The sequence below is a fragment of the Amycolatopsis sp. NPDC104819 genome, from assembly GCF_055583145.1.
Genome location: NZ_JBVJON010000005.1, coordinates 1 through 56,178 on the forward strand (window position 1 = coordinate 1; position 56,178 = coordinate 56,178).

At 72.6% G+C, this 56,178-nt stretch carries 50 protein-coding genes and 3 pseudogenes (1 of these 53 only partly in view); 18 read left to right on the forward strand and 35 right to left on the reverse strand.

Annotation, left to right across the window (positions count from 1 at the left end):
- Positions 1–129 precede the first annotated feature (129 nt).
- Entirely contained in the window at positions 130–1,842 is a 1,713-nt protein-coding gene (locus ACZ63E_RS16165; RefSeq protein WP_465336730.1) for an alkaline phosphatase family protein, read from the reverse strand.
- Between the two features lie 386 nt (positions 1,843–2,228).
- On the opposite strand from ACZ63E_RS16165, the gene ACZ63E_RS16170 reads away from it, so the two are divergent.
- The 7 genes from ACZ63E_RS16170 to ACZ63E_RS16200 all read left to right on the forward strand — a co-directional run bounded on the left by ACZ63E_RS16170 (position 2,229) and on the right by ACZ63E_RS16200 (position 7,681).
- Positions 2,229–2,423 carry an antitoxin gene (locus ACZ63E_RS16170; RefSeq protein WP_465336731.1) on the forward strand — a complete coding sequence of 65 codons (195 nt, stop codon included), beginning with the start codon at positions 2,229–2,231 and terminating at the stop codon, positions 2,421–2,423.
- Positions 2,424–2,498: 75 nt separating this feature from the next.
- Positions 2,499–3,668, forward strand: coding sequence for a VanZ family protein (locus ACZ63E_RS16175; RefSeq protein WP_465336732.1), 1,170 nt, complete (start codon positions 2,499–2,501; stop codon positions 3,666–3,668).
- A 103-nt stretch (positions 3,669–3,771) separates the two neighbouring features.
- A complete protein-coding gene (locus ACZ63E_RS16180) occupies positions 3,772–4,158 on the forward strand; it encodes an STAS domain-containing protein (protein ID WP_465336733.1) in 387 nt (128 codons plus the stop codon).
- A 92-nt stretch (positions 4,159–4,250) separates the two neighbouring features.
- A complete protein-coding gene (locus ACZ63E_RS16185; protein WP_465336734.1) occupies positions 4,251–4,643 on the forward strand; it encodes an ATP-binding protein in 393 nt (130 codons plus the stop codon).
- Positions 4,636–6,264, forward strand: coding sequence for a PP2C family protein-serine/threonine phosphatase (locus tag ACZ63E_RS16190; RefSeq protein WP_465336735.1), 1,629 nt, complete (start codon positions 4,636–4,638; stop codon positions 6,262–6,264). The genes ACZ63E_RS16185 and ACZ63E_RS16190 overlap by 8 nt, the downstream gene beginning before the upstream one ends.
- Positions 6,261–7,331 (forward strand): cobalamin B12-binding domain-containing protein, encoded by a 1,071-nt coding sequence (locus ACZ63E_RS16195; RefSeq protein ID WP_465336736.1) that lies wholly within the window; start codon positions 6,261–6,263, stop codon positions 7,329–7,331. The genes ACZ63E_RS16190 and ACZ63E_RS16195 overlap by 4 nt, the downstream gene beginning before the upstream one ends.
- A complete protein-coding gene (locus ACZ63E_RS16200) occupies positions 7,328–7,681 on the forward strand; it encodes an STAS domain-containing protein (protein ID WP_465336737.1) in 354 nt (117 codons plus the stop codon). The genes ACZ63E_RS16195 and ACZ63E_RS16200 overlap by 4 nt, the downstream gene beginning before the upstream one ends.
- Here ACZ63E_RS16200 and ACZ63E_RS16205 read toward each other — a convergent pair.
- Complete coding sequence (locus ACZ63E_RS16205) at positions 7,678–9,741, reverse strand: MMPL family transporter (protein WP_465336739.1); 2,064 nt, start codon at positions 9,739–9,741, stop codon at positions 7,678–7,680. The two genes, ACZ63E_RS16200 and ACZ63E_RS16205, sit on opposite strands and share 4 nt — an antisense overlap.
- Before the next feature lie 74 nt (positions 9,742–9,815).
- On the opposite strand from ACZ63E_RS16205, the gene ACZ63E_RS16210 reads away from it, so the two are divergent.
- The 3 genes from ACZ63E_RS16210 to ACZ63E_RS16220 all read left to right on the forward strand — a co-directional run bounded on the left by ACZ63E_RS16210 (position 9,816) and on the right by ACZ63E_RS16220 (position 11,109).
- The gene (locus tag ACZ63E_RS16210) at positions 9,816–10,268 is read left to right on the forward strand and encodes a MarR family winged helix-turn-helix transcriptional regulator (RefSeq protein WP_465336741.1); all 453 of its coding nucleotides are present in this window, start codon (positions 9,816–9,818) and stop codon (positions 10,266–10,268) included.
- A 123-nt stretch (positions 10,269–10,391) separates the two neighbouring features.
- Entirely contained in the window at positions 10,392–10,517 is a 126-nt protein-coding gene (locus ACZ63E_RS16215) for a hypothetical protein (RefSeq protein WP_465336743.1), read from the forward strand.
- A 160-nt stretch (positions 10,518–10,677) separates the two neighbouring features.
- Positions 10,678–11,109: a hypothetical protein gene (locus ACZ63E_RS16220; protein ID WP_465336745.1), complete on the forward strand. Its 432-nt coding sequence runs from the start codon at positions 10,678–10,680 to the stop codon at positions 11,107–11,109.
- A gap of 67 nt (positions 11,110–11,176) precedes the next feature.
- On the opposite strand, the gene ACZ63E_RS16225 is transcribed toward ACZ63E_RS16220, so the two are convergent.
- The 7 genes and pseudogenes from ACZ63E_RS16225 to ACZ63E_RS16255 form a co-directional block, all read right to left on the reverse strand.
- A complete protein-coding gene (locus ACZ63E_RS16225) occupies positions 11,177–11,803 on the reverse strand; it encodes a DUF4360 domain-containing protein (protein WP_465305579.1) in 627 nt (208 codons plus the stop codon).
- Between the two features lie 182 nt (positions 11,804–11,985).
- Positions 11,986–12,852, reverse strand: a complete 867-nt coding sequence (locus ACZ63E_RS16230; protein ID WP_465336747.1) for a spermidine synthase — start codon at positions 12,850–12,852, stop codon at positions 11,986–11,988.
- Complete coding sequence (gene speD / locus ACZ63E_RS16235) at positions 12,852–13,211, reverse strand: adenosylmethionine decarboxylase (RefSeq protein WP_465336749.1); 360 nt, start codon at positions 13,209–13,211, stop codon at positions 12,852–12,854. The genes ACZ63E_RS16230 and speD overlap by 1 nt, the downstream gene beginning before the upstream one ends.
- Positions 13,204–14,343: a type III PLP-dependent enzyme gene (locus ACZ63E_RS16240; protein ID WP_465336751.1), complete on the reverse strand. Its 1,140-nt coding sequence runs from the start codon at positions 14,341–14,343 to the stop codon at positions 13,204–13,206. Before ACZ63E_RS16240 ends, speD begins: the two co-directional genes overlap by 8 nt.
- Positions 14,344–14,365: 22 nt before the next feature.
- Positions 14,366–14,725 carry an RICIN domain-containing protein gene (locus ACZ63E_RS16245; RefSeq protein WP_465337463.1) on the reverse strand — a complete coding sequence of 120 codons (360 nt, stop codon included), beginning with the start codon at positions 14,723–14,725 and terminating at the stop codon, positions 14,366–14,368.
- Positions 14,726–14,863: 138 nt separating this feature from the next.
- A pseudogene (locus ACZ63E_RS16250) lies at positions 14,864–15,779 on the reverse strand (glutaminase domain-containing protein); the annotation flags it as partial.
- Positions 15,780–15,929: 150 nt separating this feature from the next.
- Positions 15,930–16,763 (reverse strand): annotated as a pseudogene (locus ACZ63E_RS16255) (DUF5127 domain-containing protein); the annotation flags it as partial.
- On the opposite strand from ACZ63E_RS16255, the gene ACZ63E_RS16260 reads away from it, so the two are divergent.
- Positions 16,678–16,893 carry a hypothetical protein gene (locus ACZ63E_RS16260; RefSeq protein WP_465337488.1) on the forward strand — a complete coding sequence of 72 codons (216 nt, stop codon included), beginning with the start codon at positions 16,678–16,680 and terminating at the stop codon, positions 16,891–16,893. The pseudogene ACZ63E_RS16255 and the gene ACZ63E_RS16260 sit on opposite strands and share 86 nt — an antisense overlap.
- Before the next feature lie 228 nt (positions 16,894–17,121).
- A pseudogene (locus ACZ63E_RS16265) lies at positions 17,122–18,499 on the forward strand (amidohydrolase).
- Here ACZ63E_RS16265 and ACZ63E_RS16270 read toward each other — a convergent pair.
- The 3 genes from ACZ63E_RS16270 to ACZ63E_RS16280 form a co-directional block, all read right to left on the reverse strand.
- Positions 18,468–18,773, reverse strand: coding sequence for a DUF1883 domain-containing protein (locus tag ACZ63E_RS16270; RefSeq protein ID WP_465336753.1), 306 nt, complete (start codon positions 18,771–18,773; stop codon positions 18,468–18,470). The pseudogene ACZ63E_RS16265 and the gene ACZ63E_RS16270 overlap by 32 nt on opposite strands.
- A 97-nt stretch (positions 18,774–18,870) precedes the next feature.
- A complete protein-coding gene (locus ACZ63E_RS16275) occupies positions 18,871–20,229 on the reverse strand; it encodes a hypothetical protein (protein ID WP_465336755.1) in 1,359 nt (452 codons plus the stop codon).
- 170 nt (positions 20,230–20,399) lie between these two features.
- Positions 20,400–20,882, reverse strand: coding sequence for a MarR family winged helix-turn-helix transcriptional regulator (locus ACZ63E_RS16280; protein WP_465336757.1), 483 nt, complete (start codon positions 20,880–20,882; stop codon positions 20,400–20,402).
- 28 nt (positions 20,883–20,910) lie between these two features.
- Here ACZ63E_RS16280 and ACZ63E_RS16285 point away from each other — a divergent pair, with 28 nt between their 5' ends.
- Positions 20,911–22,356: a phenylacetate--CoA ligase family protein gene (locus ACZ63E_RS16285; RefSeq protein ID WP_465336758.1), complete on the forward strand. Its 1,446-nt coding sequence runs from the start codon at positions 20,911–20,913 to the stop codon at positions 22,354–22,356.
- On the opposite strand, the gene ACZ63E_RS16290 is transcribed toward ACZ63E_RS16285, so the two are convergent.
- From ACZ63E_RS16290 to ACZ63E_RS16300, 3 genes are all read right to left on the reverse strand, one after another.
- On the reverse strand, positions 22,353–24,923 hold the full coding sequence (locus tag ACZ63E_RS16290) for a tetratricopeptide repeat protein (protein WP_465336760.1): 2,571 nt from the start codon (positions 24,921–24,923) through the stop codon (positions 22,353–22,355). The two genes, ACZ63E_RS16285 and ACZ63E_RS16290, sit on opposite strands and share 4 nt — an antisense overlap.
- A 52-nt stretch (positions 24,924–24,975) precedes the next feature.
- Complete coding sequence (locus ACZ63E_RS16295) at positions 24,976–25,284, reverse strand: DUF4326 domain-containing protein (RefSeq protein WP_465336762.1); 309 nt, start codon at positions 25,282–25,284, stop codon at positions 24,976–24,978.
- 182 nt (positions 25,285–25,466) lie between these two features.
- Positions 25,467–26,384, reverse strand: a complete 918-nt coding sequence (locus tag ACZ63E_RS16300; protein WP_465336763.1) for an aminoglycoside phosphotransferase family protein — start codon at positions 26,382–26,384, stop codon at positions 25,467–25,469.
- Positions 26,385–26,543: 159 nt separating this feature from the next.
- Between ACZ63E_RS16300 and ACZ63E_RS16305 the strand changes: the two genes are divergently transcribed.
- A complete protein-coding gene (locus ACZ63E_RS16305) occupies positions 26,544–26,933 on the forward strand; it encodes an STAS domain-containing protein (RefSeq protein WP_465336765.1) in 390 nt (129 codons plus the stop codon).
- Here the strand turns inward: ACZ63E_RS16305 and ACZ63E_RS16310 are convergent.
- The 11 genes from ACZ63E_RS16310 to ACZ63E_RS16360 all read right to left on the reverse strand — a co-directional run bounded on the left by ACZ63E_RS16310 (position 26,900) and on the right by ACZ63E_RS16360 (position 37,189).
- Positions 26,900–27,283 carry a response regulator gene (locus ACZ63E_RS16310; RefSeq protein WP_465336767.1) on the reverse strand — a complete coding sequence of 128 codons (384 nt, stop codon included), beginning with the start codon at positions 27,281–27,283 and terminating at the stop codon, positions 26,900–26,902. The two genes, ACZ63E_RS16305 and ACZ63E_RS16310, sit on opposite strands and share 34 nt — an antisense overlap.
- Positions 27,280–27,540, reverse strand: coding sequence for a hypothetical protein (locus tag ACZ63E_RS16315; RefSeq protein ID WP_465336768.1), 261 nt, complete (start codon positions 27,538–27,540; stop codon positions 27,280–27,282). Before ACZ63E_RS16315 ends, ACZ63E_RS16310 begins: the two co-directional genes overlap by 4 nt.
- Positions 27,540–28,181 (reverse strand): response regulator, encoded by a 642-nt coding sequence (locus ACZ63E_RS16320; protein ID WP_465336770.1) that lies wholly within the window; start codon positions 28,179–28,181, stop codon positions 27,540–27,542. Before ACZ63E_RS16320 ends, ACZ63E_RS16315 begins: the two co-directional genes overlap by 1 nt.
- A gap of 78 nt (positions 28,182–28,259) precedes the next feature.
- Positions 28,260–28,718, reverse strand: coding sequence for a DUF6292 family protein (locus ACZ63E_RS16325; RefSeq protein WP_465336772.1), 459 nt, complete (start codon positions 28,716–28,718; stop codon positions 28,260–28,262).
- Between the two features lie 59 nt (positions 28,719–28,777).
- Positions 28,778–29,479 (reverse strand): RraA family protein, encoded by a 702-nt coding sequence (locus ACZ63E_RS16330; RefSeq protein ID WP_465336774.1) that lies wholly within the window; start codon positions 29,477–29,479, stop codon positions 28,778–28,780.
- A gap of 9 nt (positions 29,480–29,488) precedes the next feature.
- The gene (gene cutA / locus ACZ63E_RS16335; protein ID WP_465336776.1) at positions 29,489–29,818 is read right to left on the reverse strand and encodes a divalent-cation tolerance protein CutA; all 330 of its coding nucleotides are present in this window, start codon (positions 29,816–29,818) and stop codon (positions 29,489–29,491) included.
- 10 nt (positions 29,819–29,828) lie between these two features.
- Positions 29,829–30,998, reverse strand: a complete 1,170-nt coding sequence (locus ACZ63E_RS16340) for an MFS transporter (protein WP_465336778.1) — start codon at positions 30,996–30,998, stop codon at positions 29,829–29,831.
- Between the two features lie 90 nt (positions 30,999–31,088).
- Positions 31,089–32,663: an Hsp70 family protein gene (locus ACZ63E_RS16345; RefSeq protein WP_465336780.1), complete on the reverse strand. Its 1,575-nt coding sequence runs from the start codon at positions 32,661–32,663 to the stop codon at positions 31,089–31,091.
- 1 nt (position 32,664) lies between these two features.
- A complete protein-coding gene (locus tag ACZ63E_RS16350) occupies positions 32,665–33,873 on the reverse strand; it encodes a hypothetical protein (protein WP_465336782.1) in 1,209 nt (402 codons plus the stop codon).
- The gene (locus tag ACZ63E_RS16355; RefSeq protein ID WP_465336784.1) at positions 33,870–35,345 is read right to left on the reverse strand and encodes a dynamin family protein; all 1,476 of its coding nucleotides are present in this window, start codon (positions 35,343–35,345) and stop codon (positions 33,870–33,872) included. Before ACZ63E_RS16355 ends, ACZ63E_RS16350 begins: the two co-directional genes overlap by 4 nt.
- Positions 35,342–37,189: a dynamin family protein gene (locus tag ACZ63E_RS16360; protein WP_465336785.1), complete on the reverse strand. Its 1,848-nt coding sequence runs from the start codon at positions 37,187–37,189 to the stop codon at positions 35,342–35,344. Before ACZ63E_RS16360 ends, ACZ63E_RS16355 begins: the two co-directional genes overlap by 4 nt.
- 37 nt (positions 37,190–37,226) lie before the next feature.
- On the opposite strand from ACZ63E_RS16360, the gene ACZ63E_RS16365 reads away from it, so the two are divergent.
- Positions 37,227–38,108 carry a hypothetical protein gene (locus ACZ63E_RS16365; RefSeq protein WP_465336786.1) on the forward strand — a complete coding sequence of 294 codons (882 nt, stop codon included), beginning with the start codon at positions 37,227–37,229 and terminating at the stop codon, positions 38,106–38,108.
- 139 nt (positions 38,109–38,247) lie between these two features.
- On the opposite strand, the gene ACZ63E_RS16370 is transcribed toward ACZ63E_RS16365, so the two are convergent.
- The 3 genes from ACZ63E_RS16370 to ACZ63E_RS16380 form a co-directional block, all read right to left on the reverse strand.
- Positions 38,248–40,830, reverse strand: coding sequence for an AAA family ATPase (locus ACZ63E_RS16370; protein ID WP_465336788.1), 2,583 nt, complete (start codon positions 40,828–40,830; stop codon positions 38,248–38,250).
- Between the two features lie 203 nt (positions 40,831–41,033).
- On the reverse strand, positions 41,034–41,633 hold the full coding sequence (locus ACZ63E_RS16375; RefSeq protein WP_465336789.1) for a hypothetical protein: 600 nt from the start codon (positions 41,631–41,633) through the stop codon (positions 41,034–41,036).
- A 3-nt stretch (positions 41,634–41,636) separates the two neighbouring features.
- Positions 41,637–42,017: an LppU/SCO3897 family protein gene (locus ACZ63E_RS16380; RefSeq protein WP_465336790.1), complete on the reverse strand. Its 381-nt coding sequence runs from the start codon at positions 42,015–42,017 to the stop codon at positions 41,637–41,639.
- A 144-nt stretch (positions 42,018–42,161) separates the two neighbouring features.
- Between ACZ63E_RS16380 and ACZ63E_RS16385 the strand changes: the two genes are divergently transcribed.
- On the forward strand, positions 42,162–43,568 hold the full coding sequence (locus ACZ63E_RS16385) for a PI-PLC domain-containing protein (protein ID WP_465336791.1): 1,407 nt from the start codon (positions 42,162–42,164) through the stop codon (positions 43,566–43,568).
- A gap of 6 nt (positions 43,569–43,574) precedes the next feature.
- Here ACZ63E_RS16385 and ACZ63E_RS16390 read toward each other — a convergent pair whose 3' ends face one another.
- Positions 43,575–45,470 (reverse strand): hypothetical protein, encoded by a 1,896-nt coding sequence (locus ACZ63E_RS16390; RefSeq protein WP_465336793.1) that lies wholly within the window; start codon positions 45,468–45,470, stop codon positions 43,575–43,577.
- A gap of 190 nt (positions 45,471–45,660) precedes the next feature.
- Here ACZ63E_RS16390 and ACZ63E_RS16395 point away from each other — a divergent pair, with 190 nt between their 5' ends.
- Positions 45,661–46,818: an FAD-dependent monooxygenase gene (locus tag ACZ63E_RS16395; RefSeq protein ID WP_465336795.1), complete on the forward strand. Its 1,158-nt coding sequence runs from the start codon at positions 45,661–45,663 to the stop codon at positions 46,816–46,818.
- On the opposite strand, the gene metH is transcribed toward ACZ63E_RS16395, so the two are convergent.
- The gene (gene metH, locus ACZ63E_RS16400; RefSeq protein ID WP_465336797.1) at positions 46,800–50,441 is read right to left on the reverse strand and encodes a methionine synthase; all 3,642 of its coding nucleotides are present in this window, start codon (positions 50,439–50,441) and stop codon (positions 46,800–46,802) included. The genes ACZ63E_RS16395 and metH overlap by 19 nt on opposite strands.
- 227 nt (positions 50,442–50,668) lie before the next feature.
- On the opposite strand from metH, the gene ACZ63E_RS16405 reads away from it, so the two are divergent.
- Positions 50,669–51,529 (forward strand): TIGR03619 family F420-dependent LLM class oxidoreductase, encoded by an 861-nt coding sequence (locus ACZ63E_RS16405; RefSeq protein ID WP_465336798.1) that lies wholly within the window; start codon positions 50,669–50,671, stop codon positions 51,527–51,529.
- A gap of 50 nt (positions 51,530–51,579) precedes the next feature.
- On the opposite strand, the gene ACZ63E_RS16410 is transcribed toward ACZ63E_RS16405, so the two are convergent.
- The 4 genes from ACZ63E_RS16410 to ACZ63E_RS16425 form a co-directional block, all read right to left on the reverse strand.
- Complete coding sequence (locus tag ACZ63E_RS16410; RefSeq protein ID WP_465336799.1) at positions 51,580–52,962, reverse strand: sugar porter family MFS transporter; 1,383 nt, start codon at positions 52,960–52,962, stop codon at positions 51,580–51,582.
- 785 nt (positions 52,963–53,747) lie between these two features.
- On the reverse strand, positions 53,748–54,749 hold the full coding sequence (locus ACZ63E_RS16415; protein ID WP_465336801.1) for a zinc-dependent alcohol dehydrogenase family protein: 1,002 nt from the start codon (positions 54,747–54,749) through the stop codon (positions 53,748–53,750).
- A gap of 26 nt (positions 54,750–54,775) precedes the next feature.
- Positions 54,776–55,477, reverse strand: coding sequence for an HAD family hydrolase (locus tag ACZ63E_RS16420; protein WP_465336803.1), 702 nt, complete (start codon positions 55,475–55,477; stop codon positions 54,776–54,778).
- Positions 55,474–56,178 carry the 3' portion of a carboxymuconolactone decarboxylase family protein gene (locus tag ACZ63E_RS16425; protein WP_465336804.1) on the reverse strand. The gene runs 105 nt beyond the window's last position, so only the last 705 of its 810 coding nucleotides appear in the window; its start codon lies off the right edge, out of view — the gene reads right to left on this strand; its stop codon occupies positions 55,474–55,476. The genes ACZ63E_RS16420 and ACZ63E_RS16425 overlap by 4 nt, the downstream gene beginning before the upstream one ends.

The window sequence follows — 56,178 nt, forward strand, 5'->3', positions numbered from 1 at the left end:
CTCGCTCTCCTCCTCCTCTGCTGCGTTGCGGGCCGCTCATGGCCCTCCTCCGCTACCCCCCCCCCCCCCCCCCCCCCCCCCCCCCCCACGTCCTGGGCGCCCAGCGTCCGAAGCGTCCGAAGTGGACGGTCAGTGGGCGAAGGCGGTGAGGAAGCGGTCGCGGAAGGAGTCCATCTTCCACACCGGCGCCTGCGCGGCCGGGTGCAGGCCGTCGGTCCAGCCCCAGCCGGAGATCCGGTCCAGCACCTTCGGGTCCTTGGCGACGATCGTGATCGGCACGTCGTGCACCGCGCCCTGCGGGGTGACCACCGGCGGCTGGTGGTCGCCGAGGAACACGAGCACCAGGTTGTCGTCGCCGTAGTTCTGCACGAACGAGATCAGCGTCTTCAACGAGTAGTCGGTGGCGTCGCGGTAGGCGTCGCGGATCTTCGCGGGGTCCTTCCAGACCGACTCCGGCGCCTCGCCGGCCGCCGGCTGCGGAGCGAAGACCGAGCCGTCGCCGACCTGGTTCCAGTCGACGAGCCAGGGCCGCGGCGACCACGGCGCGTGGCTGGAGACGAGGTCGACCTCCGCCATCACCGGCTGCTTCCCGGCCTTCGCGAGCTCGTTGCGCTGCAGCATCGACATCGTGAACTGGTCGGGCATCGTGGCGTAGGCGTAGCCCGGCCCGTGGTAGCCGATGCTGCGGGCGTCGTAGTAGGCGTCGGGGTGGTAGAACTTCTGGCCCTCGGGCCAGTCCTTCGTGTGCGCGGGCACGTCCCAGACGGTCCGCCAGCCCGCGCGCTGGAACGCGCCGCCGAGGGTCAGCCGGTCACTGCCGAGCAGGTCGTTGTACCGCTGCTGGTTGTCGATCCACATCCCCGACTGCACGCTCGAGTGCGCCAGCCAGCTCCCGCCGCCGAACGTCGCGGACGACAGGAACGCGCTCTTCGCGCCGATGCCGGCGGCCCGCAGCTGCGCGGTGCCCGCGTCGAGCGTCGCGCCGATCTTCGGGGCGAAACCCGGGTCGTCGAGGGCGATCCGGCCGTAGCTCTCCACGAAGGTGAGCACGACGTTCTTGCCGCGCAGCCCGGTCAGCAGCTGGTCGCCGGGGGTGGTGCGGAACGCGTCCTCCGCGGCGATCTCGCCAAAGGGCCGCTGGTCCCGCAGGTCCGCGCCCACCTGGCGCAGGTCGCCGTAGGCCAGCGCGGCGGCGCTCTGGGCGGCGAGCGGCTGCCCCGGCGCGATCTCGACGCCGAACACCGAGCTGACGATCCAGATCACGCCGAGCACGGCGACCACGCGTGTCGCCCCGGTCCGGCGGCCCGCGGCGATCCGGGTCAGGCGCAGCATCGCGAGGACCATGAACACCATGACGGCGACCGCGAGCAACCCGGCGCCGACGAGCGCGGCGATCGTGCCCACCTCGCCGATCTGCCCGGCGAGGAACTCGACGCCGGCCTGGAAGAAGCTCCAGTCGTAGACCGGGTCGAACGGCTTCTCGAGCGTCGCGTAGAAGCCGGTGTCGAGGGCCTTCATCAGGGTCAGCAGCCCCAGGACGAGCCCGACGGCCACGGCGACGACGTTCCGCGCCCGCGGCGGCAGGACCAGCACGAACGCGGCGACGATGAGCCCTTCCACCGGCACGCGCACGAGCGCCTCCGCGGAGAAGGACGTGAGGTCGTCCGGGGCGAGCAGGCCGAACAGCACGAGCAGCGTGGCCAGCACCGTCAGGACCAGGCCGGCGAAGGCGTGCCGGCGCCGGCCGGGCCAGGGCAGCCCGAAGTCGGGCAGGGCGGACCCCGGGTCCGGGGAGCGGCGGCGGGCGAGCCGCGGCAGCGGCAGACCGGTGTTTCCGAGCATGCGGGCCTCACGTCGTGGTTCACGGCGGTGACCGCCTCCCCTGCGGCGGGTCCGGCGGTCCTCACCGGATATACGAGCCGGCCCGGCGCGCGGTTCAAGACGCGAGCGGCCGCGCCTTACCCGGGTTGGCGCCGTTCAAACCCGAATGCCGGGCTTTCACCCGGGAAAGGGGCGGGAATACCCACGACAGGTGAGTGCGTACGGCCGTTCGGTTGCGGGCCCGTTGCGCCGGTGGTCTCCTCGGGATGTCCGAAGATCGGATTTACCGATCTGGCCAAAAGCAGGCCGACCCCCGAGCGCGAAGGTGACCGTTGCCGCGAGGGCCGTTCGGCCGTGGCTGTGGTCGGATCGGTAACGAACGGCACAGTACCGATGGAGGCTTACCGATGAATCTGTTCGACAAGGCGAAGGAAGCCCTCGGGAAGCACCCGGACCAGGCCGACCAGGGTGTCGACAAGGCCGCCGAGGCCGCCAAGCAGCGCTTCGGCGACCACGCCGACAAGATCGACCAGGGCTCGGACAAGGTGAAGGACTTCCTGCACAAGCAGGGTGGCGGCCAGCAGGACGCGCCCCCGCAGTGACCTTCCGCCGGTGAGGCCCAGCCGTCCGGGGGAAAGCACGCTTCGCTCCCCCTCCGGCTGGGTACCACCGGCTCCGTGGTCGCCACCTATCTCGTCCCCGTCCGGACCGCCCTCATCCTCTTCCCGTTCCTCGTGCTGGCCGTGATGCTGCCGGCGGCGTTCGTCAGCTACCGCCGCCGCGGCCGGGCCGGCGGGTGGACGACGGCCGTCTTCTACGTGTTCCTCTTCTACCTGCTGGCGATCGCGACGCAGACGGTGCTGCCGCTGCCCGCCGATCCGGCCTACTGCGCGGGGCACACCTACGCGAGTTCTCCGCAGTTGCGGCCTTTCTACTTCGTCGAAGTGGTGTCGCAGCGGGCCCGCGGCCACTGGAGCCCCGGCGCCCTGCTGCACAACCCGGCGGTCTGGACCACGGCGCTGAACGTCGTCATGCTCGCGCCGCTCGGGTTCTTCGTCCGCTACGCGCAGCGGATGCGGCTGGTGCCGGCCACTTTGGTCGGTTTCGGCGTGTCGCTGTTCTTCGAGCTGACCCAGCTGACCGGCCTGTGGTTCGTCTACCCGTGCCCGTACCGGCTGTTCAGCGTGGACGACCTCATCCTCAACACCGCCGGTGTCGTCGTGGGCTGGCTGCTCGCCGGTCCGCTCGGCCGGCTGCTGCCGCCGCCGGCGCCGGAGCACGAGCGTCGCCGCTACGCCGAGAAGGTCACCTTCACCCGGCGGCTGTTCGCGCTGGCCACCGACCTGCTGGGGTTCGCCGCGCTGCTCGGGTTCCTGTTCGGCCTGCTCACGCTGTTCGGCGAGGACCTGACGCACCGCGACACGCCGGTCGCCATCCTGGCCCTCGTCTGGTTCGTGGTGCTGCCGGCGGTCACCGGATCGACCCCCGGCAAGCGCGCGATGCTGCTGCGGGTCGTGCGCCGCGGCCGCCGCCGGGCCGGGCCGATCGCGCTGCTGGTCCGCAACGGCATCCTGCTCTCCCCGCTGTGGCTCGGCTGGCTGGTGCTCGACCTGGACCACTGGGACCTCGGCGAGCACCCCGAACAGCTGCTCCTGCCGGTCGCGCTGGCCGTGTCGGTGTTCGTGGTCGGCGTCTGGACGCCGCTGGCGGTGCTGCTCGACAGCGAGCACCGGGCACCCTACGAACGGCTGACCCGCACGGTCGACGTCGCCATCGTGCCCCCGGCCCCGGAGCCGCCGAAACCCGCTTCCGAGCCCGTTCCGGCCGAGGTCCTTAAAGGACGGTGAGGGACCACCGCGCTGCCTCGGCCGGGCCGCGCTGGTAGATTGCGCACTGGAGCAGGTTGAGCCGCCAGCCCGCGTCCCTGATCCCCTCACCCAGGAGTTTTCCATGACCACCGACGCCACGCGGCCCCGGCAGCGGTTCTCCGGTGACGGCTGGTCGCTGGACATCCACGAGGCCCCGGACCTGAGCGTGTACACCCTGCGCGGCGAGTTCGACTTCGCCGTCTCGCCGAAGCTCGCGGAAGTGTTCCCGCCGGAACCCGGCGCCGGCCGGGTCGTCGCCGACATGACCGAGGTGGAGTTCTGCGACTCGAGCTGCCTGCAGGCGCTGCTGCGGCTGTCACGCGGGCTGCGCGCGGCCGGCGGCCGGTTCGCCGTGGTGACGACCGTGCCGGCCGTGGTCCGGCCCATCGACCTGCTTGGCCTCGGCGACGTCATGCCGGTGCACCCCACGCTCGACGCGGTGCTCGCTTCCTGGGGCGCCGAATCATGACGACTTCCGAAACCCGTGTCAGCGGGGCCGGTTCCGGGCATGAAGAAGGGGAGGCCTTTCCCCCGGGGCCCGGCACGGCGAAGGAGGCGGACGTGAAACTGCGAGCTATCCGGCACGAGCTCGGCATCTCCGCCGACCTCACCGAACTGGCCAAGGTCCGGTCCTGGGTCCGCGCCGTCCTGTGCGACCTGCCGGCCCACGTGGTCGGCACCGCCGTCATGGTCGTCGACGAGCTGACGTCCAACGCGCTGCGCCACGGCCGCGCGCCCTACCACGTCCGGCTGCTCCCCGGCGCCGCCAAGCTGCGGATCGAGGTCGACGACGGCGCCGGTGAACCCGCGCGCCGCCGGGCGCCGTCCGACCACGGCGGGCGCGGACTCCTGCTGGTGGAGCGCTGCGCGGCGGCGTGGGGCCAGCTGCGCCGGCCCACCGGCAAGACGCTGTGGGCCGAGCTGCCCACCGAGCCCGGGCCGGTCCATGGCTGAGCGCGTGCGCACGGCGCCCGCCGCCCCCGTGGTCGTCGACCGGGGCTGGGAAGCCGCGCCCACGGCCGCGGTCGTCGCCGACGGCGCCGGCGTGGTCCGGATCCTCAACGAAACCGCGCGCGAGCTCTTCCCCGGCGCCCGGCCCGGCTCCCCGCTGTCCGGCACGGTCGCGGACTGGCTGGCCGACGCGCACGAGGCGTCGGCCGACGAGGTCGTCCGCGGCGAAGTCGGCGAACGGGCCTTCGCGGCCCATCCGATCCCGCACGGCGACGCGACGACGTGGTGGCTCATCGAAGAGACCGACGTCCTGGCGGCCCGGGAGTCGCTGGCCCAGGAACAGCGGCGGACGGCGTTCCTCAGCGACGCGTCCGCGGCCCTGCTGGGCTCGCTCAACCTCGAACGCTGCATGGAGGTCGCCTCGCGGCTGGCCGCGGAGCACCTCGCCGACGCCGCCCTCGTGCTCGCCCCGACCACCGGCGGGAGCTTCCCCGCCGTCACCTGCGTGCGCGGCGGTGAGCCGGCGCGGTCCCGGCTGGAGATCGACCCGGACGAGCTGCCCGGGCTCGGCGAGGCCCTGCAGGGCTTCCCGCCGGTGCCTTCGCGCTGGCTCGACCCGGACGCCGCGCCGGGCTGGGTGCTACCCGGGGACTTCGGGCCGGTCGGCTCGATCGTCGTCACGCCGCTGCCCGGCCACGGCGTCCCGGCGGGCGCTCTGGTGCTGCTGCGCCGCGGCGACCGGGCGTCGTTCACCGACCAGGAAGAGCTCTTCGCACGCCTGTTCGCGGCGCGGGCCGGCGCCGCGATGTCGGCGGCGCGGGTGTTCGCGCAGCAGGCATCGATCACCGACACGCTGATGCGCGAACTGCTCCCGCCGACCCTCGAACAGCTCGGCGGGGTCGAGTTCGCCGGCCGGTACCGCCCGGCCCGCGACGGCGAACGGATCGGCGGCGACTTCTACGACGTGCACCCGGTCGTCACCACCGACGGCGAAGAGGCGCTGGCCGTGCTCGGCGACGTCTGCGGCAAGGGTCTCGACGCCGCCGTGCTCACCGGGAAGATCCGCACCACGCTGCGGGCGCTGCTGCCGATGGCGGGTGACCACCACCGCCTGCTCGACCTGCTGAACCGGACGCTCGGGGACAACCAGGACGCCCGGTACGTGACACTGGTGCTGGCCTCGGCCCGCCGCGAGGGCGCCACCGTCCGGCTGCGCGTCACCTGCGCGGGACACCCGCCGCCGCTGATCGCGCGGGCCGACGGCCGGGTCGAGGAGGCCGAAAGCCGCGGCAGCCTGATCGGCGTGCTGCCGGAGATCGAGTCGGTGAGCGCGGACATCACGCTCGAGCCCGGCGAGACCTGCCTGCTCTACACCGACGGAATCATCGAGGCGAAGGGCGGCCCGCTGGGCGAGGCCATGTTCGGCGAGGAGCGGCTCCAGGAGATCGTCGCCGAGTGCGCGAACATGCCCGCCGACGCCGTGGTCGAGCGGGTGCAGATGGTCGCGTCGCAGTGGATCGGGCGCGGCGCCCACGACGACATGGCCGTCCTGGCGATCACCGCGCCACGCGGGCAGCACCTGGCCGCGGTCGGCGGCCACAGTCGCGGGAGGTACACCGCATGAGCACCGCGACCCGCCCGGCCGGTGTGGCCGGGCTGGCCGAACGGCTCTGGGACGCCGTCACGGCGGGGGACGAGTACGCCGCGGGCGACGTCGTCGTCCAGGCGCTCCGCGACGGGACGGACCCGGAGAGCGTGCTGCTCGACGTGATCGGCGCGGTGCAGCGGCGCGTCGGTCAGGAGTGGGCGGCCAACCGGCTCACCGTCGCGCAGGAGCACGCGGCGACCGCGATCAACGACCGCGTCATCGCGACGTTCGGGTACGTGCTGCGGCGGCCCGAGCCGCACCTCGGCCGTGTCACGGTCGCGTGTGTCGACGGTGAGTGGCACGCGATGCCCGCCCGGCTGCTCGCCGAGGTGCTACGGCTGCGCGGGTTCCACGTCGACTACCTCGGCGCCCAGGTGCCCGCCCCGCACCTGGTGGCGCACCTGCACCGCACCGGGCCGGACGCGGTCGCGCTGTCCAGCTCGATCGCCACCCGGCTGCCGACCGCGCACGCCACGATCACCGCGTGCCAGGCGGCGGCCACCCCGGTCATCGCGGGCGGCGCCGCCTTCGGGCACGACGGCCGGTACGCGCGGCTGCTGGGCGCCGAAGCCTGGGCCCCGGACGCTCGGACGGCCGCCGACCGGCTGACCGAGCCGCTCCCCCGCCCGCACGGCGCGCACCAGCCGCTCGACGACCTGCCGCACCTGGCCGACCAGGAGTACACGCTGGTCACGCGCAGCTCCAGCCGGCTCGTGAAGGCAGTGCTGGCCGGGCTGGAGGAGCGGATCCCGGCCATGCGGGCCTACACCGACCAGCAGCGCCGGCACACGGCCGAGGACGTCGCGCACATCGTCGAGTTCCTGGCGACGGCGTTGTACGTCGGCGACGCCGAGCTGTTCATCGGCTTCCTGACCTGGACCGCCGGCATCCTCACCGCGCGCGGTGTCCCGGCCGCTTCGCTGGTGCCCGCGCTGGATCTGCTGGAGACAGAGCTGCGCGACTTCCCCCGGGCCACCGGCTTCCTCCGCGACGCGCGCACGCACCTGGCGGACGCGGCCGCCGGATCGGGGCTGTCGGCATGACGAGCGCGTTGAACTGCACCTGGGACGTCCCGGACGCCACCACGGCCCACGTCGTGGTGGCGGGCGAGCTGGAGTTCACCACGGCGGCGCTGCTGCTGAAGCTGGTGACGGACCGCCTGGCCGAGTACGCGGGCGTGCGCGACGTGCACCTCGACTGCGCCGGGATCACGTTCTGCGACTCGTCCGGGCTGTCGGTCCTGATCCGCGTCCACCGCGTCGTCACCACGGCCGGGGCCCGCCTGCACCTGGACAACCGGCAGCCGTCGCTCGACCGGCTGTTCGTGCTGACCGGAACGGCGGCGTACCTGACCGGCGAGTCCCCGGCGGCCCGGGCCCGCGTCGACTCCTAGGCGTCCTTCCTGGCCAGCGTCGAAGGCCACCAGATCCGCCGGCCGACGTCCACGGTCAGCGCGGGCACCAGCAGCGACCGCACCAGGAACGTGTCCAGCAGGACGCCGAACGCCACGATGAACGCGATCTGGGCGAGGAACAGGATCGGGATCACCGCGAGCGCGGAGAACGTCGCCGCCAGCACCACACCGGCCGACGTGATCACCCCGCCCGTCAACGACAGCCCGCGCAGCGTGCCGTCGCGTGTTCCCCTCGTCAGTGCCTCTTCGCGCACCCGCGTCATCAGGAAGATGTTGTAGTCGATCCCCAGCGCCACCAGGAACACGAACCCGAACAGCGGCACGACCGGGTCCGCGCCCGGGAAGCCGAGGACGTGGTTGAACACCAGTGCCGACACGCCCATCGTCGCGGCGAACGACAGCACCACCGTCGCGATGAGCAGCAGCGGCGCCAGCAACGACCGCAGGAGCAGGGCGAGCACGGCGAAGATCACCAGCAGCACGATCGGGATGATCAGCTCGCGGTCGTGCACCGACGTCTGCTGCGTGTCCAGCTGGATCGCCGTCGGGCCGCCGACCTTCGCGTTCGCGCCGGGCACCGCGTGCACGGCGTCCCGCAGCTTCCCGACGGTCGCGACCGCCGCTTCCGAGTCCGCCGGATCGTCGAGCACGGACAGGATCTGCACACGGCCGTCGACCACCTTCGGCTTCCCGTCGGGGCCCGGCAACGGCAGCGACTGCGCCACGCCGGCCGGCTTCGCCGCGGCGAGCACGGCGGGCAGCGCGTCCGCGTCGGCGATCGTGATCGCGGGCGCGCCGAGCCCGCCCGGGAAGTGCCGGCCGAGGACCTCCTGGCCCGTCCCGGACTCGACCTGGGTGAGGAAGACGTCCGACTGCGCGGTGCCGGACGCCTTGAGCTGCGGCAGGAACGCGACGCCGATGCCGAGCACGAGCGCCGTCACCACCCAGACCGCGCGCGGCCGCCGGCCGACCAGCCGGGCCACCCGGCCCCAGATCCCGGACGTCTCGGGGTGCGGCGAGCCGAGCGCCGGCTTGAACGGCCAGAACGCGCCGCGCCCGCACAGGGCCAGCACGGCGGGCAGGAACGTGATCGACGCGAGCAGCGCGGAGCCGATGCCGATGGCCGCGACCGGGCCGAGGCCCTTGTTGGAGTTGAGGTCGCTGAACAGCAGGCACAGCACCCCGAGGATCACGGTGCCGGCCGACGCGGCGATCGGTTCGAGCGTCGCGCGCCAGGCGAGCTTGAGCGCGTCGAACCGGCTCGGGGTGTCGCGCAGCTGCTCGCGGAAGCGCGCGACGGTCAGCAGCGCGTAGTCGGTCGCCGCGCCGAACACGAGGATCGAGAGGATGCCCTGGCTCTGGCCGTTGAGCGCGAGGACGTCGTTCTTGGCCAGCAGGTAGACGACGAGGCTCGCGAGCCCGAGCGCGAACACCGCCGACAGCAGCACCAGGAACGGCAGCAGCGGGCTGCGGTAGACGACGATGAGGATCAGCGCGACCACGCCGCCGGCGACGAGCAGCAGGATGCCGTCGATGCCGCCGAACGCCTTGACCAGGTCGGCGATCTGCCCGGCCGGCCCGGTGACGAGCACGGTGAGCCCGGCCGGGGCGCCGGTGAGCCGCTCGCGGACCTCCTTGACGACGTCGGCGGGGTTGCCGTCGGCGAGGATCGGCACCGCGAGCTGCACGGCCTGGTCGTCGCGCGGCGCGTTTTCGGGTTTCCCGAGCGGGCCCACGACGCCGGGCACGCTGCCGAGCTCCCGCGCCTTGGCCTCGAGGAACCGGCGGTCGTCGGCGGTCAGGCCGGTCGGGCGCTCGGCGACGACGGTCGCGGGCAGCACCTGGCGGGAGCTGAACGCCTTCTGCTCGTCGGAGACTTCGGTGGCTTCGGCCGAGCGCGGCAGGAAGGCGGCGTTGTCGTTCTTCGCGACTTCGCTCAGCTTCCCGGCGAAGGGGCCGCCGAAGCCGCCCAGCCCGAGCCAGGCGATCACCAGGAGCGCGGGGATCAGCCAGCGGAGGCGGCGCGGCTTCTCGTTCATGGTCGCTAAGGTCCTTTCGTGGGCGGACACGCCCAATTGTTCAGCAGGCTGAACATTCTGCACGACGACCCGGAGTGACGGTGAGCACAACCCCCGAACCCGACCTGAGCACCTGGCCGACCGGCCGGCTGCTCGCGGTCGCCGCGCGGCTCGTGGAGCAGCGCTGGGCGGCCGTGCTCGCCGAAATGGGGCTCACCCACGCGGGGCTGATCGCGCTGCACGTCCTGCGCGACGGCCCGCTCCCCCAGCGGACGCTGGCCCAGCGCTGCCAGGTCACCGACCAGACGATGAGCCGCACGCTCGACCGGCTCGCGAAGGCGGGTTTTGTCACCCGGACGGCTGACCCGGCGGACGCGCGCCGGCACCTGACCCGGCTCACCCCGCGCGGCCGGACCGTCCACGACCGGGCGGTGCGCGCCGAACCCGCGCTGCTCGGTGGGCTCGGCGAGGACAGCACCTTCCGCGCCGGCCTGCTGGAGTTGATCACGCGGCTGTCCGCGGAGGATCGAGACCAACCGGTGACCTGAGCGGCCCCGCCCAGGCCGCGGGGTGTGCGCGCGGCACCACTATGTGTTTGAGGCCCCAGTCGAGCTCACCCGGGCGATTCACTTCCCGCGGGCCTGGGTAGCTCTTCTTCCATGTGGATCGCGGTGAGCACCCCAGTGGCCCTCCTGATCGCAACCGTCCTGATGGAGCGGTTCGAGCGACGATGCACGCTCACGCCCGCCACGAAGGGCGAACCGGCCGAGCTGCCGGCTTCCGGCGCTCTCGACTAGCCGTCCTTTGTAGACAGCCGGACGACGCTCCCCCTCCCGCGTCGCCTGACCACCTTGATGTGATCCACGTCTCATTCCTCCCCGTCGAGAACCCCGGGGTCACCCCGCGGCGACTGACGAAGCAGATCCGGCCGACTCCGGATCGAGGGAGGAGAACACCATGCGCACCAAAGCCGCCCGCACGGTGACCGGACTGGCCGCGGCGGCCGGGCTCGTCACGGCGGTGAGCATCGGGATCGCCGGCGGCGCGTCGGCGGCGCCGGGAACCGCGGAGGGGACCATGACCACCACGAACCAGCCGGAGCCGCCGAAGGGCGCCCGGGCCACCGTGCAGGTGAGCCCGAACCCGACAACGCAGCGCGGCCAGGAAGTGACCATCACCGGCAGCTGCGGCGGCGGCACCGGGCTCAAGTCGGTGCTCGGCGGCTTCCCGGAGCACCCGGCACTGGAGAACATCCGGATCGTCGACGCCGGGCCGGACCACTTCGTCGCCAAGGCGACCGTGGCGCAGCACATCGGGAACGGCGTCGGCCCGGTCTTCGTCGACTGCGGCGGCGAGGCGGGAGTGACACTTCTGGTGACCCACGTCTGACCCGGCCGGGCCCGCTCACCGGGAATCACCTCCGATGAGCGGGCCATCCGGGCCGATTCCGCGGAATTCAGCAGGTCTTCCACGCGAAGTGGTAAATCGTGTCCACGCTCGCGTGTTCGGAATCCATTTCGATGTAACTCGCGCCCGAGGAGGTGCCCGCGTCGGCCCGCAGTTCCGCATTGATGTTCAGGTTGCGGTCCTCACCGCAGGGCGCGAACACGAGCTCGGCGACGTCGGTGACGTCGGTGGCACGCCACACGCCGTGGAACGGCCCGGGGAAGGTGTGGCGCACCCGGGCGGTCGGCGACGTCCCGGCGAAGTAGTAGTTGGCCTGCTCGAGCGCGCTCGCCCCGCTCTCGATGTGCGCGAAGCCGCGGTACTCGGCCGAAGCGATCGCGTACGTGAATCCTTGGGGCACATGGACGAGCACGTTGATCTGGCAGTTCTTCCGGGCGTCGAGCGCGGAGGAGCCGCCGCCGGCCTTGGCGGTGAAGTTCGAGTAGTGCACCGTGAACGCCGTGTTGTCCGACGCGACGTCGGCCGAGGCGGTCGCCGTGCCGGCCGGGCAGCCGGACCCGTTGATGGTCTTGATGTCGAGCGTGATCCTTTGGTCGGGAGCCGAATCCGCCACGGATTCGACGGGTGCGGCGACGGCGGACAGAATCATTCCGGCTACGACCAACATACCAAGCATGACGCTCCTCCAAATGGGCCACGGTGCCTTTTGATCACGATGATCGAGCGCGGAACGGATCGTAGCGCGATCGCAACCTTTTCGACGGCCACTGAACGGAGTAACACGGCGACCCGGCGTGCGGGAAATCCATTTCCCGCTCATTCATCTTTCACCAATGGGATATTGTGAAAATCGGCGTCTCAAAACTGGTCTGGACCAGTATCGCGCCGGAGCGAAAGCGGCGGGGTCGAGCCGGCCAGCAGCGCCTCGGCGTCCAGCGTCGCCGCGCCGCTCCCCCGCTCCGCGAACCGCCGGGCCACCAGCGCGCCCGGCTCGGCGACGTGGTCCGCACGCCCGGACAGGAACGCCCACTCGTGCTCGTCGGACCCGAAGTACAGCACCGTCCCGAACACCTCGCGGAACCGCCGCCACGACGCGCGCAGCGTCTCGTTGCGCCACAGCGTCGGGCAGCCGGCCTGGCAGGTCACCACCCCGCCCGGGGCCAGCACCCGCAGGCACTGGTGGAGGAAGTCCGTGCCGTACAGGCGGTTGTGCTGCGCTTCGGGGTCGGTGTTCTCGTCCGGCAGGTCGATCACGACCACGTCGTAGTGGCCTGCGGGCGCCGCGGCCAGGAACGCCCAACCGTCCGCATAGGACACCCGGACCGGGCCCTCGCCCCGCGTCGCGAGCGCCAGCTCCTCGGCGGTGTAGCCGTAGGGCAGGTGCTCGGCGCAGGCCCGGACGGCCTGCTCGTCGATGTCGACGTGGTCGACGTGCGTGGCGCCGGCGTCGACCGCGAGCTGACTGGCGACCCCCTCGCTCGAGCCGATCACCAGCACCCGCCGCACCTGGTCGGCCAGCAGCAGCGCGGGCACCATCAGCGCCTCGTGGTACACCAGCTGGCTCGCCTCGGTGCTCTGGCGCTCGCCGTCGCAGAAGAGCGAGACCCCCTGCGCGGTCTTGCCGATCAGCACCTCCTGGTACGGCGTGCGCGCGTCGAACACGACGTCGCCGACCGCCCAGACGCGGGTGAGGCCGGCGCCGACCGGCTCGTGGATCGAGGGCATCAGCGTTCTCCCCGGTGGACGACGGACAGGTGGACCGAGCCGGCGTCGAGCGCCTTCGCCAGCAGCCGCAGCGCGTGCTCGGGGTCGGCCCGGTCACCGCAGGTGAACACGTCGGCGAAGAGCGATCCGTGCTCGGGGTAGGTGTGCACGGACGCGTGCGACTCGGCCAGCAGCGCGATCACGGTGGCGCCCTGCGGCGCGAACCGCTTCGCCACGACGTCGACGACCGTCGCGCCCGCCTCCGTCACGGCCGCGCGGAGCAGCTCGCCCAGCCGAGAAGCGTCGTCGAGCAGGCCCGGGTCGATGCCGTGCAGCTCGGCCAGGACGTGCCGCCCGGTGAACCGGCCGATCTCAGGCATCACCCCACCGCCCGACGCAGTACGTGCGTAGCGGCTCGATGCCGTTGAACGCCACCGACGCGTAGCTGGCGGTGTAGGCCCCGGTGCCGGGCAGGTCGAGCCGGTCGCCGGTCCGCAGGGCCAGCGGCAGCTCGTACGGCGTCCGCTGGTAGAGGACGTCATCGCCGTCACAGGTCGGCCCGGCGAGCACCACGGGCCCGCTCGGGCCGCCGGCGTCGACCGGCTCGAACCGGTAGGCGATCGCCTCGTTCTCGGCCTCGGCGAGCCCGTTGTACCGGCCGATGTCGAGGTACACCCACCGCCGCTCGCCCCGGTGTGCGACGAGCACGACCTCGGTGCGCAGCAGGCCCGCGTCCGCGACCAGCACGCGTCCCGGCTCGAGCAGCAGCTCCGGCCGTCCGGCCGGGAAGTGCGTGTCGAGCGCCGAGGCGATCGTCGCCGCGTACGCGGCCAGCGGCGGGACGGCGGTGCGGTGGGTGGTCGCGAACCCGCCCCCGAGGTTGAGCCGCGTCAGCACGACGCCTTGGGCCGCGGCCTCGGCGAACAGCTTCGCCGCCGTCGTGATCCCGATCTCCCACGCGGTGACGTCCGGCTGCTGCGACCCGACGTGGAAGGCGATCCCCGGCCGCAACCCCAGCGCGGCCGCGCGCAGCACCAGGTCCAGGGCCTCGGCGGGCTCACAGCCGAACTTCCGGCCGAACGGCGTCACCGAGTCCGGCGCCTCGAACACGACCCGGATCGAGACGGCCGAGCCCGGGGCGTGCCGGGCCAGGTGGTCGACGTCGTCGGGCGCGTCGGAGGTGAACTCGCGGACCCCGCGTTCGAAGGCGAAGGCGATGTCACGGGGTTTCTTGATCGGGTTGCCGTAGGCGAGGTCCGCCGGGTCGGCGCCGCGCTCGAGGCACAGCGCCAGCTCGGCGGGCCCGGCGACGTCGAAGCCGACCCCGGCGGCCACCAGCGCGTCGAGCACCGGCGGCGCCGGGTTGGCCTTGACGGCGTACCGGATCAGCGCGCCCGGGAACGCCGAACGGAACTCGCGCGCCCGCACCGCGACGGCGTCGGTGTCGACGACGAGGCACGGAGTCGGCGGATCCCGGTCCTCGAGGAACCGGCGAAGGGGTTCGGCGCACACGGCGCCAGTCTCGCAAACGGCGTCAGACGAACCGCCACAGGTGGTCCGGTGACCCGTTGTCGTCCCACTGGGTCACCTGCGCGCCGTCGGCCGTCGACTGCTGGTCGACGGCCATCACCTTGCCGCTACGGACGTTGACGAGCTTGGACCAGCCGCCGCCCGCGTCGACGATCCGCCAGTTGTGGTCGGGGGTGCCGTTGTCCTGGAACTGCTGGACGTGGGCGCCGTTGTCGAGGCTCTGGTCGTGGACCGCCAGGACCTTGCCGCTGTTGCGGTTGACGATCCGGACGGTCCCGTCCCCGTTCTCGACGACCGCCCAGAGGTGGTCGGCCGTGCCGTTGTCGCTCCACTGCGTCACCTCGGCCGTGTCGGCCAGCGACATGTTCGACACGGCCAGCACCTTGCCCGAGCGCTGGTTCTGCAGCTTCCGCCACACGGTCGTCGACGCCGCCGGGCGGGTCAGCAGCGCCAGGTAACCGCCCGCCACCGGGCGGGCCTGGAAACCGCGCTGGGTGGCGTCGGCCACGACGTACCAGTCGCTGAACGGGACGCGCTGCGGCGTGGTGTTTGCGTAGCTGTAGACGCCCTCGACCAGCGTGGTCCGGATGTTCGGCTGGTCGGTGAGCCACGCGGCGGTCCACAGCTCCCAGTCGGCCTTCGTGTAGTTGTTGCGCGGGTCGAGCAGCACCCCGTGGGCGCTCGCGCGGCCCTGGTACCAGGCCGCCTCCTGCGTCGCGACGCCGAGCGGGACCAGGTCGAGGCCGAGCACGCGGTCGGCGAAGCCGTTGTACTTCAGGCTCCAGGTGCCGGGCTGGTCGTAGGCCAGCTTGAGGTGCTGGTTCGACGGGTCCTGCGCCAGCGTCACCCACTGGCTGACGTAACCGCGGGAGACCGACCGGTACCGCTGGGCGTCGGCGGTGTTGCCGGTCGCGGCGGCGATGATCCCCATCGCGCCGACGCCGATGATGCCCTTGAGCGCGAGGTTGGCGCTGTGGGCGATGAACCCGGTGAAGTCGTCGGTCTGGTTCTGGAAGCCCGGGTCGAGGGTGGCCGACGAGGTACTCGGCCCACTGCCGCAGGATCCGGTAGTGGGTGTTCGCGAAGGCGGCGGCGTCGGCCGAACCGAGCCGCTGCACCAGCGCGGCGGCCATGATCAGCAGGTTGGCCGACTCCTCGACCGGCATGCTCTCCTCGTTGCCGTCGTTGTGCCCGGTCGCGTCCGGGTAGTGCGTGCCGAGGTCGTGTTCGGCGTACTGCATCGGCCAGCCGCCGCGTTCGGCGTAGTCGAGCAACGGCTCCAGGACCAGCCGCAGGTAGGCCGGGGAAAGGTAGAGGTAGGCCGGGAACGCCGGATAGGTGACGTCCACAGTGGACATGTTGCCGTTGGAGGAGATCTCCTTGAGGAAGCCCCACGGCGCGCCGCCGCGGTCGACCAGCTCGGTGCCGCCGAACGCCTGCCGCAGCGCCAGCGCGCAGATCCCCGCGTAGTGCTCGCCGGTGGTCCCGCCGCCGGCCGCGGCGACGGCGTCGTCGTGCAGCCGCCGGTCGATCGCGGTCGCGGCGCTCAACGCGCTCGCGTAGTCGTCGGCGAACCAGACCGCCATGTCCTGCCAGCTGCCCCAGTAGTGCGTCCACCAGGGCCGCAGCTCGGCGCCGAGGTAGCGCACGGCGGGCGTCCGGACGTGCCCGATCGCCAGCGTGAACGGCGCCGACGTGCCACCGGCGGCGATCGTGCCGAGGTCCTTGTTGAAGGCGAGCACCGGCCAGCGGTCGCTGATCGCGCGGGGCTGGGCGGTGTCGCTGGTGTTGGCCAGGGTTCCTTGGCCGGCGGACGCGGCGCGCACGACGGTGTCCTGCCCGATCTGCCAGCTGACCCCGGACGCCGGCGCGGCCAGCACCAGCGAGCCCCAGCTGGCCTGGTCGCCGTTCTCCTGCAGCACACCCGGGCTCGCGGGCGTGCAGCTCAGCAGCGTGTAGCCGCTCGCCTGCTGCCGCGTCCAGGTGACGGGGGTCGAGGTGTTCCCGTGCACCCATTCCGCCGAGGTGTCGAAGTGCAGGTCGACGGCGTGGGCGCGGCCGTCGGCGCTGGCGGCCTGGAGCGTCACGTAGCCGAACGGGACGCTCTGGCGCTGCAGGTTCGCCGGGTCGACCGGCGAGAAGAACGTGACGGTCAGGTTCACCCCGCCGCCGGTCAGGACGTAGGTCGAGCGGGTGCCGGTGACCTGCAGGCTCACCTGCGTCATCGGCGTGAGCGCGGGTCCGCTCGGCAGGGCGGGCTGCCCGGCGAAGACGTAGGCGGCGCCGTCGATACGGGCGAGACCGCAGAGGGCGGTGATGTGCCCGGTCCAGAAGCTCGACCAGGTGCCGGGGAGGTTGTCGGCGGGCTGCCAGGTGGACAGGTACGGCGAGCGGACGATCAGCGGCGTCGCGGGCGGCCGGATCGGGCCGAAGGTGCCGGCGGCGGCCGCGCCGCCGGGCAGCCAGAGCGCCGCGGCGACGGCGGCGGTCGTCCCTCCGGCGAGCCGGAGCAGGTCACGGCGGGTCAGGTGATCGCGTTCTCGGACGGACATCGGTGTCCCCTTCCACGGCGGCGAACAGCGCAGCCCACTTTTACATCGTTGGTACAACGTTGTAAATCCGCCGATGGTCGGTCCGGGAAGGGCCACCGGACCACCGGGTCCGCAGGTCCGGTGGCCTTTTCGAGCCATCGGCGGGGTCGCTCCGCTCGTCTTGCCGAGCACCCCGGCTCTCCCCCGCCGATGCGGCAAGATCGGGCGCATGTACACCGACCTCGTCTTCACCGGCGGGCCGGTCTTCACGCCCGGCGGCCGGGCGGGAACGGTCGCCGTCACCGGCGGGCGGATCACCGCCGTCGGCGGCGACCCGACACCCCTGATCGGCCTGCGCACCGAAGTGGTCGACCTGCGCGGCCGGCTGCTGCTGCCCGGGTTCCAGGACGCGCACGTCCACGCCGTCGGCGCCGGGATCGAGCTCGGCCGCTGCGACCTCACCGGCGCCACGACGGTCGCGCAGTGCCTGGACGCCGCTTCCCAGCCGCGGCTCGAGTGGCTGACCGGCAGCGGCTGCTCGACGACGTCGTCGCGGACCGGCCGGTCGTGCTCATCAACCGCGACCACCACGGCGCGTGGCTCAACGGCGCGGCGCTCACCCGCGCCGGGATCACCGGCGACACCCCGGACCCGCCCGACGGGCGCATCGAGCGCCGACGGTGTCGCGACCGGCGTGCTGCAGGAAGGCGCGATGGACCTCGTCACCCGCCTGCTGCCCCCGAGCGCGCAACGGCTGCTGCACTCCTACGGCGTCACCGCGTGGCAGGACCCGCTGCTCGGCGAGTACGGCGGAATGCTCTGGTGGGACCGCGGCCGCGGTGCCGACCAGCTCCCAGACCTGCTGGACCGCCGGGAATCGTTGCGCCGCAAGGGGTTCCCTGCCCGCAGCGTCAAGATCATGCTGGACGGCATCGCCGAGAACCGGACCGCGGCCCTGCTGAGCCCGTACCGGTGCGGTGACCACAGTGGACTGAGCTTCGTCGACCCGGTGGCGTTGCGCGAGCACGTCACGCTCCTGGACGCGCACGGCTTCCAGGTGCACTTCCACGCGCTCGGCGACCGGTCGCCGGCACCACCTCGCGCACGTGCAGGTGGTGCACCCCGACGACGTCCCGCGGTTTCGGCGGCTCGGCGCGACCGCGACGATCCAGCCGCTGTGGGCCGTGCACGAACCGCAGATGGACGAGCTGACCATCCCCTTCCTCGGCGCCGGCCGGGCGGCGTGGCAGTACCCGTTCGGCGCCCTGCTGCGGTCCGGGGCCACCCTGGCCGCCGGGAGCGACTGGCCGGTGAGCAGCCCCGACCCGCTGCAGGGCATCCACGTCGCGGTCACCCGCACGCCGTACGGGGAAGCCGTGCCCCCGTTCTTCCCGGCGCAGCGGATCGGCCTCGGCGCGGCGATCACGGCCTACACGGCGGGTTCGGCGTACGTGAACCACTTCGACGACACCGGCTCGATCCGGCCGGACCGGCGCGCCGATCTGGTGGTGATGGACCGCGATCCCTTCGACGGCCCCGAAAACGAGATCGGGGCCGCGAGGGCCGAACTGACGTTCATCGGGGGCCGGTGCGTCCACGGGCCATGACGGCCGGTTCCGGCTCGACGGTCACCCGCGGGCGCAGGGGCAGGTTCTCCAGCCCGTCGACGTCGAGCACCAGGAACCAGTGCGCGTTGGCCGGAATGTGGATTTTGAACATCGGTGTGGTGGCCACCCCGCCGTGCATCCGGTAGTACTGCCGGCGCCGGTATGCCTGGTAGTTGACCGCCGTCAGCAGCCTGACGTTGGCCATCGCGTCCAGGCGGACGGTGACCACCGCGTCTCTTCGCACCTTCCCGAGGTCGAACACGTTCGCTTCCATCTTTCGTCCCTGCTTCCACGCGTGGGTTCTGAGTTGGGTCGCGGGCAGCGCGGAGCACGCCGCGAGCACACGACGGAGAGGAGGTTCGGGACGGGACCTAACCGGGGCCGGTGCCCGGTTCGCACGCTCGCCAGAGCGGGTGGAAGTCACCGTGCGACTGCGCGAAGCCCCTGCCGGAGTGGGGAGCGAAGTCGGCGGTCAGGAAGGCGGGCGGGGTCGGGGAGCCGCCGCCGACGGTGGCATCGGCGGGAGTGGGGCTTCGCGGGGCCGGCGGGGTCTGGGGAGGGTGGTTCTTCTTTTTCTGGAGCGGCTGCGGTTTGTGGAGCGGCTGGGCTCGGGTTCCGGCTTCAGCTTCGGCCGCGTTGGGTCCGGTCGCGCGGGCTTTGATGGCCGTGGTCTGGCGGGCGGATTCCGCGGACTGGGGTGAATCCGGGGCTGCCGCTTGGGGTGCGTGCTGAGGATTCGCCTCGCGGGTGGGTGCGAGCGGTTGATCGGGGGTGGGGCGCCCGGCGGGCGGGGCGGTTGTGCCGGGGTGGGCGCCATCGTTGCCGGCGGGAGCCACGACTTCGGTCACCGGGGCGACGAGGTCGGTGACGGGCTTGACGATCGGGGCGGTCACCGGGGCGACGAGGTCCGTGACCGGCTTGACGACGGGCTTCGCGATGTCGGTGATCGGCTGCAGCACCGATCCGACGGTGCGCGCCACGGGTGCGACGGCCTGGACCACGGGAGCGGAGATGGGCTCGACGAGGTGCGCCACCGGCTCGACCACCGGTGCTGCGGCCTTGACCACCTGCGCAACCGGCTCGACCACAGGAGCGGCGGCCTTGACCACCCGGGCCACCGGCTCAACCATGGGAGCAGCGGCATCGACCACCCGCGCGACCGGCTCAACCACTGGCTCAACGGTCTTGACCACTCGCGCCACGGGCTCAACCACAGGCTCAACGGACTTGACCACTCGCGCCACGGGCTCAACCACTGGCTCAACGGTCTTGACCACTCGCGCCACGGGCTCAACCACAGGCTCAACGGACTTGACCACTCGCGTCACCGGCTCAACCACGGGCGCAGCAGTCTTCATAACCTGCGCAACCGGCTCCGCTACAGGCGCGGTGGCCACGCGCGCCACCGGCTCGACCGCCGAGGCGGCAGTCTCGACGACCGGCACCACCGGCTTCACCACGCCAGACGCGGCCTTCACCGGCTCAACCACAGGCGCCGCGGACTTCACAACCCGCCCCACCGGCCCAACCGCCGAAGCAGCAGTCTCGACCACCGGCTTCCCCACATCACCCGCAGCCGTCACCACCGCAACACCGGCCGGCGGCGAAGCCCCCGTCGCCGCTTGCGCGTGACCGGACACCAGCCACGACAGCAACCACAACCCCGCCACGGCCCCGGCCAGCATCAGCAGCCGACGCGCGGTGGTGGTCGCGTCGCTTGCCCGGGTCACGTCAGGGAACCTCCAGAGGCGGGAGCAGACCTGGGACTTACCCTCCAACGCCCCCGGTCACACCCACGCTACGGCTCCACAGCGTCTTCCACTCGTCCGGACCATCAGCAAGCCTGAGTAAAGACTCCAGTCGGCGGAGCCCGGTACCCCAGTCGCCACGACCAGGTTGATCAGGGTTCCTGAGCGTGGTGCATCAACGCACCCAACGCCGTGATGCCGTGCTGGAGGCCTTCGCGGAACGTCGCGCGCTGGCCGGGGCTCAGGTCCGCCAGCAACGCGTCCTCCACCTCCGCGACCGCCGGCGCGCAGTCGGCGAGCAGGCCGCGGCCGGCTTCGGTGAGGCCTGCCAGCAGCACCCGCTTGTTGCCCGGCTTGGGGGTGCGCGCGATCAGTCCGCGCTTTTCCAGCGCTAGCACCATTTCGTGCATGGTCTGCGGCCGCAGGAACGACCGGCGCGCCAGCTGCGCCGACGACAGCGCGCCGCTGGCTTCGAGGACCGTCAGCGCCGTGTACTGCAGCGTGGTCAGGCCGAGCGGCCGCAGCGCGTCGTCGAGCAGCGCCCTGACCACCAGCTCGAGCCGTTTGACCAGGTAGAGGGTCAACGGCGCGCCGGCGGGCTGCTGCTCCGCGGTGGTGCTCACGCCGCCCATCATGACACGCGGCGGCCGTTATGCTGCGATCATGGACCACGCTCGGCAGACCCGCGTGCGGCAGGCGTTCGACACCTTCTTCGCCCCGCCCGGGCCCCCGCCGGAAAGCCATGTCCTCGACCTCTTCCACCGCACCGCCGAAACCGTGCCCGCGTACCGGAAGTTCCTGCGGGAGCACGGCATCACGCCTGCGGACGTCGCCACGATGGCGGACTTCCGCACGCTGCCGCTGGTCGACAAGGCCGGCTACCACCGGAAGTACCCGCTGCCCGAACTGTGCCGCGACGGCACGTTCGCCGGGCTCGACATGATCGCCGTCTCCTCCGGCTCGAGCGGGCACCCGACGATCTGGCCTCGCTCGCTCGAGGACGAGCTGCACGTCGCCCGGCGGTTCGAACAGGTGCTCGTGGACGCCTTCGACGCCGGCGAGCGCGGCACCCTCGCCGTCGTCTGCTTCCCGCTCGGCACCTGGGTCGGCGGGCTCTTCACCACGGCGTGCGTGCGTCACCTCGCGGCCAAGGGCTGCCCGATCACCGTGGTGGCGCCGGGCAACAACAAGGCCGAGATCCTGCGGGTGCTGCCCGAGCTCGCGCCGCACTTCGAGCAGGTTGTGCTGCTGGGCTATCCGCCGTTCGTGAAGGACGTCGTCGACACCGGGCTCGCCGAAGGCCTCGACTGGCCCGCGTACTCGGTCAAGCTCGTGCTCGCCGGTGAGGTCTTCAGCGAGCAGTGGCGGGACCTCGTCGCGCGGCGGGCCGGGATCGCCGACCCGGTCCGCGACATCGCTTCGCTCTACGGCACCGCCGACGCCGGGGTGCTCGGCACCGAAACGCCGGTGTCGGCGGGCATCCGCCGGTTCTTCGCCGACCACCCGGACCTCGCCCGCGAGGTCTTCGGCGACGCGCGGCTCCCGACGCTCGTGCAGTACGACCCGGCCAGCCGCTTCTTCGAGGTGCACGAGGGCACGCTCGTCTTCACCGGCGACGGCGGCATCCCGCTGATCCGCTACCACATCGCCGACGACGGCGGGGTCCTGCCGCACGACGAGCTGCTCGCCTACTGCGCCCGCCACGGCTTCACGCCGCCGCCCGGGCCGGAGCTGCCGTTCGTGTACGTGTTCGGCCGGTCGCTGTTCACCGTCTCGTTCTTCGGCGCGAACGTCTACCCGGAGAACGTCACCGTCGGCCTGGAGCAGCCCGGCATCAGCGACGTGGTGACCGGGAAGTTCGTCATCGAGGCGGTCGAGGACGCCGACCGCGACCGGCGGCTGCGCATCACCGTCGAGACGGCGCCGGGCGCCACCGCCGACGCCGCGCGGATCGCGGAGTCCGTGCGCGCGCAGCTGTGCCGGCTCAACAGCGAGTTCGCGCACTACGTCCCGCCGGAGCGGCAGCTGCCCGACGTCGTCCTGCGGCCCGCCGGGGATCCCGAGTACTTCCCGGTCGGCGTCAAGCACCGCTACACGCGGCCGGCCTAGGCGCGGGCGAGCTTCCGGAACCGTTCACGGCGTTCGCCGGCCGAGGAGCCGTCGGCGATGTCGTCGTCGAACCACGAGCAGAGCGCGGCCCACAGCTCCGCGCGGGCGGTGAACTCCTCCTCCGTCACCAGCGCGCCCTCGAACTCCGCGATGTCGGTCACCAGCTGGTCGAGCCGCTGGTCGCAGAGCCGCACGTACTCGCGGACGACGACGTTGGCGTCGAGGCCGGTCTTGCCCCGCGAGCCGGCCGCGCCGCGCAGCTGGGCGTGCAGCCGGTCCTCGCTGTAGAGCGGGAACCCGCTGATCGAACCCGGGTACCCCGAGTCGGCCGACCACTCGCGGAACGCGCAGATCGCCTGGTAGCGGGTGTACCAGTCCTGTTTCCCGGTGGCCAGCCGGGAAAGCTTCCGCCAGGCGTCGCGGTCGGCCGAGCGCCAGCGGTCGAGCGTCCGGCCGTCCGGCCGCGGCCCGGGATCGAGGGTGCGGACCCGCCAGAAGTGCGCGCGGCACGCCGCGATCTCGCCGACGAGGTGCCGCACGTAGCTGACCTGCTCCCAGACGTGGGCGCGCTGCGGCCGCAGCGGGGCGGCCCGGTCCGGGGAGAAGGTGACCATCTCGAAGACGCGGAACAGCTCGTGCCCGCGCAGCGCGGCGAGGTCGGGGTCCTCCCCCATCACCCACGAGCGACGCTCGGGCAGCCGTCCGCTGTGGCTGATCGTCGCGGCGTGGTAGAGCTCGCGGATCGCGCGGCGCGCCACTTCGTCCCGCGCTTCGCCGGTGAGACGCGGGTTGCGGGCCCGGTCGCGCAGATCCCGTTCCCCGCGGGGACCAACTTCGAGCATGGCGACGGCGTAGACGCTCGCCGCGTTGTAGCACTCTTCCCACGACTTGCGCCCGCCCGCGGCCTCGACCGTGACGTCGAGCCTCTGCGGGTCCGGCGGCCAGCGCCGGTCCGGGCAGACGTCGGCCAGCTTCACGCGGCTGTGGGGGTAGGCCGGGCGGGGTTCGGGGACGGCGCCGGACATCGGCTCCACGTCGGCCATCGCGCGCCGCACCACCGTCCAGATCAGGGACAGCTCGAGCGCGCGGTTCGTCAGCTGCTGCCAGCTGCGGGTCCAGCGCCGGCCGAACCGGCGGTAGTCCTCGAGGAGCCGCTCGATCTCGTACTGCGAAAGCGCGCCCAGGTACGACCGCATCTCCGCGGCCCGCTGGTTGTACTCGGCCAGCTGCTCCGGCGTCGCCTCCTGGACGACCAGTTCGCGCGCCGGCACCCGCAGCACCCGGCGGTGCAGCTCGAGCCGCTTCTCCCGCGGGATCGGGTACGGCCGGGTCCGGACGTCGAGCTCGACGTACCGGCGGAACCGCAGTTCCAGCGCCGCCCGCAGTTCGGCGCGGCGCAACGCCCGCGCGTCGTCGGGCGCGCTCGCGGTCGTGCGCCGCACCCACCACGAGCCGGCCACGGAGTCGCCGTGGCCGAGCACCAGCGCGTGCCGGTACCGGGCGATCAGCAGCGCGACGTCCCGGCCGCGGCCGGCGTGACGCGGCTGCCGCGCGAAGTCGGGGCCGATCCACCAGCGGGCGAGCGCCGGCTTTCCCCGGCTGCAGACGGTGATCACGTCGTCGTAGGTGGCGAGCGCGTCGAGGTGCAGGTCGAGCTGCTCCTGCAGGGCCGCGATCTCGAGTCTGATGTAGACGTTCGACGGGTCGAGGCTGACCGCGCGGTAGTACTCGGCGAGGGCTTCGTCGTAGCGGCGGTAGGTGACGAAGTGGTTGGCGCGCTGGTAGGCATCGAAGAGCTCGTAGGGGATCTTCGCGTCGCGCCAGGCGGCCCAGTGGATGTTCGTGCGCACGTAGGCGCTGCGCGGGATGACCAGCGCGGCGACGGCGTTCGCGGCCCGGTGCAGCACCCGCGGCCAGTTCTCGTCCTCGATCACCAGCGGGCTCGCCGCGAACCGCGGGACGCGCACGAGCTCGAGGATCAGCTGGTAGCGGCCCGCGGTGTTGCCCGGCCGGACCGTGCCGGTGACGGTGAACGCGGCGGGCGGCTGCGCGAGCCGGATCAGCTTGGTGGCGGCCTTCCACCAGCCGTCGGCGGCGTCGCCGGCGTGCTCGACGATCTGGATGAAGTCGTACGAGCTGCCGACGCCCGGGACCGGCGTCGGTGTGTAGAGGCGAGAGTCGTTGAGGAACCGCTTGAAGGTGGCGGTCAGCTCGACGGCGGAATCGATCTCGCGGTCGTGGCTGTCCGGCGCGCGTTCGTCGACGAAGAGCCGGATGTCGATCTGGTTGGCGCGGAAGGCGGCGGCTTCGAGCCGGGCCTTGCCGACGAAGTACAGGGTGAGGACGGCGGAGACGACCACGACGGACGTCTGCAGCACGGTCCAGGTGATGATGCTCGCGACCTTCGGGTCGCGGACGAACGTCCAGCTCTGGAAGAACGGCAGGTAGGGCACGACGGCGAAGCTGACGGCGACGAGCCCGGCCGTCACCGCCGCGAACCACCACCTGATCCGGTGAGCCTTCGGCAGTTCGGCTTGGTCGAAGCCGGCATGTCGTCGCGCGGGCACCGTCGATCACCCCCTCGTGTCGCCAGGTTACTCGCAGAGGGGGTGCGTTTCGTTACGGCCCGTGATCCGCGACGTCGGCGATCACCTGGGCGTGGCACAGCAGAGGGGCACACCAGCAGCCGAGCCGCTTGCCGCGCAGCTCCGGCAGGAACGCGAGCAGGTCCGGCCGGGCGAGAAGGTGCTCGCGGTACCGGGCGAGGACTTCCTCGCGGGTGCCGTCTTTGCCGGGCCGGAACGGGCTGGCGAGCTTCGAGCCGGCGAGGTGCCAGCCGCCGCGGTGCATCGCCCGCCCGACGTAGACGACGTCGGCGTAGTCCGGGTCGTCGCGGTGGCCCTTCAGGTTGACGACGGTGGTGCCCATGGGCCCACCATGGCATGGCGGCCGGTGGTTTTCCCTGCTGACACGACGACTTGTGGTCGGCGACCAGCTCATCCAGGCGCCGCCGAGCCCGAATCAGGACCCGGGCCGAGTCCGGGCCCGTAAGCTCGGCCCGCGTCGGCAGCACCGCCATCAGCCCACCCTGGCACGGCGGCCGATTTCCCCTACCGATCCGAGGCCTGGTGATCCGCCACCAGCTCGTCCAGCCGCCGCCGAGCCCCGGCCGGGTCCGGGCCGGTCAGCTCAGCCCGCGTCGGCAGCACCGCCGTCATCCCCCACGCCCGCCCCCGCGCCCAGGTGGCGTCGTCGACGTCCAATGCCGCGCGAAACCTTCGCCGCCCGGCCGCCGACAGCACCGACCACACCACGATCAGGTCGCACGCCGGGTCGCCGACCGCCATCGTGCCGAAGTCGATGACCGCGCTGAGCCGGCCGTCGCGGGACAGGAGGTTCGCCGGGGCCGGGTCGCCGTGGATCCAGACCGGTGGGCCGTCCCACGGCGGGGCCGCGCGCGCCGCCTCCCAGACTGCCGCCACCGCCGGGATGTCGATCAGGCCGGCCAGCGCTTCGATCCGCGGGGCGAGCCGGGCCGGGGCGATCGCCGAGTCGCGTTCGTCAGTCGTCGAGACGCCGCGAAAGCCGTTGCTCCACTGGGGTGGCGGGCCGCCGGCGGTGTCCGCCCGGCGCAACGCGGCGAAGAACCCCGCCAGCTCCTCGGCCGGGTCGGCCACGCCGTCCGGGTCGAGCGACTCGCCGGGCAGCCAGCGCAGCACCGACCACGGGAACGGATAGCCCTCCCCCGGTTCGCCCTCGGCCAGCGGCACCGGGACCGGGAGCGGCAGCTCGGGCGCCAGCTTCGGCAGCCATTCCTGCTCGCGCGCGACCTGCCCGGCCCAGCGCCCGTACCGCGGCAGCCGCACCGCCAGGTCCGGTCCCAGGCGGAACGTCGCGTTGTCCACGCCCTGCGTCGGCGCGGGCTCGACCGGCAGCCCGGCCCACCGCGGGAACTGTGTCGCCACCAGGCGCCGGACCACCGGCGCCGTGATGGTCGCTTCGTCGGACGACAGGTCTCCGGTGGCCAAGGCACCCCTCACGTCGGTGTGGTCGCGGCCGATCACACCGGGTCACGGCGCGGCTGTCCACCGAATTTGCCCGCGCTGGTCCACCTAGTGCAGATGCACTATGCTTGAGGTCCTGGTTGAACCGTCAGCCGCCGCTACCCGATGAAAGGGTGTGCCGCGATGGTTCCCGAACCCCGCCCGGCCGACCACGATCTCACCGGCGCCTGGGTCAACGCCCACGGCGACATGTCCCTGCGGGTGGTCCGCCCCTCGCGCCGCAGCGTCGTGGTCGAGGTGGCTGGCGAAATCGACCTCTCCACCGCGCGCCGGCTCGACGAAGTCCTCCAGTCCCGGATCCGCAGCCAGGTCGAAGAGGTCGCCATCCACCTCGACGGCGTCACGTTCTTCTCCGTCGCCGGGCTGAACTCGCTGCTGCGGGCGCAGCTGCTCGCCGACGCCGCGGGCGCCCGCCTCGCCGTCAACCCGGGGCGGTCCCGCGCGGTGCTGCGGCTCTTCACGTTGCTGCCGATGGACTTCTACGGCGTGATGAACCCCCGGCCGGTCGGCTGACCCCGGATCACGAAGGCGTGCCGCGGCCCAGCCGCCGGACGGCTTCGACGATCACCGTGTTCGGCGAGCCCGGCCATCGACGCCCGGTCCGCGTAGGCGGAGAAGGCCAGGATGGCGGTGCCGGGGCTGCACCGCGCGATCTCGCGCGCGGCTCGCGCGCCGCCCCCGCCCGGCATCCGGACGTCGAGGACCGCGACCGCCGGCCGGTGGCGCTCGGCGAGCCGGATCGCCTCGTCGGCGTCGCGGGCGACCGCGACCACCGCGATGTCCGGCTCCTCGTCGAGGACCCTCTTGAGGACGTCGCGGATCATCACGTCGTCGTCGGAGATCAGCACGCGCAGCTCGGTCACGGTTCGAGCCCCGTCACGTCGGGCAGCATCGGCACCCCGGGCGACGACCGTGCCGTCGCCCGGGGTGCCGGCGACCGACAGCCAGCCGTGCGCAGCGCGTTGGTCGCGAGCTCGGTGACGACCAGCAGCACGTCGTCGACGACGGTGCTGTCCGCCCAGGCGAGCAGGGTGAGCCGGGCGAACCGGCGCGCTTCGGCGAGTCCGCCGGCCAAGTCGGTGAGGGCGCACTCCGCGCGGGACCACTGGTGCACCCGCATCAGCCGATGAGGCCCTCCCGGCGGGCGACGGCCACCGCTTCGAGCTTCGACCGCGCGCCGAGCTTCTCCAGCACCCGCTGGACGTGGTTGCGCGTGGTGTTGCGGGAGACGCCGAGGCGCCGGCCGATTTCGTCGGTGGTGGCGCCTTCGGCGAGCAGGTCGAGGGTCTCCCGCTCGCGCACCGTCAGCCCCGCGCCGGGCGCGCTTCCGGTGAGCTGGTCGAAGACCCCGGGCAGCAGCTCCGGGTCGAAGACCACCCCGCCGGCGGCCACGTCCCGCACCGCGGTCTCCAGCACGCCGAGCTGCGACGACTTGAGCAGGAGCCCGGCCCCGCCCGCCTTCGCCACCTGCACGGCGATCGCCGCGGTCGCGTCGCCGGTCAGCACCAGCACCCGCGCGCCGCCCGAGCCGAGCTCCGCGATGACACCGAGGGCGTCGCCGTCGGAGAGCCACCGGTCCAGCACCACGACGTCCGGCTCGTGCGCGCGCGTGTCGAGGACGGCTTCGACCCGCGACCGGGCGCGGCCGACCACGGTGATCCCGTCGGCGCGGTCGAGCGCCTGCTGCAGCGCCTCCGCCACCATGTCGTGGTCCTCCACGAGGAGGACGCGAACGGGACGGGGTGCGTCGGGGCTGCTCACGGGGATCCCTCGCTGGACGGCGGCTGCCGGCGCATCTTAGGCGCTCCGCGGGGTTCCTTCCTCCGGTGTGGACGCCGCTCAGAAGCCCGGGGAACTCGGCCGCAGCAGGCCTTCGGGCCCGGTCACCGGCAGCCGGCCGACGAGCTCTTCGTGGTCGCCCGCCGTCCGCAGCACCGGCGGGCGGACCGGCCCGGCCGGCGGGGTCGCGGAGCGCAGCCCGTCGAGGAACCGGACGACCGCGTCCGCGGGAGGCACCACGTCCCCGCCGAGGTACCCGAGCACCTCGGCCGTTTCCCCGCCCGCGGGCTCGGCGACCGCCGCCCAGCCGTGCACCTCGTGCCAGACCAGCGCGAGGTCGTGGTCGTGGTCCGGCCGCGCGCGGTCGAGGGCCACGTAGCCGGAGCTGGGCACACCGAAGTCGAGCGAACACGATTCGAAGCCGACTCCGGCGGCCTTCGCGACCCGCCCGAGGTAGGCCCGCAGGCCGCGGGCGAAGTGGTATTCGGTGTCCTTGCCGAAGTCCATGAGCTTGTCCACGGTCGTGCCTCCCGGGCCGGTGCGCTGCCCGGATACCCGGTGCCGGCGCGGTTACACGCTCACTCCTCGATCGCGCCGCCGACGGCACGCAGGTGCGCGCGGAAGGTCAGCGCCGGGTCGGTTTCCCGCGCGGCGAGGAAGTCGCGGAAGCGGACCTGGTCGCGCAGCGGCTCGCCGGCGCGGATCCGGTCGGCCTGGCGGCGTTCGGTGTCGCGGATGCCCTCGGCGAGCGTGAACAGCTCGCCGGCGCGGGCGAGCGGGACGAACAGGACGCCGTCGTCGTCACCGAGCACGAGGTCCGCGGGCCCGATCCGCCAGGTGCCGACGACCGCTTCATCGAGTCCGCCGTCGACCCGCGGGCCGAGGCTCAGCGGGCCGGTCGGGAGCGAGCCGAGGCTGAACACCGGCAGGCCGATGGCGCGGATGTCGGCGGTGTCACGGTGCAGCCCCCAGATGACGACCCCCGCGAGCCCGGCCGCGCGGGCCTCCAGCACCACCAGGTCGCCGACGCAGCTTTCGTCGAGGCGGCCGCCGTTGTCGACCACCAGCACCCCGCCCGCGGCCGCGTTCTCGAACGCCTCCAGGAAGACGTCGACACTGCCGACGTGCCGGGCGGGCACGGCCGGGCCGAACAGGCGGCTGCCCGGTTCCACCGCGCGGGTCGTGGCCGGGGCGCAGCGGACCGGGAGCCCGGCCCGGATGCACGCGTCCGCGAGGTGGGCGGTGGTCAGCGTCTCGAAGCGGGTTCTGAGGTCGTCCATGCCGACCAGCTAACCACCGTTCCCGGTTTCGGCGGTCACCCAGGCCAGGTATTCGGCGCTGCCGCCTTCGACGGGCGTGGCGATGATCTCCGGGAGGTCGTAGCCGTGCAGCTGCCCGAGCCGTGCGGTCAGCGCGGGCACCCGGGCGGCGGTCGTCTTGATCTCGACGCGCCACTCCTGGTCGCTGCGGACCTCGCCCTCCCAGCGGTAGACGCTGGTCACCGGGCCGACGATCTGCGCGCACGCCCCCAGCCGTTCCGCCACCGCCGCGGCGGCCAGTTCCCGGGCCGCCGCTTCGGAATCGGTCGTCGACGTCACGATCACGTGCTCTGCCACCATGTCCGCGAGGCTACCGGCGCAGGCGGGCCATCGCCGCCGCGCCGAGCAGCGGCCCGACGGCGAGCAGCGGCACCGCGGCACGCCAGCCGACGGCGTCGGCCACCAGCGGCAGCAGCTGGATCGTGCCCGCGCTCAGCAGGAACCCGAAGGCCGTCATCGCGGTCAGCGCGGTGCCGACGTAGCGCGGGTCCGCCGTTTCGGCGAGCGCCGCGGAGAACTGGCCCGAGTCGGCGATCACCGCGACACCCCACACGAGCAGCACCGGCAGCAGCAGGCCGGCGCCCGCCGCCGGGTACGACAGCAGGGCGCAGCCCGCGCTGACGAGCATGGCCGCCGTCGCGACCACCACGCGGCCGCAGCGGTCGGACAGGACACCGCCCAGCACGCAGCCCGCCGCCCCGCACAGCCCGATCACGGCGAACGTCGTCAGCCCGCCGGGGCCGCCGGTCGCGGCGAGGTAGGCCGGCAGCCACGCCCACAGCGCGTAGAGCTCCCCCATGTGGCCGAAGTAGCCGAGGCACACCAGCCGCTGACGGCGGTCGGCCGCCATCCGCAGCAGGTGCCGCGGCTGCCACGGCGGCGCCGGCGCCAGGTCCGGGCCCGGCCGGACGAACACCGCCGAGATCACCGCCCCGGCCGTCGCCAGCGCGGCCGAGCAGAGCAGAACGGCTTGCCACGGCAGGGAAGCCGGCGCGGACCGCAGGCTCGGCAACGCCGACCCGACGGTCAGCGCGGCCAGCAGCACGCCGAGCGCGAACCCCCGCCGCCGCGGGAACCACGACACCACGACCTTCATCCCGACCGGGTAGACCCCGGCGAGCGCGAATCCGGTCAGGAACCGCAGCGGGACGACGGCCCCGTGCGCGCCGGCGCACCACGGCAGCACCGCCGTCGCGCCCGCCGCCAGCAGCGCGCTGCCCGCGATCAGCACCTGCGGCCGGACGCGGTCGGCGAGGTTCAGGGCGGCCGAAACCACCGCGCCGCAGGCGAAGCCCACCTGGACGGCCGCCGTGAGCAGGATGGTGTGTTCGCGCGAGAGGCCCCATTCCGCGCGCAGCGCCGGAACCACCGCGGACGCCGAGAACCAGACGCTCATCGCGCACACCTGCACCGCGGCGAGGAGCGCGAGCTGCCGGGCGCCCGTCGTGGGCCGCGCCGGCGCCGGCCGGAGAGTGATCACCGGTCCTACTTGCGCTCACCCGGCGATGCGGGTCAACGCCCGGTCACGCCTCTTCACCCCATGGGTGGGAAAACTTCTCACATCCTGGGCTCAGGTCGTGGGCTTCGCGCTCGTCGAGGTCGTCGGCGTGGTGGTCGTGGTCGGGGTGGTCGTGCGGGTCGGCGTGGTCGTCCGCGGCGGGGTCTTGCGCCGGGTCGTGGCCGGCGGGTTCGTGTGCGGGGGCACGACCGTCACCTGCGCCGGCTGCGAGTCCTCCGGCGACGGCAGGGTCACCAGCGTCGGCGTCTCGGTCGCAGAGCTCGACGCCGGCGGGGTCGTCCCGGACGGGGTTCCGCCCGAGCTGCTCACCGCGACGGCCACCCCGCCGATCGCGACGACCGCGACCGCGCACAGGCCGACCACCACGCCCCGGCGGGAAGCCCGCCGCCCGGGGCTCGCGGTGTCGGACTTGCCGCGCCCGAGCGACGGCGGCGGCGCACCCGCGCCGAACGCCGGCGCGGCCATCTCGCGCGTCTCCTCCCGCGGCGCCGGCACGCGGACGACGTCGGGCGGCGGCGGCACCGGCCGGAGCGCCGGCTGCGACCGCGTCGCCTGCACCAGCCCGGACCGCCCGGACGCCAGTGCCGCGGCGCCGAGCGCGACGCCGTACTTCGGGTGGATGTCGACCGCGGTCGGCCGGCCGAGCTCCGCCGACACGAGCTGGGACACCAGCGGGATCCGTGACGAGCCGCCGACCAGCAGCACCGCGCCGAGGTCGGCCGGCCGGAGGTTCGCCGAGCGCAGCGCCCGGTGCAGCGACCCGATCGTCGCGGTGATCGACGGGCGGACCATCTCCTCGAACTCGCCGCGGGTCAGCCGCACCTCGGTCTGCACCGACGGCAGCAGCACCGGGACGGCAGTCTCGGTGTCGGCCGACAGGGCTTCCTTGGCCAGCACGCACTCCTGGCGCAGCCGGACGACCGCGGCCACCGCGCCGGCGTCGTCGGGGTCGATCTGCGACAGCTTCCCGTCGAGCGCGCGGTCGACGTGCCCGAACACGGCTTCGTCGAAGTCGACCCCGCCCAGGCCCTCGATCCCTTCCGGGGTGCCGAGGATCTCGAAGCCGCCGCCGCGCTTGCGCAGCACGGTCGCGTCGAAGGTGCCGCCGCCGAGGTCGTAGACCGCGACGACGGCGCCGTCCTCCAGCCGTTCCTGGGCGGCGTAGTGGGCCGCCGCGGCCTCCGGCTCGGTGATCAGCCCGACGTGGTCGATCCCGGTCAGCCGGGGCACCTGCTCGAACAGCTCGCGCTTGTACGGCCCCCAGTTCGCCGGGTGCGTGAGCGTGATCCGGTCGGGCCGGCCGCCCTGCTGCCCGGCGACCGTCCGCACGACGTACCCGAGCAGGTGCGCCATCAGCGACGCCACCGAATGCGGCGCGCCGCCCAGCAGCACCGGTGTCGGGTCGCCGAGGCGCCGTTTGAACTCCCGCGCCACGCGGTCCGGCTCGACGGCCGCGCGCCGGCTCGCCGCGTCCCCGACCAGCACCCCGCCGTCGGCGCGCAGCAGCACCACCGACGGGATCGCCGCGGTGCGGTCGCCGAGCGACACCATTTCGACGTGGCCGGCACTGTCGACGGCGGCGGCCGTGAAGGTCGTGCCGAGGTCGATGCCCAGTCCGTAACCCATGTCAGCCTCCGCCGGCGGTGTGCGCGTGGTCAAAAGTCGGGTGCTCGTCCGGGACCGGCTCCGGTTCCTCGGCGTGCGTGGGGTGTTCGTGGTGGTCCTGGTGTTCGTGGTGGTCTTCGGGCGGCGGCGGGTCCACCGGCTCCGGTGGCTCCGGCGGCGGTTCGTCCGGCACGCCACGTGTCTCCGGCTCGTGGTGCCGTGGCGGCTCGAACGGGTGCTTCTCCGCCGCGGGCGGGCGCGAGCCGGTCACCTCGCCGGCGTCGTGGTGCGCGGGTTCGCGTTCGGTCGCGAAGCTGTGCCGCGGCGCCGGGTGCTCGGCGAGCGTGGCCGACGCCGCCATCGTCGTCTCGACGGCCGCCGGCGCGGTGTCCACTGTGGACGGCTGACGGGCGAAGGTGACGACCGGTGGCGCCGGCGGCCCGGGCAGCGACGGCGCCGGGGCGGTGACCGACGCGGTCACGGTGGTGCCGCGGGCCTTGTCGGTGATCACCTCGGTCTGGTGGATGGTCGGCCCGGCCGGCTCGCCGAACGGGTCCTCGGCCCTCGCCTGCTCGTCCACGCCGACCTCGACCTCGATCCCCGGCGGGCCGGTCTCGGCCTCGTCGAGCACGACGGTCTCCTCCTGGAACACCTCGATGTCGCCGTGCCCCGGCGCGTCGGGGGTCAGCTCGTAGGTCAGCGACCCCTGGTGCTCCACGGTGATCGTGCCGTCGGGGTTCTCGTGGATCACGACGTCGGCGTCCTGAACGATGTCGATGTCCGTGTCGCCGGGGGTCCCGTCGCCGGGCACGACGAGGTGCTGGTGGTCGACGTACACCTCGTCGTGGCCGTGGTTGTGCACCACGAACCGCTCGGTCGCGTCGATGACGAAGTTGCCGAACTCGTCCTCGCGGACGTCGATCTGCTCGAACTCCTCGACGGTCGGCAGGTCCTCCAGCGGCGTGCCCTCTGTGGTCTCCGGGTGCCAGACCGTGCCGGTCTGCGCCTCGACGGAGCCGTTCTCCCCGCGGGTGACGGTGCTGGTCTCGACGTGCGGCACGTACTCGTGACCGCTGTCCTGCGCGGTCTCCGCGGCGGCCGGTTCCGGCTGCGGCGGGGGCGGTGGGGGCTGGCTCGCGCCCGGCGTCAGCAGGTTGCCGGCGACTTCGGAGGCGACGGCGCCGGCGACGGCCGTGGCCGCTCGCTTGATCTTCTTCGGCAGTTCGGTCACGACAAGACCTCCGCCCGGGCTTCGCTGAGCAGGATTCCTTCGCAGGTGCGGACCAGGACACGGGCGGCCTCGCGGACGTCACGCGGCGACGCGGGGTGCTCGGCGCGCCGCTGCCACCTCAGCAGCTGCGCGCCGAGCGCCTGCCGGACCGCGGCGCGGCCCGCGTTCCCCGGCAGGTTCAGCCGGCTCGCCGCGTCCACCCCGGCCGCGCCGAGCAGCCGTTCCGCGTCGCGAGCCTCGTCGGTGGTGAACAGGACCACGCCGAGCCGGATCGAGTCGATCAGCTGGATCTCGGCGAACTCGTGGGCGCCGGCGACGATCCGCTCCCACTCGTGCAGCAGCCCGCCGGTGCGGTCCGGGAAGGCGCGCAGCACGAGCTCCGCCGCCTGCAGCGCCGACCGCGCCTTGAGCACGTCGGCCCGGGCGGCGAACTGCGTGGTCAGCAGCGAGCGCAGGCCGTGCAGGCCGCTGCGGGCCAGCAGCTCCCCCGACAGCGCCCGCGCGCCGGTCACCAGGCCCCCGCGGGTCAGCTCGACCGACAGCCGGACGCCGAAGAGGCCGTAGCGGGCCAGCAGCTCGGCGCGTTCGGCGGCGGGAACGTCCACTTCGGACTCCCCGCGGGCGAACCGGTCGGCCGAGGTCAGCAGCCCGGCGACCTCGGCCTCCGGCGCGGCGGCCAGCACCCGGAACGCGCGGTACTCCGACTCCTTCAGCGTCGCCGCCGAGCTGGCCAGCAGGCCGGCGACCGGCACGACGGTCTGGCAGAGCCCGCGGACCCGCGAGTCTCGGGCGTACCGGCCGGCGATCTTCGCCGCCGAGTCCAGCGCGTCCACCCGCGCGTGCCCGACCTCGTCGGCCCGGGCCAGCACGCCGATGGTGTTCACCGGCCGCCGCTGGGCGGGGTCGTCGTGGAAGGCCTCCAGGAACCGGACGTCGTCGCCGTGGACGTGGCGCATCAGGTAGATCACCGCGTCCGCCGTGCCGACGCCGTCGCCCTCGGGGACCAGCGCCACCTCGGTGCGTTCGGACACCGCCGGGCGCGCCGAGCCGAGCCCGGGCGTGTCGATCAGCGTCATCACCCGCAGGGCGGGCGACGGCCAGTCGACGACGAGCCGGTCGACGTCGCCGGGCGGCAGGCCCAGCTCGAGGCCGAGCGTGCCGGACAGGCGCCCGAACGGCAGCTGGCGCGGCATCCCGCGCACCGGGTGCAGCATGATCCGGTAGGTCGGGCCGTTGCGGTACCAGGTGACGACGCGGGTGCACTCGCCTGCGTCCGTCGCCGCCAGCTCCTGGCCGACGAGCGCGTTGAGCAGGGTGGACTTCCCGGCCTTGACGCGCCCGGCGATGGCGACGCGCAGCGGTTCGGCGAGCCGGCCGGCGATCTGCCGCAGCATCGGCTCGGCGGGGGTGCCGGCGTACCCGGCGCAGGCGCGGGCGACGAACCCGCGGACCTGGAGATACAACGTGGTCATCGGGTCACCGCCGGAACCGGCCGGGACTGCGGCGCGCTGCGCAGGGTGAGCTCGTCGGCGCGGCGCGCGAGCACCTCGAGGGCTTCGATGTCGGCCTCCAGCCGCTTGAGCTCGCCCGCCTCGGACTCGTCGTCGAGGACGGCCTTCTTGGCCGCGGCCAGCGCTTCGGTCAGGGACCGCTGCAGTTCTTCGACCCGCGCGCTGTAGGCGTCGCGGAGTTCTCGTTGGACGGTCCGCATCGCGTCGCGGGAGTCCTTGCCGACCTGCAGGTTGAACTCGTCGACGAACCGGCGTACCGCGGTCTTTGCCAGGCCGCGGCGCTTCTCGAGCTGCCGCTTGCGCTCGTCTACGAACCCCGAGCGGCCCATGAGCAGGCCGGCGGCGACACCGAACGGGGTCGGGATCGCGAGCGCGGCCATCTTCGTCAGCATCGAGAACATCAGGAAACCGCTGTAGGCCTTCTGGAACGCGGCCATCCCGGTGGCGCCGCGGGTCTTGACCCCGGTGAACGACGAGTCGATGTCGATCTCCTCGACCACCTTTACCGGCGCCTGCACTTCGCGCGGCAGCACGGCCTGCGACTCCGCGAGCTCGAAGTGCTCGGCGACCCGGGTGGCGAGGTGACGGGCCTGCTTGACGAACGTCGCGTAGTTCTCGAGCGTCTCGTTCGCGAGGCGCTGCCGCAGCCACTTCTCGAACTCGTCCCAGTTCTTGGCGGGATCGCCGTCTTCGATGGCCTCTTCGGCCTCGTGCAGCACCCCGCGCGAGCGGGCGCGCAGGTCGTAGTCCACATCGGACGAAATGTCGGCGAAGCCGTCGAAGAGCAGCTGCTGCCACTTCGCGGACTGGCTGCGCAGGGCGTCGACGCGGTCGTTGACCCGGCCGAGCTCGGTGACGAGGGCGGCGGACTGTTCGGGGTGGGCGAGCGAGGTCCGGCGGGCGCGCAGGGCGGCGTGCAGCTGCCCGACGGCGGACCCGACGTGCAGCCCGACGGCGTTCAGCGCCGACCGCTCGGCGTCTCCGACGACCCCCTGCAGGCGCTTGACCAGCTGCGGGAAGCCGGACTCGACGTTCATCGCCTGGTCGGCCGAGCGGGCCGCGACGGTCCGCAGCTCCGAGGAGACCGCGACGGTGTCGAGGGTGATCCCGCAGGCTTCGAGGTGGCCGGCGTTGAGCTCGAGGATCCGCCGCCACTGCGGGTGGAGGTCGATCTTGGTGAGGACGAAGAAGACGCTCGGGCAGAGCTCCTTGACCGTCCGGAGGAACCGCAGCTCGGCGCCGGTCAGCTCCTGCGAAGCATCGGAGAGGAAGAGGACGGCGTGCGCCCGCGGCAGCGAGCTGACGGTGACGGCGTTGTGCAGCGAGCCGAGCCCGCCGACGCCGGGGGTGTCGACCAGCACCAGCCCACCGGATAGCAGCTGGCGGCTGATCGACGCGGTGACGGACTTGAGCTTCCGGACGTTCCCCGGGTTCCCGGCTTCACTGACGTGCGAAGGAAGATCGTCGAGGGAGATCCGCTCGGTCCACGGCGGCGACGAAGGGTCGGCCGGCTCGTAGGTCGCCAGAGCCCCGGACTCCGGCGCGAACCGGACGACGGTCGGCACCGCGGTCGCGATGTCGTCGTCGACCGGGCAGATCTTGGCGGTCAGCAGGGCGTTGATGAGAGAACTCTTGCCCTGCTTGAACTCCCCGACGACGTAGACGGTGACGTCCGGTTCGGACAGCAGGCGCCGGGCGTCGGTGAGCCTGCGGACGAGATCGTCCCGCCCGTAGGCCCGCGCCCCCTTGACCGCGAAGTCGAGTGTGTCGAGGGCGATGGCTCCCCCGCCGCTCGGCTCCTGCATGACCGCTCCTCAGTCCTTACCGGATGTCTGCTCAGTAGTGCTCGACGTCGTGGTGGTGGTCGGCGTGGTGCTCCTGGTGGTGCTCGTCGTGGCGGTGGTGGTCGTGCTCGTGGCTCTCGTGGTGCCCGGTGGACGCCTGCTCGTTGAACTGGTTTCCGCCGTGGTGGCCGCTCGCGCCCTGCTCGTTCTGGAAGATGTTGCCGTGGCCGCCCGTGGAAGCCTGCTCGTTGAACTGGTTTCCGCCGCCGGCGCCTTGTTCGTTCTGGAAGATGTTGCCGTGGCCGCCGGTCGAGGCCTGCTCGTTGAACTGATTCCCGCCGTGACCGCCGGAACCCTGCTCGTTCTGGAAGATGCTGCCGTGACCGCCCGTGGAGGCCTGCTCGTTGAACTGATTCCCGCCGTGGCCACCGGAACCCTGCTCGTTCTGGAAGATGCTGCCGTGACCGCCCGTGGAAGCCTGCTCGTTGAACTGATTCCCGCCGTGACCGCCGGAACCCTGCTCGTTCTGGAAGATGTCCCCGCGACCGCCCGTGGAAGCCTGCTCGTTGAACTGGTTGCCACCGTGACCGGCGCCCTGCTGGTTCTGGAAGATGCTGCCGCTGCCACCGGTCGAAGCCTGCTCGTTGAACTGATTCCCGCCGTGACCGCCCGAACCCTGCTCGTTCTGGAACACGTCACCGTGGTGACCGGCCGAAGCCTGCTCGTTGAACTGGCTGCCGCCGCGGCCGGAACCCTGCTCGTTCTGGAAGATGTCCCCACGACCACCAGTCGAAGCCTGCTCGTTGAACTGGTCCCCACCGGAACCCCCCGAACCCTGCTCGTTCTGGAAAATGCTCCCCGAACCTCCACCCGTGGAAGCCTGCTCATTGAACTGATTCCCCCCGGCTCCTTGCTCGTTCTGGAAAACGTCGCCCGATGAAGTCGTCATCGTGTGCACTCCTGCTCTTCGGATCGGTGAAGCCGATGCCCCTCCGTTGTCATCCAGTCTTGGGCCGCGAGCCCCTCCGGTCATGAGTAGCGCGCTACTCGGCTTCGCGGCCGCGGCCGGCGCGGGCTACCTAAGGACCGTCGCCGGGACTACTCCCCTCCGGGCGGCCCACCACCGAAGCGAGCTCGCGGCGGCCGGAAATACCCAGCTTCGCGTAGACGCCGTGCAGGACGTTGTCGACCGTCCGCACCGAAACCACGAGCCGGTCCGCGACCGCGCGGCTGGTCAGGCCCGTGGCCACCAGGCGGGCGATCTCCAGCTCCCGGACCGTCAGGTCGAGCGGTGTGTCCAAGAGGGCCAACGCCGGTGTCGCCGCGTCCTCGCAGGACGCCAGCCATGCCCGCGCGCGGTTGGCCGACGTCGCCGCGCTGCCGAGTTTGCCCGCCGCGCGGTGGGCGCGGGCCGCCTCGGCCGATGCCTCCGCTGCCAGCAGGCGTGCGCCCGTGTCGGCGAAACCCGTTGCCACCTCGTCCAGTTCCGTCGCGGACGCTGCCCGCGCGTGCGCGGAGTAGAGCGCCCCCAGCGTGCCGCCCGGGGAGCCGAAGGAGTCCGAACCCGCGCCGAAGCGGACCAGGTCGTGGCGGATCTCGGCGGCCACCGCGAGCCGGCCCGCCACCTCCGCCGTCGCCGCGGCTTCGGCGGCCAGCTCTCCGGCGCGCGACAGCTCGCCTCGCGCGGCGGCCAGCCAGGCGCGGCTCCACCCGCCGAGAGGATCCGCGGGCAGGCCGGGCACCTCCTCGGCACGGCCGGCCATCGCCGTCGCGCGGGCCAGGGCCGCCACGACGGCCGGCCGGAACGCGTGCGGCCGGTCGTGCTCCTCAGCCGCCAACGCCTCCCGCAACCAGCGGATCGCCGCCCGGATGTTCCCGTACGCCAGCGCCACCGTGCCCAGCGACGCCGCCGCGCCGGCCAGCGCCGGGCCCCAGCGGTCCCCCACCGCGTCCCGGTAGCCCTCCCCGGCCAGGTCTTCGGCCTCTTCGAGCCGCCCCGCCCGGCACAGCGCGACGATCCGCGCGTGCTCCAGCCGGACTCTCGCCCCGGGCGCACAAGCGTCCGAAATCCGCGAAGCCACGGCCATTCCCTCTTCGACGACGCCGAGGCACGCCTCGGTCCGTCCGCATTCGGAGAGAGCGTCCGCGGCGACCACCAGCGCCGCGAGCCGGAGCGGATCGCCGCGGCGGTTGCGGTCCAGCACCGGCCCGAGCAGATCGAGCGCCATCCGCGGCTCACCCGCGGCCGCCCGCAGTGCCGCCCGGGCGGTCACCAGGTCGTCCGCGGTCCCGGACACCCCGGTCTCCGCGGTGTCCAGCACGGCTTCGGCCTCTGGCGCGCGGCCGAGCCCGAAGGCCAGGTTCAGCGCCCGGGTCGCGGCGACGCGGGCGTGCTGCGCGTCCGACACCGTCTCGCCGGCCAGTTCGGCGAGCAGCGCGTCGGCGTCGGAGTGACGGCCGCCGGCCACCCGGACCTGGGCGAGCAGGAACTTCGCCCCGAACCCGCCCCCCATCCGGACGGCCTCCGCCGCCAGCTGCTCCGCCTGCGGGAAGTCCTTGCGCAGCAACGTCTCCGCCGCGGCCCGGACCAGCTGTGGGTCGGTCGGCAGCCCGGCGGCCAGGCGCCACCGCACCAGCCGCGGCTTGTCCTCGGCGCGCCGGGCGCCGGTGAGGTCCAGGGTCTGCGCGAGGATCCGGTAGGTGTCACGCTGGCGCAGCGGTGACGTCCGGCGCCGGATGACCTCGGCGTACAGCGGGTGCGCGAGCCGCACGTTCAGCCGCCGCCCGGTGCGTTCCGAGACGACCAGACCGGCCTGCTCGGTGGTGGCGAGGACCCGCCCGGCGCCGAGGCGCACGAGGGGCTCGCTGCCCAGGGGCTCCCCGAAGGCGAGCAGTTCCAGCAGCCGCCGTTCGTCGGCGTCGACCCGGTCGGTGCGGGTCTCGATCAGCTCGACCAGCCGCGGGGTCGCCCGCAGCGCGCCGCTCCACCGCCACACGCCGTCCCGGGCCGACAGCTCGCCGCTGTCGAGCCCGCCCTGCACGAGCTCCCGCAGGAAGAGCGGGTTCCCCAGGGTCAGGTGCCAGAGCCGGTGCTCGGCGCCGTCGTCGAGCCGGCCGCCCAGCGCGGCGGTGACCAGCTCGGTGGTCTGCGGCCGGGTGAGCTCCCGGACGTCGAGCCGCTCGGCGACGCGGTCCTTCCACAGCGCGAACACCGGGTCGGGCACGCTCACGCCGTGCGGCGCGATCACGATCACGAACGCCGACGCCGTCGCGGCCAGCTGGTGCACCAGGGTCGCCGACAGGTCGTCGAGCAGGTGCGCGTCGTCGACGCACAGCACGAGCCGGCGTCCCTCGGCGCCGCGGGTGAGGTGGCCGGCGACCTGGTTGAGCCGGTGCGCGCGGTCCGCCGGGCCTTCCGTGCCCCCGGGCAGCAGATGCGCGAAAGCGCCGAACGGAATCGTCGAGGCCGACGACATCGCGCGCACCCAATGCGTGCGCGCGCCCCCGGCGGCCAGTTCGGCCAGCAGCACCTTGGCCAGCCGGGTCTTGCCGGCGCCGGCGCGCCCGGTCAGCAGCAGGCCGCACACCTCCGCGTCGGCCAGCGCCCGGCGCGCCGCCGTCAGTTCTTCGTCGCGGCCGACCAGCGGCCAGTTCGTCCCCACACCCACTGCCTCCCCGTGCCTCGCGGCTTTCCGGTGTCCGCGCACACCTGTTCCACGGGATAATGACCACGCACGGCCCGGTGGAGTACCGGATCCGCGCGGCGATTTCGCATTAATCGCCGAATGGCGCGGCGAACACGACAGAACGGACATTCGATCTTTCATTCCGTGAGCATTTACCGCCCATTAACGGGAAATCGTGATCATTGATTTCCCGGTGATTCTTTTTCCCGCCCGAGCATGATTCCGGCGACCCGTGGCAGGACGACGGCGTTCCAGCCGCCCATCCCGGTGGCCAGTGCCGGCTCCGGGCCGCCGGTCCACACGCGCACCTGTCCCGCGCGCAGGTCCGTGCCGAGCACTGCCGCCCACGGCACCTTCTTCCCGGACCACCGGCAGCGCCGCAGGCCCTCGGCGTCGGCGTCGATCCGCGGGCGGCGGCCGAACCGGGCGGTGGCGCCGGCGGTGATCGCGTCGGCCGCGGCGCCGGCGATCCGCGGGCAGGCCGCGCATTCGACCAGTTCGACCAGCCGCCGCCAGGTCTCGCGCGCGTCGTCCAGTTCGCCGCCCCGGCCGAACGCGTCGAAGACGAACCGGCCGCGCACCGGGCCCGCGGCCAGGCCGAGCGCGTAGCTGGCCTGGCGCGGCCGGGCCGCCGCCGCGTAGGCGACCCGGTCGACCTCGGCCAGCCGGAAGACCCGGTCCCCGATCACGATCACGTCCCCCGCCGCGGCGAGTGTGCGCCCGCCGCTGGAGACCCGGAGCCCGCCGGACCCGGTGAACGAGAACTTCCCGGCCGCCACGGGTTACTTGCCGGTCTTCGCCAGGCAGAGCACCACGCCGGTCTGGCCCTCCTTGCCTTCCCAGAACACCTGGTCCGCGTCCGGGTAGGCGGTGCATGCGCTGACCTGCGCTTCCGTCTGCGTCTTGTCCTCGATCCGCGCGACGACCTTCAGCGTCGCGTTCGCCGCGCCGCAGTCGACGATCTTCACGTAGTTCTCGCCGCTTTCGGTGACGCAGTTACCGGCTTGCGCGTTCTCGCCGTTGTCCCGGGTCGCCACCCAGACCAGGGCGAGGATCGCGGCGACGACGACCAGGAACACGGTGAGCACGATCTTCTGGCGCCGCTTCGGCTTCTTGGGCGCGGCCGGCGGCTGGGCCGCCCCGGGTTCGCCGGTGTGGGTCATGGTGTTTTCCTCCCTCGAAAAACCGGTTGTCACCTCCTGGGCGTTCCACGGCCGTTCCACGACGTTCCACCGGAGTTCGAGACAGCGTCCCGCTCGGACGGCCAGGATGGGGCGAGCCCCGTTCGCCGACGTGAGGACCCGAGGATGACCCGACTGCCCGCTCTGGCCGTCTCCGCGATCACCGCCGCCGCGCTGCTCACCGCCGGCACGGCCGAGGCCGCGAGCCCGCCCTTCACCGGTTCGGTGTTCCGGGCCACCCACAACAGCTACTCGGGCAACGTCGACGGCGCGAAGAGCTCCATCGCCTACCAGCTCGCCCACGGCGTCCGGTTCATCGAGCTCGACGTGCACGACAACGGCTACGCGACGAACCACGACTACGGCGTCGGCCACGACTCGCCCGGCAACGCCGTGGACCACAGCGGCGGCAACCCGGCGTCGAACAACCTGCGCGACTGGCTGGCCACGGTGAACTCGTGGTCGGCGGCGCACCCGGCGGCCGCGCCGATCGTGGTGATGCTCGACCTCAAGGACAACCTGACCGACAACACCTCCTACGCGGCCGGCAACCTCACCGCCGTCAACCAGGAGCTGGAGTCGGTGTTCGGCGGCCGGCTGCTGCGGGCGCAGGACTACCCGGCGGGCCAGCCGACGGTCGACGCGCTGCGCGGGCGGGTGCTGCCGCTGCTGTCCGGCGACGCCGGGACGCGTGCCGAGTACAAGCGTGACGTCGGTTCCCACCCGGCGGTCGCGCTCAACGGCCGTGGCCAGCTCGTCGAGGTGCACGACTCGGGCGCCGGCGCGCTCTGGTACTGGACCGGCACGTACGGCGCGGACGGGCGGGTCACCTGGCTGCGGCACGGGAAGTACGACAACGGCCAGACGCCGGCCGTCGCGCTGAACGACAACGGCGACCTCGTCGAGGTGCACCAGTCCCAGAGCGCGTCGACGCTCTGGTCGCACGTCGGCAAGCTCGGCGCGGACGGCGAGATCACCTGGCAGGCGAGCCGGCAGTACGACAACGGCGTGCTGCCGACCGTCGCGTTCACCGACGGCACCCACCTGCGGGAGATCCACCAGAGCCAGAGCACCAGCCAGAACTGGGCCTGGAACGGCACCCTGGCGGGCACGACGGTGTCGTGGACCGGCAACACCAAGACCTCCGACGCACGGTTCGCCAAGGACGTCGCCACGAACGGCAGCCGGCGGGTGAAGGTGTGGACGGGCGCGGACGGCCCGACGCCGTCGAACACTCTGCGCGTGGACACCGCGAGCGTCGCCGGTGACCGGATCCGCTACCGGCAGGTCGCGTTCGACGAGTTCCAGAAGGGGGACAGCGCGGAGCTCCAGCAAGGTGCGCTGTTCTACGGCGCACCCGCGACGGAGTCGGCGTTCATCACCGCCGCCCGCGGCTCCGGCAAGCTGGTCCGCGGCTGGGACTTCGACTCCGAAAGCCAGGCGACCACACCGCTGGCGAGCTACCCGGCGACGAACCACCCGTACGACGCCTGGTACCAGACGCTGCTGACCCGGAACGGCGCCGTGGAGTAGGCACCCTCAGCCGGGGCGGTAGCAGCAGCGGGTCCCGGTGCGGACGCCGTCGCGCAGGACGTCGCCGATCACCGCGTCCGCGGCGGCGATGCGAGTCAAGGCCCGCCGGATCGCCTTGCCCACGGCGATCCGGGCCTTCTCCTCGGCTCCGGCGAACTCCCGCACCCGGCCGGCCAGGCCCGCGGCGGCGGACAGCTCGCCGAGCAGCCAGTCGCGTTCGCTCCGCACCCGCTCGGCGCGGCCGTCGTCGTGGTTGGCCTCGTGCTCGTCGAGCTCGGCCTCCAGGGTGGCCAGCCACCGGCGGTAGTGGCTGGTGGCGGCCGGGTCGAGCACCGGCTGCGCGGACGTCGCGGCGGGCCGCACACCGGGCCCGGCGGCCAGCTCGACGGCCGGCAGCTCGTGGTCCGGGTACTCCAGCAGGGTCGCGAGGTAGCCCATGCCGACGCTGTGCTCGACGAGCACCGACCGGGCGCCGAGGCTGACCAGCCAGTGCTTGCCGTGCCGGTGGCAGGTGACGCGCCCGGCGGCCGGTCGCGCGGGGGCGTCGGGCAGGACCATGCCGAGCTCCGCCGCTTCCTTCACCGCCGCGGCCCGCTCGCGCTCGGCGCCGGCCGAGCCCGGCAGCAGCGCCAGCGCCTGCGCGAGCCGGGCGCGGGAGAGCGCCGCGGCCGGCCAGTGCGCCAGGGCCAGATTGTCCCGCACCGCGGTCCGGAAGTGCCCGGCCGCGCGTTCGGGCTCCCCGGCGGTCAGCATCGCGACGCCGAGCGCGTGCTGCACCGAGCCGAAACACGCGACGCCCAGGCTGGCCGTCATCGGCAGCCGGGCGAACGGGGTCAGCAGCGCGTACGCGGCGAGCGCCGATTCGACGTCCGAGAGCAGGCACGCGGACTCGACGATGCCGTACATCGCGACCAGCCAGCTGCTCGACCGCGGCAGCAGCGCCAGGTCACGGCCGCGCAGCCGGGCCAGGGCGCCGGCGGCCTCACGATGGTCTCCCGCCGCCGCGGCGGCCACGGCCAGCGCGGCGACCGGCGCGTTGTCGATCGCGCTCAGCGTGGGCGAGTTCGCCGTCTCCCTCAGCACGGGCGCCAGCTCCGCGATCCGGCCCTGGTACCAGCGGATGGCGACCAGCTGCGCCGCGTACCAGGCGGGCGCGTCCGCGTCGCCGGCGCGCTCGCCGCGTTCCGCGCAGGCGGCGGCCCGCGCTTCGGCCCCGGCGAAGTCGCCCGCGCGGATGGTGAGCATGACGTCGACGGCGTCGAGCACGAACCCGACCGCGAGGTGGTCCCGCTCGGCCAGCTGCCCGCGCAGGTCGGCGAGGCCGCGGCGGGCGTGCGGGTCGCCGTCGAGGAAGAGGTCGACCGTGCGCCAGAGCAGGCCCATCAGCAGGTCGCTGCGCCGCGAGGTCCGGAAGCCTTCGGTGATCAGCTCCTGCGCGAGCGCGCGGCGCTGCCCGCCGTGGTCGGGCCCGAGCAGGCAGTGGTGGGCGAGGCTCGCGGCCTCCGCCCAGGCCACCGGGTCACCCGCGCGCTTGGCCTCTTCCAGCACCGCGAGGATCCGGTTGCTCTCCCCCGCCACGTAGTCGGCTTCGCCGGCGATCCGGGCCTTGAGCCGCAGGGCCAGCGACGAACCGGGCTCCACCGCGTCACGGGCACTGCGCAGCCTCGCCTGCAGCAACGCCGCGGCGGGCGCGCTGCGGTGCTCGTGGACCCACAGCCCACCCAGGCCCAGCGCGGCGCGCGCCATCGCCGTGCCGTCGGCCGCGGCCTCGGCGGCCCGGTACGCGCGGTCGAACCACTCCCGGCCGGCGCGCAGGTCACCGTCGACGCCGAGCGCGTGTTCGCCGTGGCCCAGCAGCACTCCGAGACCGCTCGGCGCCGGGCGGGTTCCGCTGTCCAGCACTGGCCGCCCCCTCTCCCCGGCGAAGATGGTCCCCCCGGAACCGAACCGGGTCAACACGGGAAACCCGCGCCGGTGGCCGGGAATTTTCCGTCCTCGGCCGTCCATTCGGGACAGTCACGCACCGGACGCCGACGGTGACCGTCAGCGGACGGCCAGGGAACGGTCAGCGCCGCCCGGGAAGCTCCGGGGCATGAAGAACCTCACCGTCCTCATCTCCGGCGCCAGCATCGCCGGCCCCGCCCTCGCCCACTGGCTGACCCGCTACGGCTGCACCGTCACCGTCGTCGAACGCGCCCCCGCGGTGCGGCCCGGCGGGCAGGCGGTCGACTTCAAGGGTGACACCCACCGGACCGTGCTCGAGCGGATGGGCATCCTCGACGACGTCCTGGCCCGCCAGACCGGCGGAACCGACCAGACGATCATCAACGCCGAGGGCCGCGCCCAGGCGGTGATCCCCGGCGAGTTCACCGGGGGCGAGATCGAGATCCGCCGGGGCGACCTGGCCCAGCTCCTCTACGAGCGCACCGCCGAGCACTGCGAGTACCTGTTCGGGGACACCATCACCGCGCTGGTCGAGACGCCCGACGGCGTGGACGTCACCTTCGCCAACGCCGCACCCCGCCGGTTCGACCTGGTGGTCGGCGCGGACGGCATCCACTCGAACGTCCGGCGGCTCGCCTTCGGCCCGGAGCGGGACTACGTCCGCTTCCTCGGTCACTACTACGCGCTGGCCGAGCTGGGCGAAGAGGTCGCCGACGGCGACGCGGTGATGTACAACGAGCCGGGCCGGATGACCGCGGTCGGCGGGCCGAAGGCGTCGGCGTTCTTCGTGTTCGCCTCGCCGGAGCTGGACTACGACCGCACGGACGTCGCGAAGCAGCGGAAGCTGGTGGCCGAGGCCTACCGCGGCGCCGGCTGGCGCGTGCCCGAGCTGATCGCGAAGGTCCCGCAGGCTCGCGAGTTCTACCTGGACTCGCTCGCCCGCGTCACGATCGACCACTACTCGCGCGGCCGCGTGGTCCTGCTCGGCGACGCCGCGTACGGCAACACGCTCGGCGGCTTCGGCACCGGCCTGGCGATCGTCGGCGCGTACGTGCTCGCCGGCGAGCTCCTGGCGGCCGGCGGCGACCACCGGACCGCCTTCGCGGCGTATGAAGAGCAGTTCCGCGGCTACGCCAAGATCTCCCAGCGCGGCAGCGCGGGCCCGTTCCTCGCGCCGCCGTCCCGGCTGCGGATCAAGCTGCGGGACTGGACGTTCAAGTCCCGCTTCCTGCTCCGCATGATGCTCAAGGCGACCGACAACTTCGCCACCGACATCGCGCTGAAGGACTACGCCTCGGGCTCGTAGGCCAGGTTCGGCCGCAGCCACTGCTCGACCTCGGCGACCTCGACCCCCTTGCGGCGCGCGTAGTCCTCGATCTGGTCGCGGTTCAGCCGCCCGACGGTGAAGTACTTCGAGTCCGGGTGGGCGAAGATCAGCCCGGACACGCTCGCCGCCGGGGTCATCGCGAACGACTCGGTCAGCGCCATGCCCAGCTCGTCCGCCTCCAGCAGCTCGAACAGCTCGCGCTTCTGGCTGTGGTCGGGGCTGGCCGGATACCCGAGCGCCGGGCGGATGCCGCGGAACCGCTCCGCGTGCAGGTCTTCCAGCAGCGGGTCGGCGTCCGGCTCGAACCAGTCGCGGCGGGCCTTGAGGTGGATGTGCTCGGCGAAGGCCTCGGCGAGCCGGTCGGCCAGCGCCTTGACCATGATCGCGCGGTAGTCGTCCTGCTCGGCCTCGTACTTCGCGGCGAGCTTCTCGGCCCCCTGGATGGCGACGGCGAACCCGCCGAGGTGGTCACCCGCGGGCGCGATGTAGTCGGCGAGGCAGCGGTTCGCGCGGTCCAGCGGCTTCGACGTCTGCTGGCGCAGCATCGGGAAGCCGACGTGGGCGAACTCGCCGTCGAGCAGGATGTCGTCTCCCTCGCGGTGCGCCGGCCAGTACGCGTACGCGCCCTTCGCGGTGAAGCTGCCGTCGGCGATGATCTGGTCCAGCAGCGTGTTCGCGTCGTCGAACAGCTCCCGCGCGACCGGCTGCTCCAGGATCGCCGGGTACTTGCCCTTGAGCTCCCAGGCCAGGAACAGGAACTGCCAGTCGACCATTTCGCGCAGCTCGGTGATGCTCGGCTCGACCACCCGCACGCCGGTGAAGGCCGGGGTCGGCAGGTCGTCGAACGACACCTTCTCCGGGTTCGCCCGCGCCTGCTCGAGGGTCAGCATCGGGCGGCGCTGCTTGTTCGCGTGCTGCTCGCGCAGCACCTCCTGGTCGGCCCGGTTCCGCTCGGCCAGCTCGATCGACCGGTCCGGGTCCAGCAGGTCGGAGACGACGCCGACCACGCGCGACGCGTCGAGCACGTGCACGGTCGCGTTGTCGTAGGCGGGCGCGATCCGGACCGCGGTGTGCTGGCGGGACGTCGTGGCCCCGCCGATGAGCAGCGGCAGCTTCAGCCCGCGGCGCTGCATCTCGGTGGCCACCGAGACCATCTCGTCGAGCGACGGCGTGATCAGCCCGGACAGCCCGACCGCGTCCGCCCCCTCGGTGACGGCGGTGTCGAGGATCTTCGCCGCCGGCACCATCACGCCGAGGTCGATCACCTCGTAGTTGTTGCAGCCGAGCACCACGCCGACGATGTTCTTGCCGATGTCGTGGACGTCGCCCTTCACCGTGGCGAGCACGACCTTGCCCTGGCCGTTGGACACCTCGGCGCGCCCCGCAAGCCGGGCTTCCTCCTTCTCGGCCTCCATGAACGGCTCGAGGTAGGCGACCGACCGCTTCATCACGCGGGCGCTCTTGACCACCTGCGGCAGGAACATCTTGCCGGAGCCGAAGAGGTCGCCGACGATCTTCATGCCGTCCATCAGCGGGCCTTCGATCACCTCGAGGGGCCGCGCCAGCTGCTGCCGCGCCTCTTCGGTGTCGTCCTCGATGAAGTCGACGATCCCGTGCACGAGCGCGTGCGAGAGCCGCTCCTGCACGGTGCCTTCGCGCCAGGAGAGGTCGACGACCCGCTTGGTGCCGCTCCCCTTGACGTTCTCGGCGAAGCTCACCAGCCGGTCGGTGGCGTCCTCGCGGCGGTCGAAGAGCACGTCCTCGACCAGCTCCAGCAGGTCGGCCGGGATGTCCTGGTAGACCGCGAGCTGGCCGGCGTTGACGATGCCCATGTCGAGCCCGGCCTGCACGGCGTAGAAGAGGAACGCCGAGTGCATCGCCTCGCGGACGACGTCGTTGCCGCGGAAGGAGAACGAGAGGTTCGAGATGCCGCCGCTGGTCCGGGCGCCCGGGCAGCGCTCCTTGATCCGGGGCAGCGCGTCGATGAACGCCTTCGCGTAGCCGTTGTGCTCGCTGATGCCGGTGGCGACGGCCAGCACGTTGGGGTCGAAGATGATGTCCTCGCCCGCGAACCCGGCCTTCTGCGTGAGCAGGTCGTAGGCGCGGCCGCAGATGTCCACCTTGCGGTCGGCGGTGTCGGCCTGGCCCTGCTCGTCGAAGGCCATCACGACCACACCGGCGCCGTAGTTGCGGATGACGCGGGCCTGGGCGAGGAACGGCTCCTCACCCTCCTTGAGGCTGATCGAGTTGACGACGCCCTTGCCCTGGATGCAGCGCAGGCCGGCTTCGAGCACGGTCCACTTGGAGCTGTCGACCATGACCGGGATGCGGGCGACCTCGGGCTCGGTGGCGATGAGGTTGAGGAAGGTCGTCATCGCCTGCTCGCTGTCGAGCAGGTCGGCGTCCATGTTGACGTCGAGCAGGTTCGCCCCGCCGCGGACCTGTTCGAGCGCGACGTCGACGGCGGCCTGGTGGTCGTCGGACTCGATGAGCCGCCGGAACCGCTTGGAGCCGGTGACGTTGGTGCGCTCGCCGATCATCACGAACCCGGTGTCGGCGCCGATGCCGAACGGCTCGAGGCCGCTGAACCGCGTGTGGGTGCGCGGCGCGGGCACTTCGCGCGGGGTGACGCCTTCCGCGGCGGCGGCGATCTTCTTGATGTGGGCCGGGGTGGTGCCGCAGCAGCCGCCGACGAGGTTGACCATGCCATCGCGGGCGAAGCCGCCGATCAGCCCGGCGGTCTCCTCGGGCGTCTGGTCGTACCCGCCGAAGGCGTTCGGCAGCCCGGCGTTCGGGTGACACGCGACGTAGGTGTCCGCGAGCCGCGACAGCTCCTCGACGTGCGGGCGCATCTCTTCCGCGCCCAGCGAGCAGTTGACACCGACGACCAGCGGCTTCGCGTGCTCGATCGAGCTCCAGAACGCCTCGACGGTCTGGCCCGAGAGCGTCCGCCCGCTCAGGTCGACGATGGTGACCGAGATCCACAGCGGCAGGTGCGGCGCGACGTCGCGGGCCGCGGCGATGGCCGCCTTGCAGTTGAGCGTGTCGAAGATCGTCTCGATCATCAGCAGGTCGACGCCGCCCTCGGCGAGCCCGGCGATCTGCTCGGCGTACGCGGCCTTGACCTGCTCGAACGTGACGGCGCGGTACGCCGGGTCGTCGACCTTGGGCGACAGGCTGAGCGTGACGTTCAGCGGGCCGATCGAGCCGGCGACGAACTTGCCGCCTGCCTCCTCGGCGGCCTGGCGCGCCAGCTGCGCCCCGCGGACGTTCATCTCGTGGACGTGGCTCTCCAGCCCGTAGTCGGCCTGGCCGATGCTGGTGGCGGTGAAGGTGTTCGTCGTGGTGATGTCCGCGCCCGCGGCCAGGTACTGGCGGTGCACGTCGAGGATGACGTCCGGGCGGGTGAGGTTGAGCAGGTCCGGGTCCCCGGTGACGTCGTGGGTGTGCTCGCCGAAGCGGTCGCCGCGGTAGTCGGCCGGGGTCAGCCCGGCGCCCTGCAGCATCGTTCCCCAGGCGCCGTCGAGCACCGCGACCCGCCGGCCGAGCAGCTCGCGCAGGCGCGCGGTGGCGTCGGACTCTCGCGGGGTGTTGGGGTTCACCGGCAGCCTCCCTCGGTCGGGAGGCGCCCTTGGGTGGTCGTGCCGGCCGAGCGTGGCGGACCCGGGGTCCGTTGCAGCGCCTCTCGACCTGTGACCCACGGTAGCGGACCGAGGCCCGGGCACGCCATCTTGCGGACTGCTCTGTCCACGGACTGGGACGAATCCGGCAGCAACCCGGCAACACGGCCCGCCTTGAAAACTGAAACACGTTCTAATACGCTCCTCGCGTGGACTACGGAATCGTGCTGTTCACCAGCGACCGAGGCATCACCCCGGCTTCCGCGGCCCGCGCCGCCGAAGCCGCCGGGTTCGCCACCTTCTACGTGCCCGAGCACACGCACATCCCGGTGAAGCGCGAGTCGCCGCACCCGCGCACCGGGGACGCTTCCCTGCCCGACGACCGCTACAGCCGCACGCTCGATCCGTGGGTCGCACTGGCGACGGCGGCCGCGGTCACGTCGCGGATCCGGCTGTCCACCGCGGTGGCGCTGCCCGTCGAGAGCGACCCGATCACGCTGGCCAAGACGATCGCGAGCCTGGACCACCTCTCCGGCGGGCGGGTCACGCTCGGCGCCGGGTTCGGCTGGAACGTCGACGAGCTGACCGACCACGGGGTGCCCGGCAACCGCCGCCGCACCGCGCTGCGCGAGTACCTCGAGGCGATGAGTGCACTGTGGACGGAGGAAGAAGCCGCCTACGCCGGGGAGTTCGTCTCCTTCGGGCCCAGCTGGGCGTGGCCGAAGCCGGTCCAGCCGCACATCCCGGTGCTGCTCGGCGCGGGCCCGACGGAGAAGACGTTCCGCTGGATCGCGCGCCACGCCGACGGCTGGATCACCACCCCGGCCGACACCGACCTGGACGGGCATCTGGCCCTGCTCAAGGAGATCTGGCGCGACGAAGGCCGCGAAGGGGCGCCGCGGGTCTGCGCCCTCGGAGAACGCCCGGACCGGGAGCGCCTGGCGCACCTGGACTCGATCGGCGTCACCGAAACCGTCTTCGGGCTCCCGGACCGGGCACCGGAGGAGGTCGAAGCGTGGGTCGGCCGGCTCGCCGGCAAGCTCGGCCTGGTCACCGCCCCCGCACACTGAACCGGCGGGACACGGAAGATCCGCGTCCCGCCGGTGCCGACCACCCGGGGTCAGCTCGCGGTCACGCCCTGGCGCGCCCGCAGGTCGAGCTCGATCTGCTCCAGGGTGCGCCCCTTGGTCTCCGGGACCAGCCACTTGGTGAGCACGAACAGCACCACGTTGATCCCGGCGAACAGGAACATCGAACCGCCGATGCCGAGCGAGCCCACGGCGGAGATGAGCGGGAAGACCGCGCTCACGATGCCGGTCGCCGCCCAGAGGACGACGCTGCTGACGCCCATGCCCGCCGCGCGGTACTTCAGCGGGAACACCTCAGCCATCATCACCCAGACGACCGCGCCCCAGCCGAGCTCGTAGCCGACCAGGTACAGCACCATCATCACCAGCATCAGGATGCCGCGGGTGCCGGTGTCGTGGACGTTCAGCACCACGAGCCCGGCCGCCGCCAGCGTCACGACCATGATCACGTTGCCGATGAGCAGCAGCGGCTTGCGGCCCCAGCGGTCGACGACGAACACGACCCACGCGGTGAACAGGAACTTCGTGACACCCAGCAGCACGCCGGACAGCAGCGCGGCCTGGGTGGCGAAGCCGAGGCCGATCAGCATCGTCGGGAAGTACGCGTTGATCGCGTTGACCCCGCTGAACTGCTGGCCGACGGCGAGCAGGATCGCGACGACCATCATCGGGCGCACGAAGCCGGAGAACAGCTCGCGGAACCGCGGCTTGGCCTCGGTGTCCAGCCGGATGACGTCGCGGATCGTCTCGATCTCCTCGTCGAGGTTCACGGAGTTGCCGTGCGCGCTCGCCAGGACCCGCCGGGCTTCCTCCTCCTGGCCGTTCTTGAGCAGCCAGCGCGGGGTCTCCGGCAGGAACGCCAGCCCGACCAGCAGGATCGCGGCGGGCACGATGGCGCCGGCGAACATCCAGCGCCACGCGGAGATCGGGCCGAGCCAGTAGCTGACCAGGAACGCGATCAGGATGCCGAGCACGATGAAGATCTGGTTGAGCGCGCCCATGGCGCCGCGCAACCGGGCCGGCGCGAGCTCCGACAGGTAGGTCGGCACCGTCGAGGACGAAAGCCCGATGCCGAGGCCGATCACCAGCCGCGAGATCACGAGCAGCGCGAACGTCGGCGAGAAGCTCGCCGCGAGCGTGCCCACGATGACCACCACCGCGGCGACCATGATGGTGCGCCGCCGGCCGAGGGCTTCGTTGATGCGGCTGGAGAACAGCGCGCCCACGATCGCGCCGACCGAGAGGCTGGCGGTGATCACACCCTTGTCCCAGGCGGTCAGCGACCACGCTTTCCCGATGAACGGGAGCACCCCGGAGATCACCCCGAGGTCGTAACCGAACAAGATGCCGCCGAGCGCGCCGAAGAAGTACAGCGTGGTTCGGCTGATATGCCGCGGCGGGGCCGTCTGCGTCATTGCCGGGTCGCCTCTTTCATAGGTTCAGTCCAGCCAGCGGGGACCACACTCACACGCCGGAAAAAACCGGGCAAGGCAGTCCTGATAACAATTCAGAAACGTGATCGCCGTTCACATATGTGATACCGCTTGGCGCACAACGTTACTCCGTCCGCGCGAGCGCCGATTCGGTACACAGTGGACACGATCTGTCTCGTACGGCGGTTCAGGAATCCTTTGTGGATGATTACGGAAAGCGAAATCCGCGCGCGATTTGCGACGGTGCGTGAACCGGTTTCCGCTGAGCGGGAAATAGCGCAGAGGCGTTCAGCCACCTGAACGGACGGGCTGGCGCGTGAGCACGGCGCCGAAGCCAGACCGCGCGGGACACAGCCGCGTCGAGGCGGGGTCGCCACACGACCGCGGGAGCCAACGGAGCCTCAGCCTCGCCGAGGCGGCTTCAAAGCGGGATCCGCGGGCCACCCAAGTGGGCGGGGCGCGGTGAGGAAGGAGTCCGGGGGTGCGCGGACCGGCGTCGGCCGGAAGGGGGTTTCAACCCACCCCCAGGCGGTTGAAACCCCCTCCCCGCGCCCCCAGACCCGGACGTCGCTCCCAGCAGCCGCAGCCTGCTCGGGCGCTGTCCCGGTGACTATCACTCTCCCCGGTGCGGCCCGCGGCCGCCAGTCCTGCCGAAAGAGGACTTTTTCGCCCGGCCACACCGCGTTTACCTGCGGAAACGCGCCTCGGAGGTACGGATATACCCAGCCGGACCGGCAAAACTTACCCGCGGGACAGCGGCCGCGCCCTCAGGCGCTCTCCAGCACGACCTTGCCGACGTGCGCGCCGGACTCGAGGTGCTTGAGGGCGTCCTCGACCTCGTCGAAGGCGAACCGGCGGTCGACGACCGGCCGCAGGCCGGACTGCTCGATGGCCCGGTTCATCGCCTGGAACGTCGCGCGGGAGGCGTTGGTGAGCCCGCGCAGGGTGAGCTGCTTGACCAGCACGAGCACCGGGTCGGCCGCGCCCTCGTGGGTCAGGACGCCAGCCACCGTGACGTGCCCACCATAGCGCGCGGCGATCATCGACTGGCCGATCGTGCCGCCGCCCCCGACGTCGACGACGTGGTCGACCCCGCCGCCGGTCAGCTCGGCCACGGCGGCGCCCCACTCCGGCGTCGTCGTGTAGTTGAGCGTGTCGGCGGCGCCGAGCGCGCGCAGCCGCTCCAGCTTCGTGTCGGAGCTGGACGTCGCGATGACGCGGGCGCCCCCGAGCACCGCGAACTGCAGCGCGAACGTGGACAGGCCTCCGCTGCCCAGGGTGAGCACGGTCTGGCCCGGCGCCAGCCGGCCCTCTTCGACCACCGCGCGCCACGCCGTCACGCCGGCGCTGGGCAGGGTCGCCGCCTCGGCGTAGTCGAGGTGGGCGGGGACGGCGACCAGCGCGTCCGCCGGGAAGACGGCGTACTCGGCGAGCACCCCGTCGAGGGTGCCGGCGAGGTCGTCCGCCGTGTTGTGCGGCGTGCCGGGGCCCGACTGCCAGTCCGGGAAGTACGTCGCCGCGACCCGGTCACCCGCGGACCAGGCGCCCACTCCCTCGCCGACCGCGACGACCTCGCCCGCGCCGTCGGACAGCGGGACGACGTCCGCCTTCACCGGCTTCGGGTAGAAGCCCTTGATGATCATCAGGTCGCGGGCGTTGACCGCCCACCCGCGCATCCGGACCAGCACCTGCCCCGGGCCGGGCTCGGGGGTGTCGCGCTCGCCCACGACGAGCTGGGCGCCGGGACGCGGCAGGGAAAAATACTTCACAGCGGCTCCAAGGGTGCGGGAACTCCTCAACGAAGCCAGTGTGTCGAACTCGCGAGCTCCGCGTCGACGATCTCCACGAGTTCCGGGGTCAGTTCGGCGAGCGAGCCCGGCAGGTGCCGGACGCCGTGGCCGGCCATGAACTCCCGCTGCCGCGCGTGGGCGGGGCTCGACGGGAACCCGATGAACCCGGCGCCGTGCGCGCGGGCGTCCTCGGCCACCCGGCTGACGTCGTCGACGAACACGATCTCGTCGAACCCGGCGCCGAGCACGGTCCGGGTGATGTGCTCGACCCCCGGCCGGTGCTCGTTGATGCTCACGTACGGCACCTCGGGGTCGAACAGGTCCACGAGGTCGCCGAGGTGCCGGTCGAAGGTGTGCTCCCGGGTCCGCCCGCCGTAGCAGACCAGCCGGACGTCGAGCTTTCCGAGCGCCTCCAGGCAGTCCCGCGCGCCTTCGGCGACGCGGATGGGGTGCTCGGCCAGGTAGTCCTGCCGGGCGGCCCACAGCTGTTTCAGGGTCTCTTCGGCCGGCTGGTCGAGCCCGCAGAGCCGGGTGACCTTCTCGGCGACGACGATGTCCCGCAGCCCGATGACGTCCCGCTCCGCCGCGGCGTCGTAAACCCCGCCGTGGCCGGTGACGAACCGCGCGATCATGGCCAGGTACGTGTCGTCGATCAGCACGCCGTCGCAGTCGAGGGCGACCACGTGGACCTTCCGCAGCCCGCTCACCGCTGCGCGAACACTTCCCGCGCGGCGGCGATGGCGTTGAGCGCGGCCGGGAACCCGCAGTAGAAGGCCAGGTGCAGCACGGTCTCGACCGCTTCCTGTTCGGTGCCGCCGACGTTGAGCAGGCCGTGGATGTGCACCTTCAGCTGCGGCAGCGCCGTGCCCAGCGCGACGCACGCGGCGATCGTGACGATCTCGCGGTGGCGCAGGCTCAGGTGCGGCCGGCTGTAGATCTCGCCGAAGGTGAACTCGATGATGTAGGTCGCCAGGTCGGGGGCGATGTCCTTCAGCGCCTCCGCGACCTTCTCCCCCGCGTCGCCGTCGACGGCCTTCATCGCGGCCAGCCCGCGCTCGTAGCGGTCTTCGATGCCCGCCCACGGCACGTCGGTGGTCTCGGCCGGCGTCTCGTCCGCGGGCAGGGTTTCGAACAGCGCCTTCAGCTCGCCCAGCGCGTTCAGGGTCGCCGGGAAGCCGGCGAACGAGCTGATGTGGATGACCGTCTCGACCAGCTGGCGGCGGGTGCAGCCGACGTTGAGCGCGGCCTTGGCGTGGAACTGCAGCTGGGAGCCCGCGTAGCCCAGCGCCGTGAGCGCGGCGACGGTCGCCAGCTGCCGGTCCGGCAGCGGCAGGCCGGGGCGGTGGTAGACGTCGCCGTAGATGAAGCCGACGCACTGCTCGCCGAACTCGGCTTCCCCGATGCTCGC

What these genes read in the sequence shown, in the direction of transcription:
- ACZ63E_RS16165 (WP_465336730.1), bottom strand. Translation starts at nt 1,842, where the DNA reads ATGCTCGGAAACACCGGTCTGCCGCTGCCGCGGCTCGCCCGCCGCCGC.
- ACZ63E_RS16170 (WP_465336731.1), top strand. Translation starts at nt 2,229, where the DNA reads ATGAATCTGTTCGACAAGGCGAAGGAAGCCCTCGGGAAGCACCCGGAC.
- ACZ63E_RS16180 (WP_465336733.1), top strand. Translation starts at nt 3,772, where the DNA reads ATGACCACCGACGCCACGCGGCCCCGGCAGCGGTTCTCCGGTGACGGC.
- ACZ63E_RS16190 (WP_465336735.1), top strand. Translation starts at nt 4,636, where the DNA reads ATGGCTGAGCGCGTGCGCACGGCGCCCGCCGCCCCCGTGGTCGTCGAC.
- ACZ63E_RS16195 (WP_465336736.1), top strand. Translation starts at nt 6,261, where the DNA reads ATGAGCACCGCGACCCGCCCGGCCGGTGTGGCCGGGCTGGCCGAACGG.
- ACZ63E_RS16200 (WP_465336737.1), top strand. Translation starts at nt 7,328, where the DNA reads ATGACGAGCGCGTTGAACTGCACCTGGGACGTCCCGGACGCCACCACG.
- ACZ63E_RS16205 (WP_465336739.1), bottom strand. Translation starts at nt 9,741, where the DNA reads ATGAACGAGAAGCCGCGCCGCCTCCGCTGGCTGATCCCCGCGCTCCTG.
- ACZ63E_RS16220 (WP_465336745.1), top strand. Translation starts at nt 10,678, where the DNA reads ATGCGCACCAAAGCCGCCCGCACGGTGACCGGACTGGCCGCGGCGGCC.
- ACZ63E_RS16225 (WP_465305579.1), bottom strand. Translation starts at nt 11,803, where the DNA reads ATGCTTGGTATGTTGGTCGTAGCCGGAATGATTCTGTCCGCCGTCGCC.
- ACZ63E_RS16230 (WP_465336747.1), bottom strand. Translation starts at nt 12,852, where the DNA reads ATGCCCTCGATCCACGAGCCGGTCGGCGCCGGCCTCACCCGCGTCTGG.
- speD (WP_465336749.1), bottom strand. Translation starts at nt 13,211, where the DNA reads ATGCCTGAGATCGGCCGGTTCACCGGGCGGCACGTCCTGGCCGAGCTG.
- ACZ63E_RS16245 (WP_465337463.1), bottom strand. Translation starts at nt 14,725, where the DNA reads ATGTCGCTGGCCGACACGGCCGAGGTGACGCAGTGGAGCGACAACGGC.
- ACZ63E_RS16260 (WP_465337488.1), top strand. Translation starts at nt 16,678, where the DNA reads ATGTGCCCGGTCCAGAAGCTCGACCAGGTGCCGGGGAGGTTGTCGGCG.
- ACZ63E_RS16270 (WP_465336753.1), bottom strand. Translation starts at nt 18,773, where the DNA reads ATGGAAGCGAACGTGTTCGACCTCGGGAAGGTGCGAAGAGACGCGGTG.
- ACZ63E_RS16280 (WP_465336757.1), bottom strand. Translation starts at nt 20,882, where the DNA reads ATGATGGGCGGCGTGAGCACCACCGCGGAGCAGCAGCCCGCCGGCGCG.
- ACZ63E_RS16285 (WP_465336758.1), top strand. Translation starts at nt 20,911, where the DNA reads ATGGACCACGCTCGGCAGACCCGCGTGCGGCAGGCGTTCGACACCTTC.
- ACZ63E_RS16295 (WP_465336762.1), bottom strand. Translation starts at nt 25,284, where the DNA reads ATGGGCACCACCGTCGTCAACCTGAAGGGCCACCGCGACGACCCGGAC.
- ACZ63E_RS16305 (WP_465336765.1), top strand. Translation starts at nt 26,544, where the DNA reads ATGGTTCCCGAACCCCGCCCGGCCGACCACGATCTCACCGGCGCCTGG.
- ACZ63E_RS16315 (WP_465336768.1), bottom strand. Translation starts at nt 27,540, where the DNA reads ATGCGGGTGCACCAGTGGTCCCGCGCGGAGTGCGCCCTCACCGACTTG.
- ACZ63E_RS16330 (WP_465336774.1), bottom strand. Translation starts at nt 29,479, where the DNA reads ATGGACGACCTCAGAACCCGCTTCGAGACGCTGACCACCGCCCACCTC.
- cutA (WP_465336776.1), bottom strand. Translation starts at nt 29,818, where the DNA reads ATGGTGGCAGAGCACGTGATCGTGACGTCGACGACCGATTCCGAAGCG.
- ACZ63E_RS16345 (WP_465336780.1), bottom strand. Translation starts at nt 32,663, where the DNA reads ATGGGTTACGGACTGGGCATCGACCTCGGCACGACCTTCACGGCCGCC.
- ACZ63E_RS16355 (WP_465336784.1), bottom strand. Translation starts at nt 35,345, where the DNA reads ATGACCACGTTGTATCTCCAGGTCCGCGGGTTCGTCGCCCGCGCCTGC.
- ACZ63E_RS16360 (WP_465336785.1), bottom strand. Translation starts at nt 37,189, where the DNA reads ATGCAGGAGCCGAGCGGCGGGGGAGCCATCGCCCTCGACACACTCGAC.
- ACZ63E_RS16380 (WP_465336790.1), bottom strand. Translation starts at nt 42,017, where the DNA reads ATGACCCACACCGGCGAACCCGGGGCGGCCCAGCCGCCGGCCGCGCCC.
- ACZ63E_RS16385 (WP_465336791.1), top strand. Translation starts at nt 42,162, where the DNA reads ATGACCCGACTGCCCGCTCTGGCCGTCTCCGCGATCACCGCCGCCGCG.
- ACZ63E_RS16395 (WP_465336795.1), top strand. Translation starts at nt 45,661, where the DNA reads ATGAAGAACCTCACCGTCCTCATCTCCGGCGCCAGCATCGCCGGCCCC.
- ACZ63E_RS16410 (WP_465336799.1), bottom strand. Translation starts at nt 52,962, where the DNA reads ATGACGCAGACGGCCCCGCCGCGGCATATCAGCCGAACCACGCTGTAC.